54 protein-coding genes and 2 pseudogenes (1 of these 56 cut by a window edge) are annotated in these 55,018 nt (G+C 65.4%); 28 read left to right on the plus strand and 28 right to left on the minus strand.

The features are described 5' to 3' along the window. The first annotated feature begins 112 nt into the window (after nucleotides 1-112). Nucleotides 113-469: a hypothetical protein gene (locus BCO18175_RS10570; protein ID WP_174980587.1), complete on the plus strand. Its 357-nt coding sequence runs from the start codon at nucleotides 113-115 to the stop codon at nucleotides 467-469. A 28-nt stretch (nucleotides 470-497) separates the two neighbouring features. On the opposite strand, the gene BCO18175_RS10575 is transcribed toward BCO18175_RS10570, so the two are convergent. After that, the gene (locus tag BCO18175_RS10575; protein WP_089445526.1) at nucleotides 498-734 is read right to left on the minus strand and encodes a hypothetical protein; all 237 of its coding nucleotides are present in this window, start codon (nucleotides 732-734) and stop codon (nucleotides 498-500) included. Between the two features lie 72 nt (nucleotides 735-806). Between BCO18175_RS10575 and BCO18175_RS10580 the strand changes: the two genes are divergently transcribed. Both BCO18175_RS10580 and BCO18175_RS10585 read left to right on the plus strand, forming a co-directional pair. Beyond that, nucleotides 807-1,142, plus strand: coding sequence for a hypothetical protein (locus BCO18175_RS10580; RefSeq protein WP_174980588.1), 336 nt, complete (start codon nucleotides 807-809; stop codon nucleotides 1,140-1,142). Nucleotides 1,143-1,150: 8 nt separating this feature from the next. After that, on the plus strand, nucleotides 1,151-2,239 hold the full coding sequence (locus BCO18175_RS10585; RefSeq protein ID WP_174980585.1) for a hypothetical protein: 1,089 nt from the start codon (nucleotides 1,151-1,153) through the stop codon (nucleotides 2,237-2,239). On the opposite strand, the gene BCO18175_RS10590 is transcribed toward BCO18175_RS10585, so the two are convergent. Both BCO18175_RS10590 and BCO18175_RS40525 read right to left on the minus strand, forming a co-directional pair. Beyond that, a complete protein-coding gene (locus BCO18175_RS10590; protein WP_089445524.1) occupies nucleotides 2,208-2,450 on the minus strand; it encodes a hypothetical protein in 243 nt (80 codons plus the stop codon). The two genes, BCO18175_RS10585 and BCO18175_RS10590, sit on opposite strands and share 32 nt — an antisense overlap. A 196-nt stretch (nucleotides 2,451-2,646) precedes the next feature. Next, nucleotides 2,647-2,856: pseudogene (locus BCO18175_RS40525) on the minus strand (hypothetical protein). 37 nt (nucleotides 2,857-2,893) lie between these two features. On the opposite strand from BCO18175_RS40525, the gene BCO18175_RS10595 reads away from it, so the two are divergent. The 3 genes from BCO18175_RS10595 (at nucleotide 2,894) to BCO18175_RS10605 (ending at nucleotide 4,221) form a co-directional block, all read left to right on the plus strand. Beyond that, nucleotides 2,894-3,190, plus strand: coding sequence for a helix-turn-helix transcriptional regulator (locus tag BCO18175_RS10595; protein ID WP_240202006.1), 297 nt, complete (start codon nucleotides 2,894-2,896; stop codon nucleotides 3,188-3,190). A gap of 240 nt (nucleotides 3,191-3,430) precedes the next feature. After that, nucleotides 3,431-3,853, plus strand: a complete 423-nt coding sequence (locus tag BCO18175_RS10600; protein WP_174980589.1) for an NUDIX hydrolase — start codon at nucleotides 3,431-3,433, stop codon at nucleotides 3,851-3,853. Nucleotides 3,854-3,921: 68 nt separating this feature from the next. Further along, nucleotides 3,922-4,221 (plus strand): hydrogenase maturation factor, encoded by a 300-nt coding sequence (locus tag BCO18175_RS10605; protein ID WP_122947501.1) that lies wholly within the window; start codon nucleotides 3,922-3,924, stop codon nucleotides 4,219-4,221. A gap of 20 nt (nucleotides 4,222-4,241) precedes the next feature. On the opposite strand, the gene BCO18175_RS10610 is transcribed toward BCO18175_RS10605, so the two are convergent. From BCO18175_RS10610 to phaP, 3 genes are all read right to left on the minus strand, one after another. After that, nucleotides 4,242-4,577, minus strand: coding sequence for a hypothetical protein (locus tag BCO18175_RS10610; protein WP_174980590.1), 336 nt, complete (start codon nucleotides 4,575-4,577; stop codon nucleotides 4,242-4,244). Between the two features lie 333 nt (nucleotides 4,578-4,910). After that, nucleotides 4,911-5,108, minus strand: coding sequence for a hypothetical protein (locus BCO18175_RS10615; protein ID WP_122947503.1), 198 nt, complete (start codon nucleotides 5,106-5,108; stop codon nucleotides 4,911-4,913). 167 nt (nucleotides 5,109-5,275) lie between these two features. Continuing rightward, entirely contained in the window at nucleotides 5,276-5,626 is a 351-nt protein-coding gene (phaP, locus tag BCO18175_RS10620; RefSeq protein ID WP_174980591.1) for a TIGR01841 family phasin, read from the minus strand. 502 nt (nucleotides 5,627-6,128) lie between these two features. Between phaP and phoU the strand changes: the two genes are divergently transcribed. Next, on the plus strand, nucleotides 6,129-6,836 hold the full coding sequence (gene phoU / locus BCO18175_RS10625; RefSeq protein ID WP_122947505.1) for a phosphate signaling complex protein PhoU: 708 nt from the start codon (nucleotides 6,129-6,131) through the stop codon (nucleotides 6,834-6,836). A gap of 528 nt (nucleotides 6,837-7,364) precedes the next feature. On the opposite strand, the gene BCO18175_RS10630 is transcribed toward phoU, so the two are convergent. Then, the gene (locus BCO18175_RS10630; RefSeq protein WP_122947506.1) at nucleotides 7,365-7,574 is read right to left on the minus strand and encodes a hypothetical protein; all 210 of its coding nucleotides are present in this window, start codon (nucleotides 7,572-7,574) and stop codon (nucleotides 7,365-7,367) included. Nucleotides 7,575-7,628: 54 nt separating this feature from the next. Here BCO18175_RS10630 and BCO18175_RS40535 point away from each other — a divergent pair, with 54 nt between their 5' ends. After that, entirely contained in the window at nucleotides 7,629-7,784 is a 156-nt protein-coding gene (locus BCO18175_RS40535) for a helix-turn-helix transcriptional regulator (protein ID WP_236027678.1), read from the plus strand. 70 nt (nucleotides 7,785-7,854) lie between these two features. On the opposite strand, the gene BCO18175_RS10640 is transcribed toward BCO18175_RS40535, so the two are convergent. After that, a complete protein-coding gene (locus BCO18175_RS10640) occupies nucleotides 7,855-9,129 on the minus strand; it encodes a tyrosine-type recombinase/integrase (RefSeq protein WP_174980592.1) in 1,275 nt (424 codons plus the stop codon). 221 nt (nucleotides 9,130-9,350) lie between these two features. Beyond that, nucleotides 9,351-10,001: a GTP cyclohydrolase II gene (gene ribA / locus BCO18175_RS10645; RefSeq protein ID WP_069260282.1), complete on the minus strand. Its 651-nt coding sequence runs from the start codon at nucleotides 9,999-10,001 to the stop codon at nucleotides 9,351-9,353. Between the two features lie 177 nt (nucleotides 10,002-10,178). On the opposite strand from ribA, the gene BCO18175_RS10650 reads away from it, so the two are divergent. Further along, nucleotides 10,179-10,640 (plus strand): CBS domain-containing protein, encoded by a 462-nt coding sequence (locus BCO18175_RS10650; protein ID WP_174980593.1) that lies wholly within the window; start codon nucleotides 10,179-10,181, stop codon nucleotides 10,638-10,640. A 157-nt stretch (nucleotides 10,641-10,797) separates the two neighbouring features. Here the strand turns inward: BCO18175_RS10650 and BCO18175_RS10655 are convergent, their stop codons facing one another. After that, nucleotides 10,798-11,127 (minus strand): DUF4148 domain-containing protein, encoded by a 330-nt coding sequence (locus BCO18175_RS10655; protein ID WP_174980594.1) that lies wholly within the window; start codon nucleotides 11,125-11,127, stop codon nucleotides 10,798-10,800. 512 nt (nucleotides 11,128-11,639) lie between these two features. Here BCO18175_RS10655 and BCO18175_RS10660 point away from each other — a divergent pair. Next, nucleotides 11,640-12,038: a GreA/GreB family elongation factor gene (locus BCO18175_RS10660; protein WP_174980595.1), complete on the plus strand. Its 399-nt coding sequence runs from the start codon at nucleotides 11,640-11,642 to the stop codon at nucleotides 12,036-12,038. 175 nt (nucleotides 12,039-12,213) lie between these two features. On the opposite strand, the gene BCO18175_RS10665 is transcribed toward BCO18175_RS10660, so the two are convergent. Continuing rightward, a complete protein-coding gene (locus BCO18175_RS10665) occupies nucleotides 12,214-13,299 on the minus strand; it encodes a porin (RefSeq protein ID WP_174980596.1) in 1,086 nt (361 codons plus the stop codon). Between the two features lie 607 nt (nucleotides 13,300-13,906). Between BCO18175_RS10665 and BCO18175_RS10670 the strand changes: the two genes are divergently transcribed. Then, the gene (locus tag BCO18175_RS10670) at nucleotides 13,907-14,278 is read left to right on the plus strand and encodes a YXWGXW repeat-containing protein (protein WP_174980597.1); all 372 of its coding nucleotides are present in this window, start codon (nucleotides 13,907-13,909) and stop codon (nucleotides 14,276-14,278) included. Nucleotides 14,279-14,773: 495 nt separating this feature from the next. On the opposite strand, the gene BCO18175_RS10675 is transcribed toward BCO18175_RS10670, so the two are convergent. After that, nucleotides 14,774-15,160 carry a winged helix-turn-helix transcriptional regulator gene (locus BCO18175_RS10675; RefSeq protein ID WP_174980598.1) on the minus strand — a complete coding sequence of 129 codons (387 nt, stop codon included), beginning with the start codon at nucleotides 15,158-15,160 and terminating at the stop codon, nucleotides 14,774-14,776. A 329-nt stretch (nucleotides 15,161-15,489) separates the two neighbouring features. On the opposite strand from BCO18175_RS10675, the gene BCO18175_RS10680 reads away from it, so the two are divergent. From BCO18175_RS10680 to BCO18175_RS10695, 4 genes are all read left to right on the plus strand, one after another. Next, nucleotides 15,490-15,966 carry a nuclear transport factor 2 family protein gene (locus BCO18175_RS10680; protein ID WP_174980599.1) on the plus strand — a complete coding sequence of 159 codons (477 nt, stop codon included), beginning with the start codon at nucleotides 15,490-15,492 and terminating at the stop codon, nucleotides 15,964-15,966. Nucleotides 15,967-16,189: 223 nt separating this feature from the next. After that, complete coding sequence (locus tag BCO18175_RS10685) at nucleotides 16,190-17,005, plus strand: helix-turn-helix transcriptional regulator (RefSeq protein ID WP_174980600.1); 816 nt, start codon at nucleotides 16,190-16,192, stop codon at nucleotides 17,003-17,005. Between the two features lie 149 nt (nucleotides 17,006-17,154). Beyond that, nucleotides 17,155-17,310: a hypothetical protein gene (locus tag BCO18175_RS10690; RefSeq protein WP_174980601.1), complete on the plus strand. Its 156-nt coding sequence runs from the start codon at nucleotides 17,155-17,157 to the stop codon at nucleotides 17,308-17,310. Nucleotides 17,311-17,333: 23 nt separating this feature from the next. After that, entirely contained in the window at nucleotides 17,334-18,959 is a 1,626-nt protein-coding gene (locus BCO18175_RS10695) for an amidohydrolase (RefSeq protein WP_174980602.1), read from the plus strand. 19 nt (nucleotides 18,960-18,978) lie between these two features. On the opposite strand, the gene BCO18175_RS10700 is transcribed toward BCO18175_RS10695, so the two are convergent. From BCO18175_RS10700 to BCO18175_RS10710, 3 genes are all read right to left on the minus strand, one after another. Next, nucleotides 18,979-19,590, minus strand: coding sequence for a cysteine hydrolase family protein (locus tag BCO18175_RS10700; RefSeq protein ID WP_174980603.1), 612 nt, complete (start codon nucleotides 19,588-19,590; stop codon nucleotides 18,979-18,981). 171 nt (nucleotides 19,591-19,761) lie between these two features. Next, entirely contained in the window at nucleotides 19,762-21,012 is a 1,251-nt protein-coding gene (locus BCO18175_RS10705) for an MFS transporter (protein WP_174980604.1), read from the minus strand. Between the two features lie 156 nt (nucleotides 21,013-21,168). Beyond that, nucleotides 21,169-22,485, minus strand: a complete 1,317-nt coding sequence (locus BCO18175_RS10710; protein ID WP_174980605.1) for an MFS transporter — start codon at nucleotides 22,483-22,485, stop codon at nucleotides 21,169-21,171. Between the two features lie 321 nt (nucleotides 22,486-22,806). On the opposite strand from BCO18175_RS10710, the gene BCO18175_RS10715 reads away from it, so the two are divergent. From BCO18175_RS10715 to BCO18175_RS10725, 3 genes are all read left to right on the plus strand, one after another. Then, on the plus strand, nucleotides 22,807-23,724 hold the full coding sequence (locus BCO18175_RS10715; protein WP_174980606.1) for a LysR family transcriptional regulator: 918 nt from the start codon (nucleotides 22,807-22,809) through the stop codon (nucleotides 23,722-23,724). Between the two features lie 202 nt (nucleotides 23,725-23,926). Continuing rightward, on the plus strand, nucleotides 23,927-24,463 hold the full coding sequence (locus BCO18175_RS10720; protein WP_174980607.1) for a VOC family protein: 537 nt from the start codon (nucleotides 23,927-23,929) through the stop codon (nucleotides 24,461-24,463). 40 nt (nucleotides 24,464-24,503) lie between these two features. After that, entirely contained in the window at nucleotides 24,504-25,259 is a 756-nt protein-coding gene (locus BCO18175_RS10725) for a glucose 1-dehydrogenase (protein ID WP_174980608.1), read from the plus strand. A 190-nt stretch (nucleotides 25,260-25,449) separates the two neighbouring features. Here BCO18175_RS10725 and BCO18175_RS10730 read toward each other — a convergent pair whose 3' ends face one another. Together BCO18175_RS10730 and BCO18175_RS10735 are read right to left on the minus strand one after the other, a co-directional pair. Continuing rightward, on the minus strand, nucleotides 25,450-26,967 hold the full coding sequence (locus BCO18175_RS10730) for a purine-cytosine permease family protein (RefSeq protein ID WP_254608037.1): 1,518 nt from the start codon (nucleotides 26,965-26,967) through the stop codon (nucleotides 25,450-25,452). A 202-nt stretch (nucleotides 26,968-27,169) separates the two neighbouring features. Further along, the gene (locus BCO18175_RS10735) at nucleotides 27,170-27,817 is read right to left on the minus strand and encodes a glutathione S-transferase family protein (RefSeq protein ID WP_174980610.1); all 648 of its coding nucleotides are present in this window, start codon (nucleotides 27,815-27,817) and stop codon (nucleotides 27,170-27,172) included. A gap of 105 nt (nucleotides 27,818-27,922) precedes the next feature. On the opposite strand from BCO18175_RS10735, the gene BCO18175_RS10740 reads away from it, so the two are divergent. Then, the gene (locus BCO18175_RS10740) at nucleotides 27,923-29,041 is read left to right on the plus strand and encodes a transketolase-like TK C-terminal-containing protein (RefSeq protein ID WP_174980611.1); all 1,119 of its coding nucleotides are present in this window, start codon (nucleotides 27,923-27,925) and stop codon (nucleotides 29,039-29,041) included. Nucleotides 29,042-29,059: 18 nt separating this feature from the next. On the opposite strand, the gene BCO18175_RS10745 is transcribed toward BCO18175_RS10740, so the two are convergent. Next, on the minus strand, nucleotides 29,060-29,515 hold the full coding sequence (locus tag BCO18175_RS10745; protein ID WP_174980612.1) for a MarR family winged helix-turn-helix transcriptional regulator: 456 nt from the start codon (nucleotides 29,513-29,515) through the stop codon (nucleotides 29,060-29,062). Between the two features lie 173 nt (nucleotides 29,516-29,688). Between BCO18175_RS10745 and aceE the strand changes: the two genes are divergently transcribed. Continuing rightward, nucleotides 29,689-32,382 carry a pyruvate dehydrogenase (acetyl-transferring), homodimeric type gene (aceE, locus tag BCO18175_RS10750; RefSeq protein ID WP_174980613.1) on the plus strand — a complete coding sequence of 898 codons (2,694 nt, stop codon included), beginning with the start codon at nucleotides 29,689-29,691 and terminating at the stop codon, nucleotides 32,380-32,382. Between the two features lie 56 nt (nucleotides 32,383-32,438). On the opposite strand, the gene BCO18175_RS10755 is transcribed toward aceE, so the two are convergent. The 3 genes from BCO18175_RS10755 to BCO18175_RS10765 are packed head-to-tail and all read right to left on the minus strand — an operon-like array spanning nucleotide 32,439 to nucleotide 38,372. Beyond that, complete coding sequence (locus BCO18175_RS10755) at nucleotides 32,439-33,956, minus strand: efflux transporter outer membrane subunit (RefSeq protein WP_174980614.1); 1,518 nt, start codon at nucleotides 33,954-33,956, stop codon at nucleotides 32,439-32,441. Continuing rightward, a complete protein-coding gene (locus BCO18175_RS10760; protein ID WP_174980615.1) occupies nucleotides 33,953-37,126 on the minus strand; it encodes an efflux RND transporter permease subunit in 3,174 nt (1,057 codons plus the stop codon). Before BCO18175_RS10760 ends, BCO18175_RS10755 begins: the two co-directional genes overlap by 4 nt. 13 nt (nucleotides 37,127-37,139) lie before the next feature. Continuing rightward, on the minus strand, nucleotides 37,140-38,372 hold the full coding sequence (locus BCO18175_RS10765; protein ID WP_174980616.1) for an efflux RND transporter periplasmic adaptor subunit: 1,233 nt from the start codon (nucleotides 38,370-38,372) through the stop codon (nucleotides 37,140-37,142). Between the two features lie 80 nt (nucleotides 38,373-38,452). Here BCO18175_RS10765 and soxR point away from each other — a divergent pair, with 80 nt between their 5' ends. Then, nucleotides 38,453-38,932: a redox-sensitive transcriptional activator SoxR gene (gene soxR, locus BCO18175_RS10770; protein WP_174970407.1), complete on the plus strand. Its 480-nt coding sequence runs from the start codon at nucleotides 38,453-38,455 to the stop codon at nucleotides 38,930-38,932. 233 nt (nucleotides 38,933-39,165) lie between these two features. On the opposite strand, the gene BCO18175_RS10775 is transcribed toward soxR, so the two are convergent. Continuing rightward, a complete protein-coding gene (locus tag BCO18175_RS10775) occupies nucleotides 39,166-39,819 on the minus strand; it encodes a TetR/AcrR family transcriptional regulator (protein ID WP_174980617.1) in 654 nt (217 codons plus the stop codon). 149 nt (nucleotides 39,820-39,968) lie between these two features. On the opposite strand from BCO18175_RS10775, the gene BCO18175_RS10780 reads away from it, so the two are divergent. Further along, a complete protein-coding gene (locus BCO18175_RS10780) occupies nucleotides 39,969-41,261 on the plus strand; it encodes an NAD(P)/FAD-dependent oxidoreductase (protein WP_174980618.1) in 1,293 nt (430 codons plus the stop codon). A gap of 44 nt (nucleotides 41,262-41,305) precedes the next feature. After that, nucleotides 41,306-41,704 carry a DUF3331 domain-containing protein gene (locus tag BCO18175_RS10785; protein WP_174980619.1) on the plus strand — a complete coding sequence of 133 codons (399 nt, stop codon included), beginning with the start codon at nucleotides 41,306-41,308 and terminating at the stop codon, nucleotides 41,702-41,704. Nucleotides 41,705-41,733: 29 nt separating this feature from the next. Here the strand turns inward: BCO18175_RS10785 and BCO18175_RS10790 are convergent, their stop codons facing one another. Next, nucleotides 41,734-43,062 (minus strand): dicarboxylate/amino acid:cation symporter, encoded by a 1,329-nt coding sequence (locus BCO18175_RS10790; RefSeq protein WP_174980620.1) that lies wholly within the window; start codon nucleotides 43,060-43,062, stop codon nucleotides 41,734-41,736. Nucleotides 43,063-43,283: 221 nt separating this feature from the next. Beyond that, a complete protein-coding gene (ggt, locus tag BCO18175_RS10795) occupies nucleotides 43,284-45,035 on the minus strand; it encodes a gamma-glutamyltransferase (protein ID WP_174911881.1) in 1,752 nt (583 codons plus the stop codon). Nucleotides 45,036-45,398: 363 nt separating this feature from the next. Between ggt and BCO18175_RS10800 the strand changes: the two genes are divergently transcribed. Then, on the plus strand, nucleotides 45,399-46,277 hold the full coding sequence (locus BCO18175_RS10800) for a MurR/RpiR family transcriptional regulator (protein ID WP_174980621.1): 879 nt from the start codon (nucleotides 45,399-45,401) through the stop codon (nucleotides 46,275-46,277). Nucleotides 46,278-46,304: 27 nt separating this feature from the next. On the opposite strand, the gene BCO18175_RS10805 is transcribed toward BCO18175_RS10800, so the two are convergent. From BCO18175_RS10805 to BCO18175_RS10815, 3 genes are all read right to left on the minus strand, one after another. Next, nucleotides 46,305-47,651 carry an ABC transporter ATP-binding protein gene (locus BCO18175_RS10805; RefSeq protein ID WP_174980622.1) on the minus strand — a complete coding sequence of 449 codons (1,347 nt, stop codon included), beginning with the start codon at nucleotides 47,649-47,651 and terminating at the stop codon, nucleotides 46,305-46,307. An 11-nt stretch (nucleotides 47,652-47,662) separates the two neighbouring features. Next, nucleotides 47,663-49,414, minus strand: coding sequence for an ABC transporter permease (locus BCO18175_RS10810; protein WP_174980623.1), 1,752 nt, complete (start codon nucleotides 49,412-49,414; stop codon nucleotides 47,663-47,665). 81 nt (nucleotides 49,415-49,495) lie between these two features. Next, entirely contained in the window at nucleotides 49,496-51,085 is a 1,590-nt protein-coding gene (locus BCO18175_RS10815; RefSeq protein ID WP_174980624.1) for an inorganic phosphate transporter, read from the minus strand. Between the two features lie 255 nt (nucleotides 51,086-51,340). Between BCO18175_RS10815 and BCO18175_RS10820 the strand changes: the two genes are divergently transcribed. The 4 genes from BCO18175_RS10820 to BCO18175_RS10835 all read left to right on the plus strand — a co-directional run bounded on the left by BCO18175_RS10820 (nucleotide 51,341) and on the right by BCO18175_RS10835 (nucleotide 54,551). Then, complete coding sequence (locus tag BCO18175_RS10820; RefSeq protein WP_174970391.1) at nucleotides 51,341-52,285, plus strand: metallophosphoesterase family protein; 945 nt, start codon at nucleotides 51,341-51,343, stop codon at nucleotides 52,283-52,285. Between the two features lie 25 nt (nucleotides 52,286-52,310). Then, the gene (locus BCO18175_RS10825; RefSeq protein WP_174980625.1) at nucleotides 52,311-52,643 is read left to right on the plus strand and encodes a cupredoxin domain-containing protein; all 333 of its coding nucleotides are present in this window, start codon (nucleotides 52,311-52,313) and stop codon (nucleotides 52,641-52,643) included. Between the two features lie 92 nt (nucleotides 52,644-52,735). Further along, entirely contained in the window at nucleotides 52,736-53,197 is a 462-nt protein-coding gene (locus BCO18175_RS10830) for a cupin domain-containing protein (protein ID WP_174980626.1), read from the plus strand. A 214-nt stretch (nucleotides 53,198-53,411) separates the two neighbouring features. Then, the gene (locus BCO18175_RS10835) at nucleotides 53,412-54,551 is read left to right on the plus strand and encodes a patatin-like phospholipase family protein (RefSeq protein ID WP_174980627.1); all 1,140 of its coding nucleotides are present in this window, start codon (nucleotides 53,412-53,414) and stop codon (nucleotides 54,549-54,551) included. 277 nt (nucleotides 54,552-54,828) lie between these two features. On the opposite strand, the pseudogene BCO18175_RS10840 reads toward BCO18175_RS10835, so the two are convergent. After that, nucleotides 54,829-55,018: pseudogene (locus BCO18175_RS10840) on the minus strand (D-2-hydroxyacid dehydrogenase family protein); its annotated part runs 776 nt beyond the window's last position; the annotation flags it as partial.

A 55,018-nucleotide genomic window follows, 5' to 3' on the forward strand; every position in this document is an offset into this window, starting at 1 on the left:
TAGATGTACTACGCTGTCTCAGGGTGGGTCAGATTTAGATGAAATCGGTGGGTTAAGACTCGGTGGAAATCAACACATCAGCCAATGAAGCTTGACCCCCAAGGAATGCACCATGACCACCATCGATATCACCTCGCTCACGAAGGTTGAGCGCAGCATCATCCTTTACGCGGAATCGTGCAGCGTCGAATACGGCGGCCTACTCGAAGGCATGCGAATGAACGACGCCGATCTCGTCTCCCTGGGACGGTTCGAGGACGCCGGCATTCTGTCATTCGGCCGCGTTCCCGCCGCGCTGCTGGAACCTCTGTCGCATTACGGCCGGAAGCCCACGCATTGGGTCACCTTCACGGACGAGGCCTGGCAGCTGGCGCATCTGCTGCGACGCGAACGAGCCGCACGCGGATCCGCATCCCGCAAGCAGGTAAACGAGCTGCTGGCCGAGAACCTTAGCCGAGGAAAGGCCTAGCTCTCGAATTGACGGCCGAGGACGCAGATCACTCGTCGGGACCAAGCAAAACGTCAATCGCCGCCTGCCCTGCGATCTCGGCCACGAGGTATGCCCAGCGTCGGGTAAATGGGCCATTTCGAAGCTTTATCCGATGTCCGCGCGCACCAAGGATACCGAGATTGTCGTGACCCTTTATCTGGAACGTGACGTCGTACATGTCCGGAGCAGATGAGGTCAGTTGGACATCAATTTCAAAGCCGCGGTACTGGATAGTTCGCTGCATGACGACCTCCGCTATGTGAGTCCGAGCCTAGCACGAATGCAATACAACCTTCCGACGTCCTGAGGACCACACATGATCACCACACCGATGCTGCAAAAAATCCCCGTCGTGCGTGACCAAGACGGCTATTTCATCCACCCCGATTTGCTCCACTTCTGGACGGTCATGATGGACAGCGCCGAGCACTGCACGAAGGAACAGTGGGCCGCGCTCGAGGCGCAGGCCGGCATCAAGACGTCGATCTACTACCTCGAATCCGAGCCGGCAGATCATCCGGCCGTCGTGGCGTATTGGGAACGCGGCGAAGGTGTCTCGCTCTGGAATCCCGATCCGGAGCCAGGCTGGTGGCTGATCGAGATCGGCGACAACGACGACGGCCCGTACGCCGTATATGCAACGCACGCGTGAGGAGCGCCATGACCACGACCACCGATAAGAGCCGCGCTGATGCGCTGACGCGCGAATCGATCGAAGCGGTCGCGCGCAAATACGCAGGAGCCTACTTCACCGGGCTATTGTTTCAGGACGCGGATTCGTTCGCGCGATTCTCCGACGAGCTGATCCTCGTCGCATCCCCTGTCGAGCAGCACGAAGCAGTGCCGGCCGTAGAGCTTTCGAATGTGCACGAGGTTCTGACGAGCGGCAAAGGCTTCTGGCGTACCTGCTCGGGCTGTCACGAATCCGAAGACGGGCATCCGGTCGGCGAATACCCGTACAGCGACATCCTTCAATGCGATCTCGGCGCAGGCTGCGCCGAATGCGGGGGCATCGGTGCCGTTTGGGACAACACCGATTATGACGATTTGGTCGACTTCCTCGAAAGGCGGGAAGCGGACGCCGACGCCAAGCAGCCCGAACCGCCAGTGACCGACGAGTGGGCGGCGTTCGATTACGACGATGTGGTTTCGATCTGCGACGCGCACGGCATTGGCCTGCCGGTGGACTGCATTGAAATGGTCGTCGAGATCGTGCGCCATGCCGCCCCGCCCGCGCAGGTCGCCACTCGGCAGGGGCTGACGGATGCGCTGCGTCAGGCGCGGGAGGAACTGGCCCAAGTCGAATGGGAGAACGATCCACCGGCGCGCATTACCGACCTGTTCTCGACGATCGACGCCCTTCTCGTCGCTCAGCAGCCGGAGCCGCGTGACGCGATCGAGCGTTCGAAGCGAATCCTCACCGTCGTAGACGATTACCACGAGAAACCGACGCGCGATACGCGAACTGCACTTCGAGTCGCCCTGATGTACGAGTTTCAGCGGGAGCCGCGCGCCGAGGTGACAGACGACGATAAGGTGTGTGCCGAGCGGTATCGATGCCTACGGCGCGGCCAGCGCTGGAGCGTGATCAACGGCATTGGCGACACGCTGCGCGCCGATGAACTCGATGCCGCCATCGACGCCGCCCGCGGTCACGGCTGGGATAAAAACCCCTGGGTGTGGGTTGTTGAATTCCGGACTGGACGGTGTCTTGAAACTACTCCTCCCCGAAACTCCCCTCGTCGATGAGCAAATGACAGTAGGCGTCGGAGGCGTCGAGTGCCAGGCCCTCCGAAATGAAAGTGCCAGGCACGCTCATCTGCGAAATCACGGTTTCGGTGGTGCCGTTCCAATGGCGCCGAAGAACATCTATCGTGCCGCGCCACTGGCCATCGTCGCCGAAATTTGCAGAGACTCGGTAGAAATAGCCACGATATGGCTTGAATTCGTCCAGGTCCATTGCTCCCCCCGCTCGCCGATCAATCATCGTAGCACGCGGCGGCGACTGAGATTTCGGGAAGCGGCACACTGTTTGAGGTTGACGGCGCACTTTGGCAGGCGTGCCGCGAAATTTACGACGCCACCGCTATATCCGGATCTCGTTTGGTCGCCTCAATCTCGACGTCGTAGCAGAGATAGGTGTTGCTCCTGCTCCGTCACGCGTACCGGCTCAGCCATTCTTCAGAATAATTCTTCGCGCAGGCAACAGCCTCGGCTTCAGTGCCAAACACGCCAAGATTCCGAAACGCAGCTTCCCGGCTGAATCCCAACTTCGTTACTTCGACCTAGGCGGCGTACTTGCCATCCTCCGCCACGCGCGGTTCGCAGTTCATCTCGTACCCGCGAATCACAAATTTCTTCTGCATTGATTCAACACCATTTTGAGACAGAGGGATCTGTAGCATGTCCGCATCGACCAAAATGAAACCGCTCTACCTCGATCTACCCGCTGTGGCGACCGCTCTTTCGCTGTCGGAGGCGACCGTCCAGAAACTGGTAAGAGAGAGCAAATTTCCGAAGCCTCGGCTGCTCTCCGATCGGCGAGTTGCCTGGCTGACGCGCGAGGTAGAAGCCTGGGCAGAAGCATGCCCGGAATCGGACCTCGCACCTCCTCCCAACACTGGCCACGGCAACCGGCGCCGCAAGGTCACTTGCGCAAGCCAAGACTCGACCTCTCAGTCAGCGGCGGATCAGGTCTGAGATTGCTTGGCCGTCACTTCATCAAGGGCCGTGATCGACCCACTGCGGCCGGTCATTTGAATAACTTACGGATGGCAGGTCTCAGGCGTGCAACGGTCATCGGACTTGGTTACTGGCCCGTCGTTGGCGCCCACGACGTTGCGCTACGATATTCGTCACGTACGTGGTAATTCACCACGAGTGAGGTACTATCCATCCGGCCGAAATTGGGCCTTTATCCCACGCAACGTAACCAGAGCCATGTCCCCTCGATCAAGCACGCCAGATCTCAAAGAGCGAGCCACCATCGTCTGCCGTCAAGGGCAGAAAGTTTTGCTCGTGGCGCGTACCGCGTCGCGCTGGGCACTGCCGGGCGGCACCATTAAGTCTGACGAATTTCCCGTTGATGCCGCCCATCGTGAACTCAGGGAAGAAACGGGTTTAATCGGGCTGAAATTGACCTATGTTTTCCAGTTCGGGGGATTGACGAAGCTGCACCATGTGTTCGTGGCCGACGTTCCTGTGCACGCCAAACCACAACCGGGCATGGAGATCAAGCGCTGTCGATGGTTCGGACATTTCGAGGTAACTTCGCTTCCGACCAGCGTGCCCACACTGCAGATCGTCGAGCTTCTATACAATCGTTCACGCGTAAGCGCAGAAGGTGTGTCTGCGGGCCGATAACGTCGCCATCGGACACCCCGGATTGGATGAGCCGACTGCAACGTCAATCCGAACATGTCGAGGTACCGATGAGCAGCACGTACGATTATCACGGTTACACGATTGAGGTGCGATGCGAAGTCGATACCGGCCTCGCTGATGCCTGCACCCAGATCACGAGCAACGGTCGGGGATACGTTGTGGTTGTGCAGGTTCGAATGAGCGACACGTCTGCGCTACTCTTCACGCCGGTTCGACTGGCCGGCGATCGCGGGAAGCCGTTCGCCGAAAGTCTGGAAGCGGTGCGTGCGGGGCGCGCAGCAGGCCAGATCATCGTTGATGACCTGCTGCTGAGCCTATCGATGTGTGACCGGCAATCGCGGAATTAGCGGGGTAGTGCCTGCTTCGTTCAGTGTCGCTTTTTGCGCGTCATCTCATGACCTGCGTACACGGCGAGCAAGACGCCGAACATCACGGCGCTAATGGCCAACGACTCATCGAAATTGCCGGCGCCGTTGACGAGTTTCGAGGCGATTCCGAGGCCGATTCCAGTCGCTACCATTAAGACACCGGCAATCACCCCCCAGATCGGCCCAGCCGGCACTTCTTCAGGATTCCGCATATTGCCCCCGGTACTTGGTTGTTTTCCGATCATGTCGGTAACAAAAACCGATGACAAGCCATTGCGAGAGAGTGGAACCGGCAGCACATCGAGCGTGTAGCCGGTTTCTACTCCTTGATTCATTTTTTCAGCGAACAGCGTCTCATCGTTTCACTGACCTTGAACCGGCTCGATGCGCATGTGTCCATCGACACCAGTCGTGGTGATCCAAGTTTCTGAGCAATTCCGCACGGCGATGCTCGCGGCGATAGTGGCTCGCGACAGCGAGCGCCGCGAGGGCCAGCACGAACGTCCCGACCACGATCCCAACCCATGATCCGTCCATCGTTGCCTCCGTCATTGCGTCCAGTCCTGGCGACGGCTGACTCCCACCTAGTCTGAGAGTTATGGTCGATTATCGCGCTGCCCTGCTGGCTTGGATAGACTAGGCAAGCCTTGTCGAATTGCCCAGTCTGCCTAACGAATTCGTGAGACCGCTTTCAGGACAGCGTGACCTTCGGCCGTCACCAGAATATGTCGATCTTCTGACGCCGACGGATCAAAGGCAATCAGTTGGCGCTCCAGTAACGTGAAAAGCTCTTCGCGGTCGGATTCAATCTGGTCCGGGGCGTCCCACGCCATCATCAACTTGGCGATTTCGTGCGGACTCGGCATCGTAAGCTCCTCGCATCGAATATGGATGCATGCGCAGACACATGGCGACGCCACATCGCTGTGGTACCAACAACAACGCGACCCCGGTCAATGACCGCAGCCGAAACAACGCGGTCAGCATGCTTGTTGTAACGTCCGTGCGGGCCGGTATATGCCTCGCAAGACGGTTAGCCGCGCGGAAGGCCGCGGGAATGCAATTCGACTTGCGATCCGACGATCTTCAACCATTCTGCGTGAGTGTTGGACGCAATGGCGGCAAGTTGACTGCCATACGACAGCGCAATCTTGGTGCTCGATTGCAACAGCATCGTATGGTGTGCGATGGCATGCTCCGGAGCCTTGTGCGACAGCGCTTCAGGCCAATACGACCGGCTTTCGGTAAGCGCCTGTCGAGCCGTTTGCAGGTTGAGTTGAATCATTTGCTCGCAACCGTGGAACGCCTGGTTCGCGAGCGCAAACATGGCGGCCACCGTGGCTTTGCTTGAGGCAACCAGTTGGTCCGGCGTGAAACCCGTCATTTGTACGCTCCCTTGTGCAGTTCGACGCCTGCCCGAACGACTCGGGGGCAAGGGCAAGCTGGGCAAACCCGACTCTTTCCCGTCAGAGCGCAATGTTAATTTAGCGGGAACATTCTAGCTTGATCGTATTGAATCGGGGGGGCGCCACCCTATAGGTGGATGCCCCAGTTCGGAAACGTTACCAGCCGGACCGATCAAGCAATCATGCGAAACGACATGAAACTCGGGTCGTCCGACGGCCGTAACCCAACAGTCCACTCGACGTCGGTAGGTTCCTGCACATGGCTTCGAGCGCGCTGAGGGACAACCGACGAGTTGCACCCAGCTCGTGTCAGAGCAGTGAATATTGGTCGCGATAGACAGTGCCACATTCTTCTGACCACAATGAGGCAACCAAGTTTCTTGGCCGCCAACTGCATCACGGGCGGATGCCTCTTGTAGGCAGTCACCGAACTAAAAGCGACGATAACAGTGCCGGTCAATACGTCGACGGGAGCTCTCCATGGCATACAAACATATTTCAAGTCACTTCGACGCTGAACTGCAGCATCTGTCGTCCAAATTTCTCGAGATGGGGGGCATCGTTGAGTCGCAATTGAATGATGCGATCGCGGCGCTGAACCACTTTGACTTGGAATTGATCGAGAATGTCATTGCCACAGAGCATCGTCTCAATGAGATGGAAGTCGAGATCGACGCGGAGTGCTGCAACGTGATCGCGCGACGCCAACCCGCAGCGTCCGATCTGCGTCTGCTAGTGGCAATCTCGAAGGGCATCACCAATCTCGAGCGTGCCGGCGACGAGGCGCGTAAGGTTGCGAAACGGACCCTGCGAATCACCCAAGAGGGAGCCGGCATCAAGATCAACATCGCGGAAATACTGTTGTCCGGTCAGTTGGCAGCGGCCATCCTGCGCCATGCCCTCGATGCATTCGCTCGACTCGACACTAGTGCCGCAGCGCAAATCTTGCGTGAAGACGATGCGATCGATGACCAGTACCGCGGGTTCATGCGCAAGTTGGTCACGTACATGGCTGAGGATCCTAGTGTCATCACCGCCGCGCTCGACTACCTGGCCATCGCATCGGCCATCGAACGGATTGGTGACCATGCGACGAATTTGGCGGAACTCGTCATCTATATCGTCAAGGGAACGGACGTCCGGCATTTGCCCCGCGAGCTGATCGAGCGAGAAGCCCTGCGCAAATGAAGGGCTGACAACGCGTCGAGCCGCCCAAGGGATTGAGCGTTACGCGACGGCCATGCGTGGCGCACGGTGGCCACGCGAAGGGAATGGCAGCTCACCAGCGCAGAACAGACGTCTGAATGTCTGGGCAACCGTGCAAGCGGATGACTCTGCGTGGCCGAACTGAGTCAGCTGAACATACGCTGTCTCGTCTAGTCCAGGCTTATACAGATGCCCCCATGACCGCGCGCCCCTACCCAACCACGCTTACGCCGGCCCTGGGCCACGCACTCGGCATGATGGTTTGAGAGACCGGGCAGATCAGAGCTAATACGTATCAATGCCGCGCGCCATCGACCAAGAACCAGATGCGCGCCTCCGGCACTGCCGCTACGGAACGTGAAGACGAGGCGCCACATATTGGGCACTGATAGTGCTCTTCGAACGGACTCCCATTCCGCGTAACCACTCCAACCAGCTCGAGATGTCGTGGCTCAATATCGGCAGATGCACCATGCATTGCAATGCAGGCACTGCATGGGGTATCGATCGTCACGCGTACCGGCTCAACCACTCTTCCGAAAACTTCTTCGCGTAGGCAACAGCCTCGACCTCGGTATCGAACGTGCCGAGCGCGCGGAACGCGGCCTCACGGCTGAATCCCAACTTCGTTACCTCGACCTGGGCGGCGTACTTGCCGTCCTCCGTCACGCGCGGTTCGCAGTTCATCTCGTACCCGCGCATCAAAAATTTCTTCTGCATTGATTCAACACCATTTTGAGACGGAGGAATCGTAGCATGCCCGCATCGTCCACCATGAAGCCGCTCTACCTAGACCTGCCCGCAGTCGCGACAACTCTCTCGCTGTCGGTAGCGACCGTTCAGAAACTTGTGCGCGAGAGCAAATTTCCGAAGCCGCGGCTACTCTCCGATCGGCGCGTAGCCTGGCTGACGCGCGACGTGGAAGCCTAGGCAGAAGCGTGCCGGGAATCGGACCTCGCGCCTCCGCCAAACATGGGCCACGGCAACCGACGCCGGCGCACTACTTCTTCGGATACTTCAGCGCAAGCTCGTCAAGAAACTGGCCAAGGCGCGTGAGCCATTCACGCCGCTCGCGATCGTAGTGGTGCCGGTTGTACACGCCGGCTACGCCTGGCTGAATATGGCCGAGCACCGCCTCTGCAACATCATGGGGGCATCCAAGCGCCGCGAGCATTGTGCGGGCGGTACGGCGCAGATCATGCGGCGACCAGTGAGTCACCGTCAGGCGCGGCCGACTGTGATGCGGCGCCTGTTTGCAGTAAGGCTGATGGTAGTAGATGCCATGCGAAATTACGGTCTGTTTCATCATTTCGCCAGTCGACGTTGGGAACAGAAATCCGTTCACGGCTTGTTCCTTGCGCCGTCGCACAATGGCCTCCGCTCGGCCCGTGATCGGAACCCGCAAATCCCCCGCCTTCGACCGCCAAGAGTTCTTCGTTTTTTCCTTCGGCACGGTCCACCAGAGGCCATCGCTTTCCTCAGCGATTTCGTGCGCCTCCATCGAAATGATTTCGCCGCCGCGGGCGCCCGTCCACAGATACAACGTGATCGCGTCGGAAACCGTTAGGCTCATATTCGGCAGCCAGCGGAGCAGCGTGCCAATCTCATCCTCGCTCAATACCCGCTTTTTCGTGCCCATGGCGACGCCGTCGATCGTGCGCCCCTTGCTGCGAAGCTTGCCGCGCAGGATCATTCGCCACCAGTTCGGCGTTCCGTCGGGGAGTCGGCCGGCGTCCATCGCATAGTCCCAAGCGCCGCCCAGTTCCATCCGAAGTCGCGCCGCGAGCGCTGGCGTCGCCCGGTACGAATCCAGAAACTCGAACGCCTGGGCGCGGGTGATCGACGCGGCTGGAACGCTCTCGATCGGTCCCAGCATGGCTTTGAACATTCGCCTCACCTCGACGACGCCCTTCTCCTTGCGGTTCGGCTCGAGATAGCCGCCCATGTAGTCGAAACACACCTGCTTGACGGTATAGGCGTCGACAGAGCGAGAAGCAACAACCGCGGCACGCTTCTCACGCTTTGCGGCAGCGGGATCCGCCCCAGCATCACGTTCGGATCGCTTTTGCTCCCACTCAGAGATCGCCGCAGGGAAACCCATGGCTGGCCATTCGCCGAGCTTCACCTGGCGCATCCGGTCGTCGATGGGGGATTTGTATCGGTAGATCCAAGATCGGCGGCTTTCGCTCGCCTGGAAGCGAAGTCCGGGAAACCCGTCAAAGGTCATATGTTGGCCCGCAGGCAGCTTGCTCGCGGTACGTGCGTCGAATCTCATCGGCGGTCGGCGTAGGTTTTTGTTGGAGGCCGGGACCGCAGCGTAGCTTTTCGGTCTGGCGTAGGAAAATGTTACGCCAGAGTGCCAAGTTTTCGCCTATTTCGTCAAGTGCAGCCAAGGCACCTGACAAACGCAACTTTCCGCTCAAACCCTTTACCAGAAAGACTTCGAGGGGTGAGAGCCAGATGGAGCAAGGGGCTCCGCAGAGCCCCTTGTTTTCGCTACTCGTTTTCCTCGAAGTAATGCCCGAACTTCGTCTGCTTCGTGCGGATATAACGTTCGTTTTCCTCGCGCACGGGCACCGCAAGCGCCACGCGTTCGCAGACGGGAATACCGTGCTTCGCGAGCGTGTCGAACTTCGCCGGGTTGTTGCTCATCAGCCGCACCGACGTCACGCCGAGGATCCGGAGGATCGCGGCGGCCGAATCGTATTCGCGGGCGTCGTCGGGCAGGCCAAGATCGAGGTTCGCCTCGACGGTGTCGCGCCCCTGCTCCTGCAGCGCGTACGCGCGGATCTTGTTGCTCAGGCCGATCCCGCGCCCTTCATGGCCGCGCAGATACAGCAGCACGCCGCGGTCTTCGGCGGCGATATAGCGCAATGCGAGATCGAGCTGCTCGCCGCAGTCGCAGCGGTACGAGCCGAACACGTCACCGGTCAGGCATTCGGAATGCAGCCGCGTCAGCACGGACTGCTCGCCGGCGACGTCGCCCATCACGAGCGCAAGATGTTCGGCATCGCTGCCCGATACGCGGAAAGCGTACGACGTGAACGTACCGTAGCGCGTGGGCAGCGACGCGGTAGCGACGAGCGTCACGCACTCGTCGGCCTGGCCATTGCCCGGCGTGGGCGATTGGGGACGCGATGACATCATGAATTCAATCGAAACGTTCAGGAATGTAGGAGTTGTGTGGATAGTGCGTGACGGGAGTTTACCGCTAATCTGGAATCGTCACGCGACTGCCGCCACCTGCGCGGCTATACTGGGCTCGTCGGGTGACACACATCACGCCCTGCCTGCCCAGCATCGACCTGCACACGGAGAAAGCGAATGAGCACGACTGTCGCGCAGATTCTCAAGGCCAAGCCGGATTCGGGCCGCACCATCTACACCGTCACGAAGACCGATTTCGTCTACGACGCCATCAAGCTGATGGCGGAAAAAGGCATCGGCGCGCTGCTGGTCGTGGACGGCGACGACATCGCGGGCATCGTCACCGAGCGCGACTACGCGCGCAAGGTCGTCCTGCTGGATCGCTCGTCGAAAGCCACCCGCGTCGAGGAAATCATGACCGCGAAGGTGCGCTACGTCGAACCGTCGCAATCCACCGACGAGTGCATGGCGCTGATGACCGAGCACCGGATGCGCCACCTGCCCGTCCTCGACGGCGGCAAGCTGGTCGGCCTCATCTCGATCGGTGACCTCGTCAAGAGCGTGATTGCCGATCAGCAGTTCACGATCAGCCAGCTCGAACACTATATCCACGGCACGCCCGCCGTCACGTCCGCCTGACCCGCCCCAGCAAAAAAGGCCCAAACGCGCGAGCGTCTGGGCGGAAAGCCGCCGGAATGCGGCGACGGAGGTTCTGCTCCTGCGGGCGAATGACGCGCACAACTCGCGCGCGTCTCGTCGATTAAGCGGTGCGCTCGGGCAGACCCGGGGGCGTTCTTCAGTTGCCGAAGTAGACCGAGTTCACGGGATTCGGCGCTTCCCGCGTCACGCGACGGCCGGCTTGACCGGCACCCGTCGCCACGGCACCGTAACCGCTCGTATCCGCTTGCGCGAGCATCGGCTGGTTCGGTTGAATCCGTTGTTCGGCGGCCTGGATGTTGTCCGGATACTGCGAATCGCTCGCCAGCGGCTTGTAGCCGTTCTGTTCGAGTTGCACGAGCTCGGCCTTGACCTGGTCGCGGGTCAGCCCCTGCTCGGACTGCGCAAACGATGCGATCGGGGCTGCAAGGACGGATGCGGCGATGGCTGCGTAGATGATCGACTTCATGATTTACCTCCGGAATATGTTCTCTTATGGCGTCGCCTCGGCAGGACTGTCTGAAGCGATTGAATCCAGTGTAGTTCTCGCCACCCCAAGGGGAAACCCTTAGTTTGAACATACAGCGTTGCGATTTTGACAAAAATCGCCGGCTTTTTCCGGATGACAGCGCTGCAACTTGCGTCACCTGCACAACAATCGCTGACGAAATGCCGACAGCCAAATCACATATTCCGAAGGTTGTGTTGTAGAATCGTAAGGTTTTATTCGTCAGTCGATCTTCCACCCACCATGTACGCGCTCACGCCCCTTTCGGTTTCGCCGTCCGGCCCCGCCGGCGTGCGCGCGCGCGCCGGTCATACGGCGCATCCCCTCGCTCGACGCACGGCCCAGGCGCCGCTCGCCCTTGCCCGGCGCCTGATCTGACCGCTCGGTCTCCTCCCGGAGCCAGGTCAGACAGGCTCCGGGCGATCCTCATAGGCACGCCCCGCCTGCCCCTGCCGATCATTTGGAGAACTGCCATGAAACAACGCCTTTACCAGTTGACCGAACTCGACGTTGCTCGCCTCGAGAAGCACGCCGAACACAACCCGCGCTTCCAGTCGATGCTCGATACGCTGCTCGAACGCGCCGACATCGTCCAGCCCGATGCCATCAAGGCGAACGTCGTCACGATGAACTCGCAGATCACGCTGCTCGACGAAGCAACCCAGGAACAAGCCACCTGGACGATTGTTTATCCGGACGCCGCCAATCTCGAGCTCGGCCGCCTGAACGTCTTCTCGCCCGTCGGCATGGCACTGCTGGGCACCCAGCGCGGCCAGCTGGTCAAGGTGATGCAGCCGAGCGGCGCCGAAAAGCTGATGAAGGTCGCCGCGATCGTGTTCCAGCCTGAAGCCAACGGCGAATACACGCGCTGAGCCACCTGCCGGCGGCACCGCGCCGCAACGGCGCACCACGAAAAAAGCGAGGCATGGGCCTCGCTTTTTTGCATCCGGACGACGCGAATCGTCGACATCACATCCCGCAGACGAAAAAAAGGCGCCCGAAGGCGCCTTTTTTGATGCTGCGAAGCGGGTTACCCCGCCGTCACGCTTAGAAGCGGTGACGCAGGCCAACCGTTGCTGCGGTTTGGTTGATCGACGAGCTCGACGCGGTGTCGAGGTTGCCGTTGTAGATGCCCGTGCCAACGATGTTGTTGCCCTTCGCACCACGCTGGTACACAGCTTGTGCGTAGACGTCGGTGCGCTTCGACAGAGCGTAGTCAGCTTGAACGCCGAACTGGTTCCAGTGCGAGCTGCCGTTGTTGACCTTCGCGTTCGTGTACGTGTAAGCAGCGCCCAGGCCGAGAGCCGGCGTCAGGTTGTACTTTGCGTTGACTTCGTAGTTGTCAGCGCGCAGCGTGCCAGCACCGTTAGCTTGGTTGTCGATACGCGATTGCGTCCATGCAGCGCCGACTTGTGCCGGGCCGAATGCGTAACCAGCAGCAGCGCCGTACGTACGGACGCGGCCTTGTGCGTTGATCGACGATGCGCCGTTTGCGTTCGTACCGTCACCCAGGTTCGCTTGCGAGTATGCAGCTGCGAGCTTCAGGCCTTGGAACTGGTATGCAGCACCCGCGCTGTATGCACGGTTGTTGCCGAAGTTCGTGTTGTTCGAGAACGAGTACGTGCCGCCGAATTGCAGGCCAGCGTAGTTAGCGCTCGTGTACTTGATCGAGTTGTTCAGCGCGACGTCGCCGTTCGTGCTCAGACGATCGTTGTTGATCGGGTGCGCGAAGTACGTGCCGCCCCACGAGCCCGTTGCCGTCAGCGGCGCCAGGTAGTCTTGCGTTGCGTCGTATTGCTTACCCAGCGTAACCGTGCCGTACTGGCTCGACAGGCCAACGAAAGCCTGGCGGTTGAACATGCCGCCGTTGTTGCCCAGCTTGCCGTTACCGATGTTGAAGCCGCTTTCCAACGTGAAGATTGCCTTCAGGCCGCCACCGAGGTCTTCCGAACCACGCAGGCCGAAACGGCTTTGGTCAACGCCCGAGCCCATCGACCACAGCGACTTGCCGCCGACGTTGCTTTGGTAGGTGATGCCTGCGTCCAGCACGCCGTACAGCGTGACGCTGCTTTGTGCGTGAGCGACGGTAGCAAACGATGCTGCAGCTGCTGCAACGATCAGAGTCTTGTTCATTCGTGGAGCTCCCTTCTAAAAAGAGGCAGGTCTCGCGACCTTGTTCATAAACGGTCTGCAACCGCCCGGGAGCGCCATCGATCCTGCTGGCCGCGCCCGGATAGTTGCCCGTTTGGGAACCGTGAGTTTAGGGGTGTACCCTAGGGGAGCGATCCGCAAATAAAGAAATAAGCTTTTCCAGAACTAGAAATAATGAAAGTGGGGCCGAGTTATAAGTATTTGTTTTGATGTTTGTTTTTGACTTCTTGACGGGGGCTTTTTGAAGGCATTCATCGCACCATTCTTTCATGTCATCGTCTTGACGGTTGCATAGAAACAACAAACGGATTCGGCGCGACACCCCGGAATCGGCAAATTTTACCCGAATCAGTCTCGAATTTCAGGCGCCGGGCACCTAAAACGCATCCGCCAGCCAGTAAACAGGGCGCGATGTTCGTATCGCGGGCAACACTCGTCAGCTGCAGAAGAATAGAAAGGCCGGTCTCCGCCTGCCGGCGGTTAGCCCGCCCGCCGTGACACACCGTAACAGCCTTAACCGCTCGCGTAACCCGGCCGGCCGACTGGCAGGCTAATGTAAGGCAGCCTCGAATACAGAACAGGACACGCCATGAATCGACGCTCGTTGTTACGCGCCATCGGATTGACTGCCGCCTTCGTCGGCACCGGCTGGCTGCGCGCCGCCTCTGCCCAGCCCGCGCCGCCCGTGTACCGGCCGTCCGGTCCGAACCGCGTCCCCGGCGGGCCGCCCTATGGGGACCGCCCGGGCTTCGCGCCGCCGGCCGTCCGGCACGACCGCCGTCCGCCGCCGCCACGGCCGCACGGCTATATATGGACGGACGGCTATTGGCGCTGGCAGCGTGGCCGCTATATATGGGTGTCCGGCCGCTGGGTCGCACGGCGCCCCGGTCGGCGGTGGGTGCCCGGCTACTGGCGCCGCCAGGGGCAGGTGTGGATCTACGTCGACGGTACGTGGCGATAGGCCGGCACCCGGCGCCCGGCCGATGGCAGGCGCGGAGCCGGGTGGCGCGAGCGAATCCGCACCGTTCGGCCCCGACATCATGATGCCGGGCAGGCATCCCCGCGAATCCTGCCCCACCCGGCCCCGATGGGGGCGCCCAAACCGGTGCCGAGGCGTCCGGTCACGCAACTTCGACCATCGACATGCCCGCCGATCTCCGGCGCGCCACCCCGCCCCGCCCCGAGGCCAGCCGCCCCGGTCGAGCGCCATGCAGCGGAAGACCGCTGTTTCGATCACCCCGGGCGCGTGCCCTCGTTGACAGAGCACCGCCGGCGCATTGCCGCATTCGAGATAATCGGCACACACCGATGCATAGGCGTTCCTGCTCATGTCGACGAGATCGTTCGGATAACGAAATCATGGAACAACGCTGCACATGCGGTCATGTCATGCCTCGTCGCGTCGCAACCGATCCGCCACGCATCGCCCCTCGACGAGACAGCGCGTGCGCCGCGCTCAGCGCCTGCCGTCCTCCAGCGCCCGCGCACGACGTCGCGCGGCGCAGATCGCGCGATGATGTTCGTCGGCCCACCGGATCATCGCCTGCATCGGCGTCAGGAACGAACGCCCGAGGTCGGTCAGCGCATATTCGACACGCGGCGGCACTTCGGCAAACAGCGTGCGGCTGACGAAGCCGTCCTGCTCGAGCCGCTTGAGCGTGCGCGACAGCATCTGGTTCGACACATCACCGATCGCGCGGCCGAGTTCGTTGAAACGCATCGTCCCGCCGGACAGCGCTTCGAGCACGAGCAGGCTCCACTGGTCGCCGATGCGGTCGAGCACATCGCGGATCGGGCACGGCTGATCGAGTTCGACGGTTTCGTCGGTGGGCGGGAACGCCATGGCTGGAATCTCTTTCAAGGGCAACGCATGGTCAGCGCGGTGTGACCTGTTCACACCGCGCTGACTTCTTGTGACGGGTTCGCGGCAACTGTACCATTCGATCGGCCCGGCAGCCGCGCGGATTCGCCAGTTCAACGAAGCATGACGACAACGCGCGGCCTCGCGCTGTCCGTTTCGTGACGATACGGACAGCGCGGTGAATTCCCCACGTCGATAAGAGACGTGCATCCGCAACCATGCCCCGTCGCCCGCCGATCGTCACGGTCAGCTCGATCAGCCGTCGCGCATCACGCTCCAACCTACGCTTCGTCAGACAAGGAACCCGCTACATGTCATCGCTCCGCTCCCCCGTCCGCGCCGTTACCGCGCTCGTCCTGCTGGCCGCGTCGACAGCCGCGCTGGCCGCCGGCCCGGCCACACGCGACCTGGCCGCCGAGGAAGCCAACCGCCAGCTCGTGCTGACGTTCTACGACCGCTTCTTCAACAAACACGAAGCCGTCGAAGCCGCCGCCGTCGTCGCGGACGACTACAAGCAGCACAACCCGCACGTGCCGGACGGCAAGAAGCCGTTCGTGTCGTACTTCGTCGGCGCCTTCCAGAAGAACCCGGCATCGCGTGCGCGCATCGTGCGCAGCGCAACCGACGGCGACCTCGTCTACCTGCACGTGCAGGCGACCGAGCGCCCGGGTGATCGCGGCGAAGCCGTCGTCGACATCTTCCGCGTGAAGGGCGGCAAGATCGTCGAACACTGGGACGTGATCCAGCCGGTGCCCGAGAAGTCCGCGAACGCGAACACGATGTTCTGACACGCGGGGGCCGGCACGCGGTGCGCAACGATGCGCACCGCCCGTCGATAGACGACCGGCCGCCCGTCGGGCAAGCGCGAATGCCCCGCGCCGTCGAAGTCCCCTACAATCGTGCTTCGCCGCCGCATCGGCCTCCGTCCCGCACGACCGCACCGCCGCCGGCGCGCCGTCGTACGCGAAGCACGGCCGGCACGGGCGGCCGTTCGCGAAGACGGTGTCAACGATGAGCCCCGCCCATATTTCCCTCAGCAATGCCGGCGACCTGGTCGCCAGCCTCGGCAGCCCGCAGTTTCCCGCCCGGCTTTGGGCCTGGCTGCGCGAAACCGTCGATCCGCAGTCCCATTACAGTGTCGCGACGCGATACCGTCGCGATGCGCCGTCGCAGTCGGTCGACAGCGTCGACGTGCTGTTCTTCGCGGGCGGCGACGATCCCGACGGCACCCGCCACGCGCTCGATCTGTATACACAGGGTGACTGGCGCACCGACACGCTGCTCCCGCATATCGAGCGCGCCACCGATTCGCAGCTCGTGTTCTCGTGCAACGAGGAAATCGACACGGCGACCGAATACGGCCGCCAATTCGCGCTCGGCGATCTCGGCGAAGACTGCACGCTGCTCGGCAGCGAGCGCGACTATGTCTATGCGTTCTCGCTGTTCCGCCGGCGCGGCCAGCCGTCCTATACGTTGGCCGAGCTGGCACTGCTGCGGCAGCTCGGCGATTTCGTGCTGCCGCTCCTGATCCAGCATGCGCGGCTCGCACGCCTGACGCCGCGCTCGGACGACGGCGCGCTGCTGCAGCGGTTCGAACAGCGCCTGTCGGCCAGCGGCGCGGCGCTGTCGCAGCGCGAACGGCTCGTGTGCCGCGCGGTGCTGCAAGGCCAGCCCGTCCCGCAGATCGCCGACACGCTCGCGCTCAAGCCGAGCAGCGTGCGCACCTATCTCGGGCGCGCGCTCGCGAAGCTCGGCGTGGTGAACCGGGCCGGGTTGTTCTCGTGGTGCGTGACCGAAGAGGAACCGCCGGAGGACCGCGGTCAATAGATGCTCCCTCCGCATCGCATCAATCCCCGTCGCCCCCGCCGCCTTTGTCGCGCGTTGTCCTCAAAACGATGACAGACAGCCGGCCGCCCCGCTCCTAGTATCTGACTCACCCGACGACAGGAACGCGTCGGATATCAAGGAGACACGGCATGCCGAATACCGGATGGACGCCGGCCCGCACGGCCGAGCGCGCGTCGCGCGTCGATCCGCCGATTCAGACCCGGCGGCGCGATCGGCATGACGCTCCGGCGGCCGGCCTTCACCCCGACGCATCGCCGCGCCTGCCGCGCAGCACCGGCACCTAGCCGCCCCCATCCGGAGGAGACACATGCAACACGCCGATACCGTCTATCTGAACGGCCTGCTTTACACGGGCGACGCGCAGCGCCGCTTCGCTCAGGCGCTGGCCACCAAAGACGGCAAGATCGTCGCCGTCGGTCGCGACGACGACATCCGCCGACTGACCGGCCCCGCGACGCGCATCGTCGACCTGGCCGGCAGGCTGATGCTGCCGGGCCTCATCGACGGCCACGTGCACCCGCTCGAAGGCCACCAGATCCTCGGTGACTTCGACTTGTCCGGCATCAACGATCCCGACACGATCCTGCAGCGCATCCGCGCATGCGCCGATGCGACGCCGAACGAACCATGGGTCTATCTCGGCGGCGCCAACCTGGCCGCATTCGGCGCCTATCCGACCCGCGAACTGCTCGACCGGATCGTGCCCGACCGGCCGCTGCTCGTGGTCGGCTTCGACGTACACAGCGGCTGCCTCAACACAAAGGGCCTCGAAGCGGCCGGCATCCATACCGACACGCCCGACCCGGCCGGCGGCGTGTACGAACGCGACGCATCCGGCGCGCCGAATGGCGTCGTGCACGAAGCAGCGTTCTACCGCGTCTGCCCGATCATTCCGCAGTTGAGCCCGGCCGGCTACCCGAAGTCGCTCGCGAAAGCGCACGCGATGGCGCACGGTTACGGCATCACCGGCTGGTTCGACGCGCGCGTCGACGAGGCCGAACTCAAGGCGTATGCCGCCGCGCAGCGCGCGGGCACGCTGAAGGTGTACATGAGCGCCGGCCTCTATGCGAACCCGCGCCGCGATCCGCGCGAGCAGATCGAGCGCTTCGCCGGATGGCGTCGCGAGTACGAGTGCGACAACCTGCGCCTGCATACGGTGAAGATCTTCGTCGACGGCGTGCCCGAATCGAAAACCGCCGCACTGCTCGAGCCGTACGCCGGCACCGACGACTGCGGCCTCGCGCTGTGGAGCCAGGACGCGCTGAACGAGATCTGCCTGCTCGCCGATACGGCCGGCTTCGACCTGCATTTCCACACGCTCGCCGATCGCGCGGTGCGCATGACGCTCGACGCGCTCGAATACGTCCGGATCCGCAACGGCAGGCGCGACCGGCGCGCGCAGCTCGCGCACCTGCAGATCGTCGATCCTGCCGACATGAGCCGTTTCAACCAGCTCGGCGCGATCGCCAGCGTGCAGACGCTGTGGACGGCCGCGCGCGAGGAGCAGCAGCAGCTCTATCGCGACCTGCTCGGCGCGGAACGCACCGCGCGCAACTATCCGTTCCGCAGCCTGCGCAACGCGGGCGCGATGCTCGCGGCCGGCTCCGACTGGTCGGTCAGCACGATGGACCCGATGCAGATCATCCAGACGGGCGTCACGCACCTGCTGATCGACCAGCCCGACAGCCCGCCGTGGAATCCGCACGAACGCCTCGACCTGCTCACGATGCTCGAGGCCTATACGGTCAACACCGCGTATGCGCTGCGCTTCGACGACTGCACGGGTTCGCTCGAAGCGGGCAAGGACGCGAGCTTCGCGATTTTCGACCGCAATCCGTTCGCGCACCCGGTCGAAACGTTCGCGCAAACCCGCGTGATCGAGACGTGCTTCCGCGGCGAAGTCGTGTACGCCGCGCCGGGCTGGGCCGACTGAAGCACGAAGCCGGCGGCCGTCAGGCGACGCCGAGCGCCAGCACCTGCTCGGTCGTCAGCACGTCGCCGAACGTGTCCGACAGCGCGGCCAGCGTCGCGCGATGGAGGTCGCGGTGCGATACCGTGCCGCCGTCCGCGATGTCGAGGTCGCGCGTCGCGCATGCGTCGTCGACGACAATCACCGCGTAGCCGAGCGGCACCGCATCGCGTGCCGCGCCGGCGACGCACGCATGCGTCATCAGGCCCGTCACGATCAGCGTGTCGATACCTGCCGCCTTCAGGCGCGTATCGATGTCCGTCGTCGGGAACACGCTCACCGACGTCTTCTTCACCACCGCGTGATGCGACGCCGGCTGCAGGTCCGCGTGAAAGCGGAAACCGTCGCTGCCGTCGGCGAAGATCGGGCTGTCGACCGTATCGACGTGCTGGACGTGAAACACAGGAATGCCCGCGCGGTCGGCGAACGCGATCACGCGCTGCGCATTGCCCAGCGCGCGCGGCCCCTCCGGAATCGGCAGGCGGCCGCTGAAGTATTCGTTCTGGAAATCGATCACCAGCAGCGCGGTGCGGGCGGCGGCGATCGACGTCGGCGCGCTCGCGCCCGCCAGGGTACGGATGGTCGGATGTTGCATGGGTCGCTCTCTCGGTTGGCATGTCGAAGGAACGGCGCGCCGGGCCAGCCGGCGCCACCGGACGCGGCCCGGATGCTCCCGGGACGCGAGGCGCCAGTGTCGGGCCGCGCGGCCCGACGCGACAGCGGCGCGCGGGACAACGTCCGACAGGATCGGGCCAACGTGCAAACCCTACGACAGCGCCGCCGTTCGCGCACCCGGCTGCGTGCGGCCGTATGCGACCATCATCGCGAAGCTGAGCAGGAAGCCCGCGCCGCCGATCAGCAGCAGGCCGATCTCGCCGAACACGGGCAGCAGGTTCGTGAGCGCGCCCGTCACGACCCACGCAACCGCCATCACCGAGCCCGCGACGCCGAGCGCCCAGCCTTGCCGGTCCTCGCTGACCGCGTCGGAGAACGCCGTATACATCGTCGTATACGCGACCATGTCGAAGCAGCCGACGACCATCGCAAGCGCCCACAACACCGACTCCTGCGGAAACAGCGCGGACAGGACCTGGCCAACGCCCGCGACGAGCAGGCCCGTCTTCGCGATGTCGACCACGCGCCACACGCGCAGCATCCGCCGCACGACGAACAGCAGGCCGAACACGAAGCAGAGGCCGATCACGCCGCTGAACAGCCCGAGCCGCGCGCTCGTGTAGCCGAATTTCGCCTGCAGCAGCAGCATGATGGTCTGCAGGTAGAGCCCATAGCCGACCTGCATCAGGAAGAACACCACCGACAGGAACGCGACGTTGCGCTGGCGCGCGGCCTCCCCGATGATCCGCAGCGGCAGCAGCGGATCGATGCGCGTGTCGCCGCGCGGGGCCGTCGAGTCGCGATACGACGCCCAGGTCCAGAACGCGCAGACCAGCGACAGCGCGGCGACCAGCACGAACGGCGTGCCGTAGTCGAACAGCGGCGAAATCGTGCGGTCGGACGTGACGCCGCCGAGCACGGGGCCGACGATCACGCCCGCGCTGAACGCGAGCGACATGATGCTCATGTTGTACGCCTTGTTCTCCGGCGTGCTCACGTCGGTGATCGCCGCCTGCGCGATGCCCTGGCAGCCGGCCATCAAGCCGGTGAGCCCACGGCCGGCCAGCAGCAGCGCGACGCTCGCATGCCATGCGCCGGCCGCCATCATCGCGTAGCCGCCCGCGAGGCCGAGCACGCACAGCAGCAGGATCCTGCGGCGGCCATAGCGATCGGACAGGTCGCCCATCAGCGACGAGCCGAAGAACATGCACAACGGGTAGATCCCGTAGCCCAGACCGAGGTAGAAATTGCGTGCATGCGCGCCGGCGTCGGCCGGCAGGATGCCCGCGTGCGGATCGCTGAAGATCGCGGACATCATCGGATAGACGAGCCCGAATCCCATCGCGTCGATCGCGATGGCGAGCAGGCAGGGGCCGAGCAACGTGTAATCGAGCCGGGACATGGCGACCTTCCGGACAGAGTGGATGATCGCCCAAGCGTAACGACCGGCCGGCGGCCGCGGTAGGCCGCCGACCGCGATGCTAACCATCGGCAGGACCGACACCCTGCATGCCGCCCGCGCCGATGGCTCGCCGGCGCGGGCGCCGGGCCGTGGCCGCTACTTGACGCTCAACGGCTCACCCTGGAACTGCCGGCGCGCGAGCACGCACGGCGCGCCGTCATGCATGAACACGCTCGCGAGCAGCCCGAACGACGCCGCGAACAACACGTACCACGCAGGTGCGACAGGCGACCCGCTCGCGTGCGTCAGCCACGTGACGATGAACGGCGCGAAGCCGCCGAACACCATCACCGCGACGTTGTAGGCGAGCGCGATGCCGGTCGAGCGCGAACGCGTCGCGAACTGTTCGGCGAGCGTGGTCGGCGCGGGCCCGTAGCAGATGCCGATGATCGTGCAGATCACGAGCTGCATCACGAGCAGGCGCCCGATGCCCGGCGCGGCAGCCAGCCACGTGAACAGCGGATACGTGACCGTCAGCAGCGACAGCGTGCCGGCGATCAGCACGGGCCGCCGGCCGATGCGGTCGGACACGAGCGCCGCAACCGGAATCGTCACCGTCAGCAGCGCAACCGCCGCCATCTGCACCTTGAATACCTGGTCGAGCGGCAGCCCGAAGGTCTTGTGCACGAACGTCGGCATGTTCACGAGCATCACGTAGAACACGGCCGTGCCGGTGATCGTCTGGCCCATCGACACCAGCACGCCGCGCAGGTTGTCGCGCAGCACGCCCGACACGCTCGCCGGCGGCTCGACGGTCGACTTGCTCGCGTCGAGGAACGCCTCGGTCTCCTCCATGTGCCGGCGGATCCACAGGCCGACCGGCCCGATCAGCAGCCCGAGCGCGAACGGCACGCGCCAGCCCCAGCTATGCAACGCCGCCTCCGACAGCGACTGCGTGGCCCACGCGCCCATCGCGGCACCCGAGAACACCGCGAGACACTGGCCGATCAGTTGCCACGATCCGTACAGCCCGCGCCGGTTCTCCGGCGCGCTTTCCACGAGGAATGCGGTCGCGCTCGCGTATTCGCCGCCGGTGGCGAACCCCTGCAGCAGCCGCGCGACGACGATCAGGACCGGCGCTGCCGGGCCGATCGCCGCGTACGACGGTGCGAACGTGATCAGCGCGATCGACAGCGTCATCAGGAAGATGATGAGCTGCATCGCGGCCTTGCGGCCCTTGCGGTCCGCATAGAGCCCGAGCAGGATGCCGCCCACCGGGCGCATGAAGAAGCCGACGCCGAAGGTCGCGAGCGACATCAGCAGCGATGCGTACTGGCTCTCGGCGGGAAAGAACAGCCGCGCGATGATGCCGGAGAAGAAACCGTAAACGATGAAGTCGTACCACTCGAGGGTGTTGCCGACGACAGCGGCAACCACCTGCCGATGCCGCGAGTTCCGACGTGAGTCGCGCATGCTTTTCTCCTGCAGTCTCATGGCGCCGCGCACATGCGAGCCGCTTTTCGCGGCGAGCACGGGCGAATCGGCGGTTCGGATCGCCGGCCGGTGCGAGACAGGCACGCACCATCGAAACCTCTCGGCCATGCGCACGACCAGCGCAAAACGATCATAGGGACGCCAAAAACCCGCATCAATTAATGCCCGCGGCAGATGATTAGCCGGAGATTAAATGTTGCCCCGCCGGGCTCCGCCACGCGAAAACCCCGGAAATTCGCGCATTGTTGCAGCCCCGGTTCTGCGGCAGAATCGTCGGCCGCCCTTCCCGTCGCTCGCACCATGCGCAACCGCATCAACGAAGAGATCACGTTCCGCAAGCTCGAGGTGCTGCTCGCCTTCATGGAAGCCGGCAGCCTCGCGAAGGCCGCCGAGGCGCTGGGCGTCAGCACGGTCAGCGTGCACCGCGCGCTGCACACGCTCGAGGAAGGGATGCATTGCGCGCTGTTCCGCCACGAGGGGCGGAACCTGATTCCGACCGATGCCGCGCAGGTGCTCGCCGAAGTCGCCGGCGAAGTGCTCAAGACGATGACGGACGGGATCCGCTCGACGCGCGAGGCGGCCGGCTACGGCGCCGGCCAGTTGAAAATCGGTTCGCTCTACTCGCTGACGATCCGCACCGTGCCCGAAGTCGTGATCGCGTTGAAGGCACGCCGCCCCGAGCTGCAGGCCGAGCTCGTGCTCGGCTCGAACGCCGACCTGCTCGACAAGCTCCGGCAGGGCGCGATCGACGCGACGCTGATGGCATTGCCCGAACCGGACACCGAGATCGAATCGATCGCGCTGTTCGAGGACGAGATGTTCTTCGCCGCGCCGATCGACTCGCCGTACGCGCGGCACGACGCCATCGATCTCGGCAGGTGCGGCGACGCACCGTTCGTGTCGCTCGGCGAAGGCTTCGCGACGCATCACGGCTTCACGGAAGCGTTTCGTTCGGTCGGCGTCACCCCGAACGTCGTGATGCGGGTGGGCGACATCTTTTCGTTGATCAACCTCGTGTCGGGCGGCGTCGGCTGCTCGCTGCTGCCCGGCCGCGTACGCGACCTGTTCGCGCACAAGATCGCGCTCGTGCCGCTTGCGGGGCCCACGATCCGCCAGACGATCGGCCTGAGCTTCCTGCACCGGCGCGAACGCGACCCGAACCTGCTCGCACTCGCGACCGTGTGCCGGCTGACGGTCAAGGGGCCGAACGCGCGGTAACGCGCGGATCGCCGCCCGGCAGCGCTCTCCTCCTCCGTTCCGCTTCACGCACCTGCATCGTCGCTCCCTGGCGCGCCCCCCGTCACGTCATGGCGAAGCGTGCGCACTCATCCGTTTGGATGGCACGCCGCGCGCGCTTTGTTGCGATCATGGCCGTCATTCATCGCGCGGCACGCACGCGTGCGTCCGCCACGGAGACGTCATGAACGACCCTGTCCTCGGCCCCATCGACCAGATCGGCTACGTGGTCGCCGATCTCGACCGCAGCATCGCGCGCTGGCGCGAACGCCACGGCGTCGGCCCGTGGACCGTCTTCCGCAACGTGCGCCTCGACGGCCATCATCTCGGCGAGCCGGCGACGGTCACGATGGACGTCGGGCTCGCGTATCGCGGCGATCTGCAGATCGAACTGATTCACGTAACGAACGACACGTCGTCCCCGTACCGCGATGCGCATGGGCAGCCGCTCGTCGGGCTGCATCACGTCGCGTGGGTCGTCGACGATCTCGATGCCGCACTCGCGCAACTCACGGCGCGCGGCCTGCGTGTCGTGTTCGACGCGCGCAACCCGGCCACGCGCGTCGCGTATCTCGACGACGCCGACGATCCCGGCGTACGCGTCGAAGTGATCGAAGGCGCCGGCATGCGCGACATGATCGCGCACGGCATCGCCGAAGCCCGCGCATGGGATGGCGCCGATCCGGTTCGCATCATCGACGCGGCGGCCGCCTCCGCGTAAGCGGCCCCGCGCGCCCCTCTCACTCACAGGAGCAAGCAGCATGAAACGACTCGAAGGCAAGGTGGCACTGATCACGGGCGGTGCCCGCGGTCAGGGCGAAGCGGAAGCGCGCCGGTTCGTCGCCGAAGGCGCACGCGTGGTGATCGCCGACGTGCTGGACGACGCCGGCCGGCGCGTCGCGGCCGAACTCGGCGACGCCGCACGTTTCCAGCATCTCGACGTGACCAGCGAAGCCGACTGGCAGGCTGCCGTCGATGCGACGCTCGCGCAGTTCGGCCGGCTCGACATCCTCGTGAACAACGCGGCGATCCTGAAGCTCATCCCGATCGAAGCGTGTTCGCTCGACGACTATCGCAAGGTGATCGACGTGAACCAGGTCGGCTGCTGGCTCGGCATGAAGTCGGCGCTTGGCGCGCTGAAGGCGGCGGGCGGCGGCTCGATCGTCAACGTGTCGTCGACGGCCGGGATGGAAGGCGTCGCGGGCGGCAGCGCGTACGTATCGAGCAAATTCGCGGTGCGCGGGATGACGAAGGCCGCAGCGCTCGAATTCGGCCGCTACGGCATTCGCGTGAATTCGGTGCATCCGGGCGGCATCGATACCGTGATGGCGCGCCCGCCCGAGTACGCGGATTTCGATCCGTCGTCGATCTACAGCGGCCTGCCGATCGCGCGCATCGGCAAGCCGGACGAAGTGGCGAGCCTCGTGCTGTTCCTCGCGTCCGACGAATCCGCGTACTGCACCGGGTCGGAATTCATCGTCGATGGCGGGATGCTCGCAGGCAGCTCGTTCCACTGACACGCATCCAGGTCGTCCAGGTCGACGCACGCCCGCCAACCCGGCGGGCGTTTTCTTTTGCGTTTGCGGGCCGCCGAATGGAGCGTACGGCCTCCCCTTCAGGCAATCACGCACCCGAAAACGACGATGCCGCCGGCGGCTCTCCCGCACGGCGGCATCGTCATTTGCGCAGCAACACACCACGTGCCGCTCAGTACCCCTTCGGCTGGATCGCCGGCGCGCCGCTACCGCTCATTGCCTGCCTGCCGCCGCGCACCAAGCGGCGCCCATGCGGGCCGTACACGCCCTCCGGTTCCGGATACAGCGTCAGCAGCACGAAATACAGCACCCCGCCCACCACCAGCGACACCGGCACGCTCAGGTCGAGCCCGCCCGCGAGGTTGCCGAGCGGCCCCACGAACTGGCCCGGCAGGTTCACAAACGACAGCCCGACGAGCGCGGCCGGCAGCCATGCACCCATCGCGCGCACGTTCCAGCCGTGCGTGAACCAGTAGTGGCCGCCGCGCAGCCCGCGGTTGAACACCTGCAGGTCATCCGCGAGATAGTAGCCGCGCCGCGTCACGTAGCCGATCACCATGATCGCCATCCACGGGCAGCTGAACGTATCGATCAGCGTCGAGAACGTCGCGACGCTTTCGACGAGGTTGAACCAGAAGCGGCCGACGAAGATGAACGCGATCGCGATCGTGCCGATCAGCAGCGTCGCACGCACGCGGTTCAGCAGGCGCGGGAACATGCTCGACACGTCGAGGCCAGTGCCGTACAGCGCGGTCGTGCCGGTCGACATCCCGCCGATGATCGCGATCAGGCACATCGGCAACAGGAACCAGCGCGGCGAGATCGCGAGCAGCCCGCCGACGTAGTCGTTCGACGCGATGAACGCGGGCGCCTGCGTCGCGATGATCGTCGCGGTCGCGAGGCCGAAGAAGAACGGCACGAAGGTCGCGATCTGCGCGACGAACACGGCGCCCATCACGCGGTGCTTCGGCGTGTTCTGCGGGATGTAGCGCGCCCAGTCGCCGAGCGTCGACGCGAACGATACCGGGTTGCTCAGCGCGACCAGCACCGCGCCGACGAACGCGGCCCAGAAGCCCGCGCTGCCCTGCTGCACCGTGCCGGCATAGTTCATGTCGAACAGGCCGGCGAACGCGAACAGGCCCGCGACGAACAGCACGCTCGCGGCCCACACGGCGATCTTGTTGACCCACAGCATGAAGCGGAAGCCGTAGATGCAGACGATCAGCACGAGCACCGCGAACACCATGTACGCCGCGCCGAGCGTGAAGCCGTTGACCGGCACGCCGACCATGTTGTGCGCGCCGCCGACGAGCGCATCACCCGAGCTCCACACCGCGAGCGAGAAGAACGCGATCGACGTGAGCAGCGCGAGGAACGAGCCGACGATCCGGCCGTGGATGCCGAAATGCGCGCCGGACGACACGGGGTCGCTGGTACCGTTGCGGGGGCCGAACAGGCTCATCGGCGCAAGGATGCAGGTGCCGGCAAGCACGCCGAGCACGATCGCGCAGACACCCGCCTTGAACGACAGCCCGACCAGCACGGGAAAGCTGCCGAGCACCGATGTGGAAAATGTATTGCAGCCGCCGAACAGCAACCTGAACAGATCGATCGGCCGCGCATAGCGCGATGCATCGGGAATGCGCTCGAAACCGAACGACTCGACCTGCGTAATCCTGCCTTCACTCATTTGTCTCCAACTCCTCTGGTGCATCTGTACGGCCCGGTGCTGCGGCGATACGACACATCGTCATCGATTCGCGGCCACTCTAAACCGGATCGCGCGGCGCAAATATCACGCATTCGAGACGTTTACGACGAAGGAGAACAATGTTTCCCGGCAGGCCAGCGGCCGGCGCCCGCGCCATCCGTGCGGCGCGGGCGATGCGACGTCAGCGCGCGCCCTCCACCGCCGGCGCGCGGCACGCGATCAGGCCCCGCTGAACGGCCTGGCGCGCCTCGATGCCGGCGAGCCAGCGCTCGACGTGCGGGTAGCCCGCAAGATCGAGATCGAGTTCGGCCGCCGTGCGCAACCACGGAAACGCGGCGATGTCGGCGATCGAGTACCGCGGCGACGCGAGATACGCCGATTCCGCCAAGCGGCCGTTCACGACCCCATAGAGACGCCGCACCTCGTTCCGGTAGCGCTCGAGCGCTTGCGCATTGACCGTCTTCGATGCATGCAGGAACCACCAGAGCTGGCCGAGCATCGGCCCGATCCCGCCGATCTGGAAGTGCAGCCATTGCTGGACGGCCGTGCGTTCGGCCAGCGTGTCGGGCTGCAGAAAGCCCGTCTTCGCGGCGAGATAGCTCAGGATCGCGCCGGATTCGAACACGGTCAGCCCGGCGTCGTGGTCGACGATGGCCGGGATCTTGCCGTTCGGGTTGATCGCAAGGAACGCCGGGCTGCGCTGCTCGCCGGCGGACAGGTTCACGTGCACGCAGTCGTATGCCAGCCCGGCCTCTTCCAGGTAAATGGCGATCTTGTGCCCGTTCGGCGTGTCGGCCGTATGGAACGTGAGGGGATGCGTCGAGATCATGTCGGTCCTTGTCTTCCGGTTATAGTTGCAACTACAATCGTTGCAATTGCAATCCTATGCCGGAACCGATGACCCCGGAGACATGCCAGTACTCGAAGGAGGGACATGCAGACTGCGCGATCCGGTCCGCCCGCGCGGACACCCGACACCCGCCGCGCCGCGGCGGCCTGCCTCGAAAGGCTGCTGACGCAGCGGCTCACGCCGCGTGGCCGTGCGGTATCGCCGCTCGGCGCGATGCGCGCGGCCGCCGATTGCCTCGAACGCGATGCGGCGACATCGGAACGCGTATGGATCGTGCGTGCCGATGCGCGGGAGCCGTCTGCAGACGCGGGAGCACATCGCCGCATCAGCGCATGGCCGCTACGGTTTCTCGATACGCGCAAGCGGTTCGAGAAACCACTGCTGTACCTGCTGCATGCGCGCGCGATCGACCGGCTGCGGCTGGCGTCGATCGAAACCGTCGATCGGGGGATCTTCGTGAACGATGCTGAAACGGTCGCGTCGTCCTGGCCGAAGGGCGTGACGCCCGACGTCCCGCACTGGCTGGCCGCGAACCCCGCGTGTACGCCGTACGATCCGGCTTCGGGCCACGAGGCGATCGCGATCCTGCGCCACGCGCTGCGCACGCTCTATGTCACCGGCCAGCCGGGATTCTGCTACCTCGCGAGCCACGACGACTCCATACCCGACGCGAAGCCGCTGTCGGCCACCGCGGCCCGCGATGCATTCAGCGGCATGGTGCGGGCCGGCGGGCGCGCGGCGGCGAGCGCGGCCGCGCAGATCCGGCTGTGCGGCGCGGGCAGCACGCTCGCACAAGTCATGGAAGCGGCCGATCTGCTGCACGACGAATGGCGCGTCGATTCGACGATCTGGAGCTGCCCGAGCTACACACAGCTCGCCCGCGACGGCCATGCAGCCGACCGGTGGAACCTGTTGCATCCGGAGGCCGAACCGCGCATCGCGCATGTGCGCCGATGCGTCGGCGACAGCCGCACGCCGGTGCTCGCGGTAACGGGCTACGCGGGGCACGTCGCCGCGCAGATCAGCGCGTTCGTGCCGGCCCGCTTCGCGGCGCTCGGCGCGGATCTGGCCGGCCCGGGCCCCGGCACACGTGCGCCCAGTGCGCGCTGGATCGCCGCGGTCGCGCTTCGCCTGCTGGCCGACGACAGCCGCGTGCCGGCCGACTGGGCCGCGCAGGCGATGCGCCGCTATGTGAGCGGGTGACGCGCGAGCCGGCCACCGCTACTTCGCGTCGGCCGCCGCGTCGCGCGCCGCAGCGGTCGCACGGTCGAGCGCGGCGGCCATCGCCGCCTGCTCCTTGCCTGTGAACTGGTCGAGGAAGAGTTCCGCGACCGTCGACTGGTACACCTTCCACATCTTCTTGCGCAGCGTCCGCCCCTTGTCGGTGATGCTCGCGTACGCAGCACGGCCGTCATCCGCCGAACGGGCACGCGTGACGAGCCCCTCCTGTTCGAGCCGGTCGACGAGCCGGGTGAGGTTGTAGCGCTCGATCGCGAGCACATCGGCCAGCTCGTGCATGCGGCGCGTGCCGTCGGGCCCGCTTTCGAGCCCCCACAACGCGTCGTACCACGCATAGGCCGGCAGGCCGGCCGCCGCGAGGCGGCGCTCGATCTCGCGAATCATCGTCCGGTGCGCGCGGACGAACGAGAACCACAGATCGGGTTCGGGTGCGCTCATGTCAGGTCGTTCCTCTCGTTGAATTGCAGTTGCAATTAAATTTTACCTCGATAACAATTGCCGCCATACGATTGCAATTGCAACTATCTGCCCGCCGATCGGCGGGCGTTCCGTCGCGCGACGCGGCGCCACGACCGTCGCCCCGCGCAGTCTTATGCTTCTGGAGACATTGCATGACCGCACCTCTCGCGCTACCCGACATCGACCCGCAGGAAACCCGCGAATGGCTCGATGCGCTCGAATCCGTGATCGCGCTCGAAGGCCGCCCGCGCGCGCACTACCTGCTCGACCAGCTATCCGACCTCGACGCGGCACGCCACGGCGACCTGCACGGCCGCGTGACGACCGCATACGTGAATTCGGTGCCGCGTGAACGGCAACCGGCCTACCCGGGCGATCTCGCGCTCGAACGGCGCCTGAACGCGATGATCCGCTGGAACGCAATGGTGATGGTGCTGCGCGCCGGCCGGCATTCGAACGTCGGCGGACACATCGCGACCTATCAGTCAGCCGCGGTGCTGTACGACGTCGGCTTCGATCACTTCTTCCGCGGCCGCACCGACACCTTCGACGGCGACATGGTCTACATCCAGGGGCATTCGGCGCCCGGCATCTACGGCCGCGCGTACCTGGAAGGCCGCATCACCGACGCGCAACTCGACAACTTCCGCCGCGAGACCGGCCGCGAAGCGGGACGCGACGGGCTGTCGTCGTATCCGCATCCGCGGCTGATGCCCGATTTCTGGCAATTCCCCACGGTGTCGATGGGGCTCGGGCCGCTCACGGCCGCGTATCAGGCGCGCTTCATGCGCTACCTCGAATATCGCGGGCTGAAAGCGCATCAGGGCCGCAAGGTCTGGGCATTTCTCGGCGACGGCGAAATGGACCAGCCCGAATCGCTCGCCGCGATCTCGCTCGCCGGGCGCGAACGGCTCGACAACCTGATCTTCGTCGTCAACTGCAACCTGCAGCGCCTTGACGGCCCGGTACGCGGCAACGGCAAGGTCATCCAGGAACTCGAAGGCACGTTCCGCGCGGCGGGCTGGAACGTCATCAAGGTGATCTGGGGCGGCGGCTGGGATCGCCTGCTCGAACGCGATACGACCGGCCTGCTGCGCCAGCGCATGATGGAATGCGTCGACGGTGACTACCAGACCTTCAAGTCGCAGAGCGGCGCGTACGTGCGCGAGCATTTCTTCGGCAAGTATCCGGAACTGCTCGAGCTCGTCGCAGACCTGTCCGACGACGACATCTGGAAACTCGCGCGCGGCGGCCACGATCCGGAAAAGGTGCATGCGGCCTATGCACAGGCGATGCGCGCGGACGGACGGCCGACCGTCGTGCTCGCGAAGACGGTCAAGGGCTTCGGGATGGGCGAAGCCGGCGAAGGCCAGAACGTGAACCACCAGTTGAAGAAGATGAGCGCGGACGCCGTACGCGCGTTCCGCGACCGCTTCGCGCTGCCGGTCAGCGACGCACAGCTCGACGAACTGCCTTACCTCAAGCCGGAACCGGGCAGCGCCGAGGCACGCTATTTCGCGGAGCGCCGTGCCGCGCTCGGCGGCCACGTGCCGGCCCGCTTCAGCCACGTGGCGCCTCTGCCGGTGCCGCCGCTCGCCGCGTTCGACGTGCAGCTCAAGGACAGCGGCGAGCGCGGGCTGTCGACGACGATGGCGTTCGTGCGCATCCTCGGCACGCTGCTGAAGGATCCGGCACTCGGCAAGCTCGTCGTGCCGATCGTGCCGGACGAGTCGCGCACGTTCGGGATGGAGGGCCTGTTCCGCCAGATCGGCATTCACTCGCATCTGGGCCAGCTCTATACGCCGCAGGACGCGGGCCAGCTCAGCTACTACAAGGAAGCGAAGGACGGGCAGATCCTGCAGGAAGGCATCAACGAATCGGGTGCGATCGCGTCGTGGATCGCGGCGGGCACTGCGTACAGCAATCATGGGTTGCCGACGATCTCGTTTTACATCTTCTATTCGATGTTCGGGCTGCAGCGCGTCGGCGATCTCGCGTGGGCGGCCGGCGACGCACGTACGCGCGGCTTCCTGCTCGGCGCGACGTCGGGCCGCACGACGTTGATGGGCGAAGGGTTGCAGCACGATGACGGGCACAGCCACGTGCTGTCGTCGGTGATTCCGAACTGCGTGTCGTACGACCCGACCTATGCATACGAACTCGCGGTGATCGTGCGCGACGGCCTGCGGCGGATGTTCGCGGAGCAGGAGGACGTTTACTACTACATCACGCTGCTCAACGAGAACTACCCGCATCCGGCGCTGCCGGATGGCGCGGAGGCCGGCATTCTCAAGGGTCTCTACCTGCTGCGCGAAGACACGTCGCGTGCGGCCAGCGCGCCGCACGTGCCGCACGTGCAACTGATGGGCAGCGGCGCGATCCTGCGCGAAGTGCTCGCCGCGAGTGACCTGCTTGCGCAGGACTTCGGCGTGTCGAGCGACGTGTGGAGCGCGACGAGCCTGAACGAGCTGCGCCGCGACGGGCTCGCGGCGGAACGCTGGAACCTGCTACATCCCGAGCAGGCGCCGCGCGTGCCGTACGTGCAGCAATGCCTCGATGGCCGCACGGGGCCGGTGGTGGTGGCAACCGATTACATGAAGATCGTCGGCGACCAGATCCGCGGGTTCATCGACGGCCGGCGCTTCGTGTCGCTCGGCACCGACGGCTTCGGCCGCTCGGATACGCGCGACGCGCTGCGCACGTTCTTCGAGGTCGACCGGCACTTCATCGTGATCGCGGCGCTGAAGGCGCTCGCCGACGATGGCGCGATACCGCGGGCGCGCGTCGGCGAAGCCATCCGGCGCTACGGCATCGACATCGACAAGGTCGATCCGGCCAGTGTGTAGTCATGCGGCGCGCGGCAGGCTGGATCGCTCCGGCCTGCCGCGCCGCCGTGCCCGCGCTACTGCCCCGCCTGCGCGAGCGGGCCTTGCGGGCCCTGCCCCGTTCCCGACGGCCAGCCGCCCGCCAGTGCCTTGTACAGCGCCACCGTCGACGCCGCGCTGCGCATCCGCCCGTCGGCCGCCGCATCCTGCGCCTGCAGCAGCGTGCGTTGCGCGTCGAGCACTTCGTAGTAGTCGATCGCGCCCGCCGAAAACCGCGCCTGCGCCAGTTGTGCGGCACGTGCGCTGTCGGTCGCGGCCCGCACGAGATGGTTCGTCTCGTCACGCGTTCGGGCGGCGCGCAGCAGCGCGTTCTCGGTTTCCTCCAGCGCCCCGAGCACGGTCTGCCGGTACTGCGCAAGCTGGCCGGCCGCTTCCGCGTCACTCGCAGCGATCCGTGCACGCACGCGGCCGACGTCGAGGAACGACCAGTCGATGCCGAGCGCGATAAGGTTCGTGTCGCTGCCCGCACGGAAGAACCCGTAGCTGCTCGTCGCGCTGCCGAGCAGCCCCGACAGCGTGAAGCGCGGGAACAGGTCGGCGGTCGCGACGCCGATGCGCGCGGTCGCCGCGTGCAGCCGCGCCTCGGCGGCCGCGACGTCGGGCCGCCGCCGCAGCAGGTCGCCCGGCGTGCCGGGATCGATGTCGGCGGCCAGCAGCGGCACGGGCGTGCCCGCCGACGCGGCTGCCTTCGGGAGGTCGAAGCGGCCGATCAGCGCGTCCGGCGTCTGCCCGGTCAGCACCGCGAGCCGGTGCTCGTCGACGCCGATCGCCGCTTCGTACACGGCGATCCGCGACGTCGTCGATTCGTACTGCGCGCGCGCCCGCGCCGCATCGAGTTCGGAGCCGCGCCCTGCGCCTACGCGCGCGTTGATCAGCGCAAGCGTCTGCTTCTGGTTGTCGGCGTTCTCGCGCGCGATCCGCAGCCGCTCCTGCGAGCCGCGCAGATCGACGTACGTGCTCGCCACCTCGCCGGCGATCGCGACGCGTACCGCGCGCACGTCCGCCGCGCTGGCGGCCGTTTCCGCACGCTGCGACTCGATCGAGCGACGTACGCGTCCGAACAGGTCGAGCTCCCACGCGGCATTGATCCCGACGCTGGACATCGGCGTATCGCGCTGGCTGCGCGGCGCGCCGAACGCCTGGTCCTTGCTCATCAGCTGATGGCCGATCTGCCCGCTCGCGGTGATCGTCGGATAGCGGTCGAACGTGGCCTGCGACAGCAGCGCATTCGACGCGTCGTAGCGCGATACGGCGACCTGCAGGTCCTGGTTCGCCGCGAGCGCCGTGTCGATCAGCTGCGTCAGCGCCGGATCGCCGAAGCCGCGCCAGAACGCGGCATCGGCATCGGCCGACGCGTCGGGCGGCGTATCCGGTGTCGTACCGGACGGCGACACATCGCGCGGCGCAGCCGGATGCGCGTCGCGCGCGAACCGCGCGGCCGTGGCCGTGTCGGGCCGCTTGAAATCGGGGCCGACCGCGCACGCGGCGAGCGTCACCGACATCGCGAGCGCGGAAAGACGGAAAGCGGCGCTCATCGGTTTTCTCCTTCGAGGGTGCCGTGGTGTTCGCTCCACACGGCCGGCGTGCCGCCCGCGAGCTTGCGGATCGCCACATAGAACACGGGCGTCAGGAACAGCCCGAACAGCGTGACGCCGAGCATCCCCGCGAACACGGTGATGCCGGTGGCCGCCCGCACTTCGCTGCCCGCGCCGCCGCCGATCAGGAGCGGCACCGAGCCCGCGATGAACGCGACCGACGTCATCACGATCGGGCGCAGCCGCAGCTTGCACGCTTCGAGCGCGGCTTCGATCACGCCCTTGCCCTGGATTTCGAGTTCGCGCGCGAACTCCACGATCAGGATCGCGTTCTTGCACGCCAACCCCATCAGCACGACAAGACCGACCTGCACGAACACGTTGTTGTCGCCTCCCGACAGCCACACGCCGAACAGCGCGGCGCAGATGCACACGGGCACGATCAGGATCACCGCGAGCGGCAGCGTCCAGCTCTCGTACAGCGACGCGAGCACGAGGAACACGAGCATCACCGCAAGCGGGAACACGACGATCGCCGCGTTGCTCTGCGTGACCTGCTGGTAGCTGAGGTCGGTCCATTCGAGCGTGATACCCGGCGGCAGCACTTCCTTCGCGATCTGCTGCAGCTTCTCGATCGCCTGCGACGACGACATCACCTTCGGATCGGCGTCGCCGATCAGGTTCGCGGCCGGATAACCGTTGTAGCGCACCACCGGGTCGGGCCCGTACGCGGGCACCACCGTCACCATCGAGCCGATCGGCACCATCTCGCCCTTCGAATTGCGCGTGCGCAGGTTCGCGATGTCGGCGGCCGTCTGCCGGTGGCCGGCATCCGCCTGCGCCATCACGCGGTACACGCGGCCGAACAGGTTGAAGTCGTTCACGTACATCGAGCCCAGATAGACCTGCAGCGTGCTGAACAGGTCGGTCAGCGCGACGCCCTGCGCCTTTGCCTTCAAGCGGTCGACCTTCACCTCGAGCTGCGGGATGTTCGCCTGGTACGAGCTGACCGGGTAACTCATCCCCGGCGTCTTCGCGACCGCACCCTGGAACGCGGTAAGCGCGTTCTGCAATGCGCCGTAGCCGAGCCCGCCGCGATCCTCCAGGTACAGCGAATACCCCGAGCCGTTGCCGAGGCCCTGGATCGGTGGCGGCATCAGCGCATAGGTAATACCGCCACCGATGGCCGAGAAGCGCGCGTTCAGGTCTGCGTTAATTTGCGCGGCGCTGCGGTGGCGCTGGTCGAACGGCTTCAGGATCACGTACGAGTTCGTGATGTTCGGCGTGTTCACGCCCTGCAGCGCATTCAGCCCGGCAAACGCCGGCACCATCTCGACACCGTCGGTACCGAGCGCGATCTTCGTCATCTGCTCGGCCACCTCGCTGGTGCGAGCAAGCGATGCGCCTTCCGGCAGCTTCGCGCCAGCGAACAGGTACAGCTTGTCCTGCACGGGGATGAAGCCGCCCGGCACCGCGTTGAGCAGCAGCGTGGTCGCCGCGAGCAGCGCCGCGTAGACCGCGAACACCACCCCGCGCCGCTTCAGCGTGCGCGACACGAAGCCGTGATAGCGATCGGAACTGCGGTCGAAGAAGCGGTTGAACGGATGGAACAGCCAGCCGAACGCACGGTCGAGCCCGCGCGTGAGCGCATCCTTCGGCGCGCCGTGCGGACGCAGCAGCTTCGCGGCGAGCGCGGGCGACAGCGTCAGCGAGTTGATCGCGGAGATCACCGTCGAAATCGCGATCGTCACCGCGAACTGCCGGTAGAACTGGCCCGTGACGCCGGACATGAACGCCATCGGCACGAACACCGCGCACAGCACGAGCGCGATCGCGACGATCGGCCCCGACACCTCGCGCATCGCCTGATGCGCGGCGTCGCGCGGGCTCAGGCCCTGCGCGATGTTGCGCTCGACGTTCTCGACGACCACGATCGCATCGTCGACGACGATCCCGATCGCGAGCACGAGCCCGAACAGCGTCAGCGTGTTGATCGAATAGCCGAGCAGATAAAGCCACGCGAACGTGCCGACTACCGACACGGGCACCGCGACGAGCGGAATGATCGACGCGCGCCATGTCTGCAGGAACAGGATCACGACGAGCACGACCAGCACGACGGCCTCGATCAGCGTGTGCTGCACCGCGCGGATCGATTCGCGCACGAACACCGTCGGATCCCACACGGGACGGTACGCGACGCCGGGCGGGAAGCGCTTCGACAGTTCGTCGAACTTCGCATACACGGCCTTGGCGACCTCGAGCGCGTTCGCGCCCGGTGACAGGAAGATGCCGACCACGGCCGATTGCTTGTCGTTGAAATACGAGCGCAGCGTATAGTCGCCCGCGCCGAGCTCGATGCGCGCGACGTCGGACAGCTTCACGACCTGGCCGTCGTCGCCGTTGCGCAGCACGATGTCGCCGAACTCCTGTACCGTGCGCAGCCGGCCGCGCACGTTGATCGACAGCAGGAAGTCGTTTTTCTTCGGCGACGGCTCCGCGCCGAGCTGGCCGGCCGACACCTGCACGTTCTGCTCGCGCACGGCGGCAATCACGTCGCTCGCGGTCAGCCCGCGCGACGCGAGCCGGTTCGGGTCGAGCCACAGCCGCATCGCATAGTCGCCGGCACCGGACAAACCAACATCGCCCACACCGGTGAGCCGCGACAACTCGTCCTTCACGTGCAGCGTCAGGTAGTTGCGCAGGTACAGCGAATCGCGGCTGTTGTCCGGCGAATAGAGGCTCACGTACATCAGCGGCGTCGGCGACTGCTTCTGCGTGGTCACGCCGTACTGGCGCACTTCGTCGGGCAGGCGCGACAGCGCCTGGCTCACTCGGTTCTGCACGCGCACGGCGGCGGTGTCAGGATCGACGCCCTGCAGGAACGTGACGACGACCTGCAGGCTGCCGTCGGAACCCGCGACCGACTTCATGTACATGATGCCTTCGACGCCGTTGATCGCCTCTTCCAGCGGTTCGGCGACCGATTCGGCGATTTCCTTCGGGTTCGCGCCCGGGTACGTCGCGCGCACGACAACGCTCGGCGGCACGACTTCCGGGTATTCGCCGGCGGGCAGCATCGGGATCGAGATCAGGCCGATCGCGAAGATGACGATCGACAGCACGACCGCGAAGATCGGCCGGTCGATGAAGAATCGGGAGAAATCCATTGCCTGTCTCCCGTCACTGCGCGGCCGGCGCGCCGGCATCGGCGACGGCCTGCGTACCGTTGCCCGGCCCGTTGCCTGCGCTGGCGCCGTTGCCGGTGCCGGCGTCAGCGCGTGCGGGCAGCGCCTTCGGCTTCACCTGCGCGCCCGGATAGTAGATCCGCTGCATGCCGTCGACGACCACGCGGTCGCCCGCCTGGATCCCCTTCTCGATGATCCGCTCGCCATCCAGCCCCCGGCCGATCGTCACGTCACGGCGCAGCGCCTTGTCGCCGGGCCCGATCACGTACACGTACTTGCGGTCCTGGTCGGTGAGCACGGCCTTGTCGTCGACGAGCAGCGCATCCTGGTCACGGCCGCTGACGAGCTGCACGCGCGCATACAGGCCCGGCGTAAACGTATGGTCCGCATTCGGCAGCCGCACGCGCGCGCGGATCGTGCCCGTTTGCGGGTCGAGCCGGTTGTCGAGGAAGTCGACGGTGCCCGCATGCGGGAAGCCCGTCTCGTTCGCGAGGCCCACGCGCACCGGATCGGCGCCGATCGCGCGATGCTTCGGATCGGCGCGCCGCGCGTTGTAGCGCAGGTAGCTCTGTTCGTCGCAGTCGAAATACACGTAGACGGGGTTCTGCGACACGACGGTCGTCAGCAGCGTGTCGTCCGCGCGCGCCAGGTTGCCGACGGTGGCGACCGCGCGGCCGACACGGCCCGCGATCGGCGCGCGCACTTCGGTGAAACCGAGATTGAGCTTCGCGTCGGCGACGGCCGCGTCGGCCGCCTGCAGGTCCGCACGCGCCTGCTCGGCCGTGGCGCGCGCGTTGTCGAGTTCTTCCTGCGACGTCGCATGCGCATCGATCAGCGTCTGCACGCGCTTGAGCTGCACGTTCGCGAGGCTCGCGGCCGCGCGGGCCCGCTGCAGCTGCGCATTCGCGCGATCGAGTGCGATCCGGTACGGGCGCGGGTCGATCTCGAACAGCAGCGCGCCCTGCGCGACCAGGTCGCCCTCCTTGTAGGCGACGCGCTGCAGATAGCCGCTCACGCGCGGCCGCAGTTCGACCGCATCGACCGCTTCGACGCGTCCGTTGAATTCGTCCGCGAGGCGGATCGTGCGCGGCGCGATGGTGGCAACGCCGACTTCGGGAAGGGATTGGGCCGACGATGCGCCTTTGCCGTCGTGACAGCCCGACAACGCCAGCAACAGTGCACAGGCCGCGCCCAAAGGCGACGTCCTGCGTAGGGATAAGGAGAGCATGATGCCTCGCGACGGGTTAAACTGCCGCGTAGCATAAAAGTTGAAGTTAACTTCAAGTCAAGTTTTCCCGGAGGGGCAACATGGGTATCCAGGAAATCCCGCAATGGCCGCTGATGTCGATTCGCGAAGTGGCCGCGCGCAGTGGCGTGCCGGCGTCGACACTGCGGTTCTACGAGACGCGCGGGCTCATCAAGTCGCATCGTAACGGCTCGAGCCATCGCCACTATTCGCGCGCGGTGCTGCGGCTGATCGCGTTCATCGTGTTCGCGCAGAAGATCGGCTATACGCTCGACGAGATCGCCGAGCAGCTCGTCAGCCTCCCCGAGGACACCGCGCCGAGCAACAAGGACTGGCAGCGGCTGTCGCGCGGCTGGAAGCAGCGCGTCGCGAGCCGGATCGAGGAGTTGCAGCGCCTTTACATCAACCTCGACGAATGCATCGGCTGCGGCTGCCTGTCGCTGAAGCGCTGCAAGCTGACGAACCCGGAAGACCGCGCGGGCCGTAACGGGCCCGGCGCGCGGCGCTGGCTCGGCGACAAGCCGCCCGCGGATATCGAATGACCGGCAGGCCGGGCGTGGCGCGCCCGGCCGCGCCGGTTCGTGCCGATGCAGCCGCAAGGCATTACGTTTTGCGAATTTAAGGATGCGGGCAGCCCGCTCGCGTACGAACTGGCGATCGCGTACCGAGCGCCATCGCCGCGCTCATCGATGCGTTGCGCGAGACCGCGCGAAGCGCGGTGCGCGAAATGAGGCTGGTGCCGGCGACGTGACCGCGCGCATCGCGCGCGCAGTGCTCAGCCGCCGACGACGTTGAACGCGACGTCCACCACGGCCTTCCGGAACGCGTCCTGCTGCGTGGGCAGCGACGTGTACTCCAGCATCATGTGGCTGTACGACACCGTCGTGCCGATCGCGCTCGCAAACATGAAGAACAGCACGGTCGGATCGACCGGGCGGATCACGCCGGCCTCGACGCCGTCCGACAACAGCGGAAACAGCACGTCGTAATACGGGCGCACGATCCGCTCCTGCAGCCGGTCGAGCCGCCCGCCCACTTCGGTCGCCGCCGTCGAGAAGAACATGCCCATGTCGGGCTCGTTGAACTCGTGCTCGACACACAGCTCGATCGCGCGCAGCACGCGGTCGCGATGCGACAGCGGCGACGTGCGCAACGCGCGCAGCGCGTCGAACATCGGCTCGGCCAGCTCGGCGATCTGCTCGACAACCGCCAGCCACAACGTTTCCTTCGTACCGAAATGGTGCGCGATCAGTGCCGCGTCGACCCCCAGCTCGCGCGCGACTTCGCGCACGCTCGTTGCGTCGTAGCCACGCTTCGCGAACGTGCGACGCGCGGCCCGCAATATCACGTCCGGCCCCACGGACGCCCCGGCCAGCGGCCGCCCTCGCATACGCCGCTTGGCCGGCGCGCGCTCAGTGACTTCAGTCACGTCTTCCTGCTCTCCTTGAATGATTCGAATACGCCCGTTCCGGCCCCGCTTTAGCGGCACCGAAAAACGGGTGACCTGCCCCGCTCCGTTGACACGCGAAGCCGGGAAGCGCTAGGATCATACCTTATTCATCACGTGATGATTTATCCATGACAACCCTTACACGCATCGTCATCATCGGCGGAGGGATCGCCGGACTTCAGCTCGCCACCCGCCTGGGCGAGCGCCTCGGCAAGTCGGGCCGCGCACAGGTCACCGTCGTCGACCGCAGCCCGACCCACATCTGGAAGCCGATGCTGCACACCATCGCAGCCGGTACGCGCGACGTGCAGCAACAGCAGGTGATCTTCCTCGCCCATGCTCGCGACCACGGCTACGCGTACCAGCCCGGCGAACTGAAGGGGCTCGATCGCGCACGCCGCCGCGTGCGGCTCGGCGAGATCCGCTCGCAGGACGGCGAACTGGTGCTCGAGGCACGCGAACTCGAATACGACGTGCTGATCCTCGCGCTCGGCAGTCAGGCCAACGATTTCGGCGTGCCGGGCGTGCGCGAGCACTGCTATTTCATCGACAGCCAGCAGCAGGCCGAGACCTTCAACGAAGCGTTGCGGATGCGTGTATTTCGCAGCATCGCGCGCGACGAGCCGTTCCGCGTCGCGATCGTCGGCGCAGGCGCGACCGGCGTGGAACTCGCGGCGGAGCTGAGCCGCCTGCTGGAAGTGGCGCAGGCGTACGGCGACGCAACGGTGCGCGAGCGGCTGCAGCTCACGTTGCTCGAAAGCGGCCCGCGCATCCTCGCCGCGTTCCCGCCGCGGATTTCCGCGTCGGCGCAGCGGCGGCTCGAACAGATCGGCTTTCACGTGCTGACGTCGACCCGCGTCACGTCCGCCGACGCGAACGGCTTCCACTACGGCGACGGTTCATTTGCGGAAGCGGACCTGATGGTCTGGGCGGCCGGCGTGAAGGCACCCGATTTCATGCAGGCGCTCGACGGGCTCGACACGAATCGCGCGAACCAGATCGTCGTCGGGCCGACGCTGCAGGCAACGGGCGACGAGCACATATTCGCGATCGGTGATTGCGCAAGCCTCTTGCCCGACGGCCAGGAACGGCCGCTGCCGCCCACCGCGCAAGTCGCGACGCAGCAGGCCGAGCATCTCGCGAAGCACCTGCCCGCGTGGCTCGACGGCACGCCGATTCCGCCGTTCGCGTTCCACGATTTCGGCGCGCTCGTGTCGATCAGCGACTACGACGCGTTCGGCACGCTCGGGCAGTTCGGGTTCTTTCGCGGCGGCTTCATCCAGGGGCGTTTCGCGCAGTTCAGCCACCTGATGCTCTACCGGCGGCACCAGCAGGCGCTGCACGGCTTCTCCAAGGCGACCCTGCTGTGGATCGCCGAACGGATCAACGGCTGCGTGCAGCCGCGCATCCGCCTGTCGTGATGCCGCGTGCGGCGGTGTCGCGTAACGTTTCGAGGAAAACTGACATGAACAACCGTTTGGCACCCTGGCTCATGACCGTCGCCGCGATCAGCAGTTTCGACATGCCTTCCGTCTCGTGGGGCATGCCGCGGCGGCGCAGCGTCACGCGCGATCGCCTGCCGTCGTGGGATGCGACGAGCAAGCCGTCGATCAGCGTGCTCGAGCGGCCCACGGCCGACACCGTGATGATTTCATGGCGCGACGCATGCACCGGGCACTACGGTTATCAGAAGTGGCGGCTGTTCACCACGCGCAAGCGCGGCGTGTGCGCGCTGTCGGGGCAGCCGATCGAGATCGGCGACAGTGTCTTTGCACCGCAATTGCTCGGCTCGACGCCGGGCAACGCCGCCGCGATGGTGCTGGCCGCGTGCATCGACGCGGCCCGCCCCGCCGAGGCGGCCTGAAAGCCCGGGATTCGACCCGGGATTCCGCTTCAGGCAGTGGTGACGCGATCCGCATCGCGGACCGCCTCGTTCATGCGTGCTTCGGCTTCCGCATCCAGCCGCGCCGCATTCGCTTCGGCTTCCGCTTCCGGCATCAGCTCGCCTTCCCATTTCGCGACCACCGCGCTGGCGATCGAGTTGCCCACTGCGTTCGTGGCCGAACGGCCCATGTCGAGGAACGTATCGACGCCGAGAATCAGCAGCAGCCCGGCTTCCGGGATGTTGAACTGGTGCAGCGTCGCGGCGATCACGACGAGCGACGCACGCGGCACGCCGGCCATGCCTTTCGACGTCAGCATCAGGATCAAGAGCATCGTCACCTGCGTGCCGAGCGACAGATGAATGCCGTACGCCTGCGCGATGAACAGCGACGCGAACGTGCAGTACATCATCGAGCCGTCGAGGTTGAACGAATAGCCCATCGGCATCACGAAGCTCGAGATCTTGCGGCGCACGCCGAAACGGTCGAGCGCATCGAGGATCTTCGGATACGCGGCTTCCGAGCTCGCGGTCGCGAACGACAGCATGAACGCTTCCTTGATCAGCACCAGCAGCTTGAACACGCGGCGGCCGAGGAACAGCAGCCCGGCAGCGACGAGCGTGCCCCACAGCAGGAACAGGCTCAGGTAGAAGTCGCCCATGAACACCGCGAACTTCAGCAGGATCGACAGGCCGTTGATCGCGACGGTCGACGCCATCGCCGCCAGCACCGCGAGCGGCGCGAGCTTCATCACGTAGCCGGTAATCTTCAGCATCACGTGCGCGAGTTGGTCGATCGCCGCGACGAGAATCTTGCCGCGTTCGCCAAGCGACGCGAGCGCGACGCCGAAGAACATCGAGAACACGACGATCTGCAGGATCTCGTTGTTCGCCATCGCCTCGGCGATCGATTTCGGCACCATGTGGCCGACGAAATCCTTCAGCGTGAACTTGGACGTCGCCAGATGCGCGGACGCGCCGATATCCGGCAGCGGCAAGCCGAGGTTCTCGCCCGGACGCAGCAGGTTCGCCATCAGCAGGCCGAGCAGCAGCGAGATCAGCGACGCGGTGACGAACCAGCCGAGCGCCTTCACGAACACGCGGCCCACCGACGACGCGTCGCCCATGTGCGCGATGCCGACGACCAGCGTCGAGAACACCAGCGGGCCGATCACCATCTTGATCAGCCGCAGGAACACGTCGGACACCAGCGAGATGTAGCCGGCGATCTCCGCCGCGGACTGCTTGTCCGGCAACTGCGTAAAGATCATGTAGCCGATCAGGATACCGGCCGCCATCGCGAGCAGGATCCAGCCTGCTGCTGACATTCGTTTGTTCATAACGGAATCCAAAGCACGGGAAGAAGTTGACGGATGAAAGGCACGCGTCCCGTGCCATTCCAGGGAGCGCGCGTGGCGAGCCGGACGTGCCCGGTGTGTCGGGCACGGGCGCCGGCGCCGGTCGGGCTCGCGGATGCCCGCGAACCGACGTGCTGCCGCCCGCAACGGCATTCGCACGGGGGCGAATGCCGGCGGCAGCGATTCAGCATGATGCGATCAGGTCAGTAACCGATTGCCGATCCGGCCGGACGGCGCGGGTCGTTGTAGCCGTAGATGAAGCCGACACGCACGTTGCCGGACACGGACGAATCGTTCCCGGAACTCTGGCGGCTCGCCGCTTCGGTGCCCGGCAGGCCGACCATGATCAGCTCGGCGGCGCCCCACGGCGTCTGCTCGACCATCTTGTAGCCCATGTTGCGCAGGATCGCGAGCGTGTCGGGCGACAGGCCGTAGGTTTCGTAATAGACCTCGTCGGGCAGCCACTGGTGGTGGATGCGCGGCGCGGTGACCGCGTCCTGCGGCGTCATCCCGTAGTCGATCACGTTCAGCACCGTCTGCAGCGTGATCGTGATGATGCGCGAGCCGCCCGGCGAACCGACCACCATGAACACCTTGCCGTCCTTCTTCACGATGGTCGGCGCCATCGACGACAGCGGACGCTTGCCCGGCGCGATCGAATTGCGCGTGCCCTGCACGAGACCGAACAGGTTCTGCGCGCCGACCTTCACGGTGAAGTCGTCCATCTCGTCGTTCAGGAAGAAGCCCGTGCCCGGCGCGATGACCACGGCACCGAAGCGGCCGTTGACCGTGTAGGTCGTCGATACCGCGTTGCCGTCCTTGTCGATGATCGAATAGTGGGTCGTCTCCGGCTTCTCGTGCACGCCGACACCCGGCTGCACGTCGACCGACGGCGTTGCCGTATCCGAATGGATGCTCTTGCGGATCTGCGCCGCGTATTCCTTGCTCGTCAGCTTCGCGACCGGGTTGTCGATGAAGTTCGGGTCGCCCAGCAGCGTGTTGCGATCTTCGTATGCGTGCCGCATCGCTTCGGTCATGTAGTGAACCGCCGCGGCCGAATGGTAGCCAAGCTTGCGCATGTCGTACCCTTCGAGAATGTTCAGCGTCTCGCACATCGTCACGCCACCCGAGCTCGGCGGCGGCGCCGACACGAACTCGTAGCCGCGATACGAACACGTCAGCGGCGCCATGTCCTGCGCGCGGTACGACGCGAAATCAGCCGCCGTGATCAGGCCGCCGCCGCGCTTCGCCGCAGCCTCGACGATCTTCGGGATCTCGCCGTGATAGAACGCGTCGGGCCCCTGCTCCGCGATGCGCTCGAGCGTGCGGGCCAGGTCCTTCTGCACCAGACGGTCGCCCGGCTGCAGCGGCGTGCCGTCCGGCCGCAGGAAGATGCGTGCCGCATCCGGATCCTTCTTGAAGCGGTCGATCGTCGTGTCGAGGATGTCCGTATCGCCACGCGTCAGCACGAAGCCGTCGCGCGCGAGCCGGATCGCCGGCGCCATCACCTGCTTGCGCGTCAGCTTGCCGTACTTGCGCTGCGCGAGGTCGAGGCCGGCGACCGTGCCCGGCACGCCGACCGCACGATAGCCGTACAGACTGTCGTCGGGAATGACGTTGCCCTTCGCATCGAGATACATGTTCGCGGAAGCCGCAGCCGGCGCGGTTTCGCGGAAATTGATGAAGCGGTCGCGGCCGTCGGCCAGGTGCACGGTCATGAAGCCGCCGCCGCCGATGTTGCCGCAGCACGGGTTGGTCACGGCCTGCGCGTAGCCGACCGCCACTGCCGCGTCCACCGCGTTGCCGCCTTCCTTCAGGATGTCGACGCCGATCTGCGACGCGAAGTGCTGCGACGAAACAACCATGCCGTTCTTCGCTTCGACCGCAGGGTCCGAAGCGGCGAACGCGCACACGCTCATGGCTGACAACAGGGTGAGTACTACGAGCCGCCTCATGACGGGATCCTCCAGACAAAAAAACCGTTGCATGCCGGAACGCGACGCCGCATCGACACGTGTCGGCGCGTCAATCGAAACATGTAATGAACAATACATCCCAGCGAGGCCGCGATCATATCACTCGCTTTTTTGCGCCAAAACCTAGGGTTATCACTGAATAAAGAACGAATATTCGCTGAACCTGTCGTTTATCAATGTTTGTTTTATTACAATGATGAATGAGCCGGCCTTCGTAGTGATGCGTCCCTCTAATTTCGGAGCGTGCACGGCCCGCCGCACATCGATCGGCTAACATGCGTGGAGTCGCCGGCAGACACCCGTCCGCCGTTTGTCATTCGGATCAGAGAGCTGGAGTGCCCGATGGGGACGAGCATCAGGGCGTTGCTGTTATCCCAGATGGATAGCTTCACGCCGTCGGAACAGAAGGTCGCGCAGGCGTTGCTGGACCGCTACCCGAGCCTCGGGCTCGGGCCGATTGCGAGCTTTGCCAAACAGGCTGAAGTCAGCGATCCGACCGTGTTTCGCTTTGTCGTCCGGATCGGCTTTCCGAATTACTCGTCGTTCCAGCAGGCGCTGTACGGCGAAATCGACACGGCGATGAATTCGCCGCTCGCCCGGATGGATGCGTTCCACTCGGCCGGGGGCATGCGCGACAGTCACGCGGCGATTTTCCAGCGGCTGTCCGAGTCGCTGGCCACCACGATCGAAGGGCTCGATGCGGCAGCGTTCGACGCTGCAGTGGCGTTGCTGGCCAATCCGGATGTGCGTGTCTTTTGCGGCGGCGGGCGTTACACCGCGCCGCTCGCGTCGCTGTTTTCGTTCACGCTCGCGTACGCGCGGCCACACGTTCAGCATGTCGAACCGAATGTGAACCTCGCGTCGATCGCGCTGGCGGACATGGGGCCCGGAGATGTGCTCGTCATTTTCGATTTCCGCCGTTATCAGCGGGACAGCATCCGGTTCGCGCAGGCCGCGCACAGGCTCGGTACGCGCGTGCTGCTGATCACGGACGAATGGCACTCGCCGATCGGCGAGTTTGCCGAGATCGTGCTGCGTATCCGCGGGCAGCCGTTCGCGATGCTGCAAACCAACGTGCCCGCGCTCGCGCTCGCCGAAGCGCTCGTGATCGGTGTGACGAACCAGTTGCCGGAGATGGCAAGGCAGCGGATGGAGAAGATCGAGCATCTCAACACGGGCGGCATCGAACAGGACACCAACCAGCGCGATTTGCCCGAATGACGATGACTCGCCATTCGGGCACGAGCTTCAGCTCTCGACATCCTCGAGGCTGAACACCTCGGTCTTGTCGTTATACGAGAACACTTCGCCGTAACGGCCCCAGTCGATCACCGCATCAAGCGTTTCCTCGGCCGCTTCGTCCGACAGGAAATCCTCCAGCTCCTGCTCGAAGCGCACACGCGGCGCCCGATGGCCCGGGCGCTCGTTCAGCACTTTCCGGATCCGCGCGGCAAGCGGCACGTGCTTCAGCAGGTGATCCGCGAACATCAGCTTGCGTTCCTGCGTGCCGAATTCCGCGAACACGCGCGCAGGCGGCGTGAGGAACACGTCGCCTTCCCGCACGTCCGCGAAACCGAGGTACTGCAGCACTTCGGCGATCGGGAACAATTCGTCGACCTCGAGGTGCAGCGTACGCGCGATTTCCGGCATGTCCGCACGACCGTGGTACGGCGCCATCGCGAGCGTCTCGATCAGGCCGGCCATCAGGTTGGTCGACACGCGCGGCATCCAGCTGCCGAGCTCCAGCCCCTTCTTCGTCGCCTCGTTGGTCTGGCGCGCGGTCATCTTCGCGTAGATGTCGTCGACGAGCTTGCGGAAATCGGTGTCGAGCCGGTTGCGCGGATGCTTGAACGGCACCTTGATCTCGGCGATCACGCGGCCCGGGTTCGACGACAGCACGAGGATCCGGTCGCACATGAACACGGCTTCCTCGATGTTGTGCGTGACGATCAGCACCGACTTGATCGGCATCCGGCCTTGCGTCCACAGGTCGAGCAGGTCGGTACGCAGCGTCTCGGCCGTCAGCACGTCGAGCGCGGAGAACGGCTCGTCCATCAGCAGGATCGTCGGGTCGACGACGAGCGCGCGCGCAAAGCCCACGCGCTGGCGCATGCCGCCCGACAGCTCGCGCGGGTACGCATTCTCGAAGCCGTCGAGACCGATCAGGTCGATCGCGGCCAGCGCACGCTCACGCCGCTCGCGCGCGCCGACGCCGAGCGCTTCGAGGCCGGCTTCCACGTTCTGCAGCACGGTGAGCCACGGGAACAGCGCGAAGGTCTGGAACACCATCGCGACGCCTTCGGCCGGGCCGCGCAGCGGCTGGCCGAGATAGGTCACTTCACCGCCGGTCGGCTCGATCAGCCCGGCGATGATGCGCAGCAGCGTCGACTTGCCCGAGCCGGAACGGCCGAGCAGCCCGACGATCTCGCCTTCGCGCAGCGACAGGTTCGCATCGTCGAGCACGAGCAGTTCGCCCTGCGACTTGCTGAAGCCGCGGTTCACGTGCTCGACGCGCAGGATTTCGTCGCCGAGGCGCGGCGGCTGCAGCGGCTGGGACGTCTTGACGGGGGCGTTGATAACGTTCGAATTTTGCATCGCGCTTACTCTCAATCGAGACGGAGCCGGGATTCCGCATAGGCGTACATCGGACGCCACAGCAGACGGTTGAACAGGGTAACGAACAGGGACATCACGGCGATGCCCAGGATGATCTTCGGAAAATCGCCGGCGGCGGTGGTCTGCGCGATATAGGCACCGAGGCCGTGCGCGACGACCTTCGTGTCGCCCCACTGCACGAACTCGGACACGATGCTCGCGTTCCACGCGCCGCCCGAGGCAGTAATGGCACCCGTCACGTAGTACGGGAAGATGCCGGGCAGGATCGCCTGCCGCCACCACTGCCAGCCGCGGATGCGGAAATTCTTCGTCGCTTCCTTGTAGTCGTTCGGATAGGACATCGCGCCGGCGATCACGTTGAACAGGATGTACCACTGCGTACCGAGCACGATCAGCGGCGACAGCCAGATGTCCGCATTCAGGTGGAAGTGGACGATCACGATCACGAACACCGGGAACAGCAGGTTCGCCGGGAACGCGGCGAGAAACTGCGCGAGCGGCTGGATCTTCTCGGCCAGCGCCGGGCGCAGCCCGATCAGCACGCCGAGCGGCACCCAGATCACCGACGCGATCGCGATCAGCACCAGCACGCGCAGCAGCGTGATGAGCCCGAGCACGAGCACATGCCCGACCTCGCCCATCGTCACGCCGGTCGCGACGAACGTGACGACGCGCCACACGACGTACACCGTCAGCAGGATCACGAACGCGCCCCACACGATGTCGCCGATGCGCGACGCGCCGCGCGACGACGCACCGCGCGCACGCACGCCCTTCATCGACGGAAAGCGCAGCGGGATCCGCGCGGCCTGCGACAGCAGCCAGCCGGCCGGCACGAGCAGCTGATGGATCAGGTCCGTGCGGCGCATCATGTCGAGCAGCCAGGATTGCGGCGCATCGCCGGACGCGGTGTTCTCCATCCGGAACTTGTCGGCCCACGCGACGAGCGGGCGGAACAGGAACTGGTCATAGGCGAGGATCACGACCGACATCGCGACGATCACCCAGCCGACCGCGCCGAGGTTCTTGTCGGAGATCGCCTGCGCGAGATACGCGCCGATGCCCGGCAGCGTGATGGTCTGGTTGCCCACCGTGATCGCTTCCGATGCGACGACGAAGAACCAGCCGCCCGACATCGACATCATCATGTTCCAGATCAGGCCCGGCATCGAGAACGGCACATCGAGCTTCCAGAAGCGTTGCCACGGCGTCAGGTGAAAGCCGCGCGACACTTCGCTCAGGTCGCGCGGCACCGTGCGCAGCGACTGGTAGAAGCTGAACGTCATGTTCCACGCCTGGCTCGTGAAGATCGCGAAGATCGCGGCCAGCTCCGCACCGAGCACGCGGCCCGGAAACAGCGCGAGGAAGAACGTGACGGTAAACGAGATGTAGCCGAGCACCGGCACCGACTGCAGGATGTCGAGGATCGGAATCAACACCATGCCCGCGCGGCGGCTCTTGGCCGCGAGCGTGCCGTAGACGAGCGTGAACACGAGCGACGCGATCATCGCGGCGAGCATCCGCAGCGTGGTGCGCAACGCGTATTCGGGCAGGTTCGACGGATCGAGCGAAATCTTCTGCGTCTGCAGCACGCCGATCGGCGCCATGGTCTGATGGAAGCCGACGATCGCCATCGCGAGCAGGCAGATGATCAGCGGAAACGCGACGGCATCCCAGCGGTTGGGCAGCACGCGCCACGCCGAAGCGTTCGCGGTGCGGTTCGGATCGAAACTGATATCCATCGGTAGCGTCTTGTGTTGAATTGAAAATCGATGGGACCGGCCGCGCGTCGCACGGCCGGACGTCGCGCCCCCCGGCGCGGGTCAGAACAGTCCGTGCAGCACCCAGTACAGCCCGGCCGACAGTGCGATCGACGCGGGCAGCGTCAGCACCCACGCGAGCACGAGGTTGCGCACCGTATCCCAGCGCAGGCCCGAGCCGCTCGCCGTCATCGTGCCGGCCACGCCCGACGCGAGCACGTGCGTCGTCGACACCGGCAGCCCGTATGCGTCGGCCATCCCGATCGTCAGCATCGCGACGGCCTCGGCCGATGCGCCCTGCCCGTACGTGAGATGCGACTTGCCGATCTTCTCGCCGACCGTCACGACGATCCGCTTCCACCCGACCATCGTGCCGAGGCCGAGCGCGATCGCAACCGCGACCTTCACCCACGTCGGGATGAATTTCGTCGCGCGGTCCATCTGCTTCTTGAACGCTTCGAGCGCGCTCGCGTCCTCGACCGAGAACGCCGGCGCCTTCGCCTTCTCCATCAGCCGGATCGCCTCGGACGCGACGTACATGTTGTTGCGCACGTTGTCGACGAGGTTCTGCGGCACGCTCGAGATGCCGCCGGCCTGCGCGACCTGGTCGGCGATCGTGTCGGTGAGCTTGCCCAGCGCGGGAATCGTCGCGGGCGTCAGCTTGTGCGTGCGCACGTACGTCTCGACGTCGGCGCGCGGGTCGGCCGACTGCGCGGCCGGGTCCGCATACTTGACGAGCGTCGTCGACGCATGGCGCGCCACCGCGACGAACGTGCTCGTCTGGTCGGGCGTCACGGCCTTGTTCAGCGCGTACGCGGTCGGCATCACGCCGATCAGGATCAGCATGATCAGCCCCATGCCCTTCTGCCCGTCGTTCGAGCCGTGCGCGAACGACACGCCCGTGCACGTGAGGATCAGCAGCAGGCGGATCCAGAACGGCGGCGGCTTGTTGCCCTTCGGCTCCTGGTACAGCGCCGGCACGCGCACGAGCGCCTTCAACAGCAACAGCACGAGCGCGGACAGCACGAAGCCGATCAGCGGCGAGAACAGCAGCGCCTTGCCGACACCGAGTGCCTGGTTCCAGTCGACGCCACTCGTGCCCGACGGGCCGTTGACGATCTGGTTCATCAGGCCGACGCCGATGATCGAGCCCACGAGCGTGTGCGAACTCGACGACGGCAGCCCGAAATACCAGGTCGCGAGGTTCCACGTGACGGCCGCGATCAGCAGCGAGAACACCATCGCGAAGCCGGAGCCGCTGCCCACCTGCAGGATCAGCTCGACCGGCAGCAACTGCAGGATGCCGAACGCGACGGCGCCGCTCGACACGAGCACGCCGAACAGGTTCCAGAGGCCCGACCAGACGACGGCGAGGTGCGGGTCGAGCGAATGCGTATAGATGACGGTCGCGACCGCGTTCGCGGTGTCGTGGAAGCCGTTGACGAATTCGAAGCCGAGCGCGATCAGCAGCGCGACGATCAGCAGCAGGAACGGGAGGACCGAGCTTTCCTTGACGGGACTGAGGTCGGCGCTGAGATGAATGCCGACATAGACGATGCCGCAGGCAATGATCAGAAAAAACAGCGCGAGGCTGATGTTGCGCGTGCGGTTGCTGACCGCACCGCTGGTTTCCGTTGCCGCGAGATTCGGCATGAAGGGGCTCCGGAGAGGTGACTCGGAGTGGCAGGCTATCGACCGGTCGTGACGCAAATGTGACGTGTCACTTACAGGACATTGACAAGTCATCTGTCAGGAACCGTACATCGCCGCGCAAGCCGCAAACACGGGCGTTCGACCTTGTAACGTGCGGGAATAAATCCGCCACTTGGCCGGTATGGCACGCGAAGGCGCCGGTTTATTCCAGGACGATCCGGCCGTCCGGTTCCGTCATACGAATGCGAGGCTCACATGTCTTCATCGACCCCCACCAACCCGTCGCGCCGCAAGGCGCTGCAGTGCATGGCCTTCGGCGGCCTCGGCACGCTGTTTACGCTGTCGGGCGGCGTCCTGACGCCGTTCGACCTCGCGCTCGCGCAGACCGGCGACGCGCTCCCGGCCAACGCGGGCCGCCCGCTGTTCGTGCAGATCAGCGACACGCACATCGGCTTCAACAAGGATGCGAATCCCGACGTGTCGGCCACGCTGAAGCAGACGATCGATCTCGTCAACGGCATGCCGGCCATGCCCGCGCTGGCCATCCATACCGGCGACATCACGCACCTGTCCAAGCCCGAGGAGTTCGACCACGCGTCGCAGCTGCTCTCCGCGCTGCGCGTGCCGGAACTGCATACGGTGCCCGGCGAGCACGACGTCACCGACGGTTCGGGCGCCGAATATTTCGGCCGGTTCGGCAAGGCGTCGGACAACCGCGGGTATTACAGCTTCGATCACGCGGGCGTGCACTTCATCGGCCTCGTCAACGTGATGCACTTCAAGCCGAACGGGCTCGGCAGCTTCGGCGACGACCAGCTCGCGTGGCTCGCGCAGGATCTCAAGGGCCGCTCGTCGAGCACGCCGATCGTCGTGTTCTCGCACATGCCGATGTGGACCATCTACGAACCATGGGGCTGGGGCACCGGCGACGCGCCGCAGACGATGGCGCTGCTGCGCCGCTTCGGCTCGGTCACCGTGCTGAACGGGCACATCCACCAGATCGTGTCGAAGGTCGAGGGCAACGTGACGTTCCACACCGCACGCTCCACCGCGTTCCCGCAGCCGACGGCCGGCAACGGCCCGGGCCCCGTGCCGCTCACCGTGCCGCGCGACCGGCTGCCGTCGATGCTCGGCGTGACGACCGTCGAATTCGCCGGCCATCCCGTCACGTCGTCGCTGCACGATGCGACGCTGGCCTGACGCACCGAACCACAAGGAGACCGACATGACCCGCTTCAAGCAATCCCGCCTCATCGCGGCGCTGATCCTGTGCGCCACCGCCCCGCTCGCCGCATTCGCGCAGGGCCCCGAAGGCTCGCTCGTGACGATCCGCAATTTCATGTTTTCGCCGATGTCGACGACGATCAAGGCCGGCACGACGATCACGTGGAAGAACCTCGACGCGGAACCGCACACCGTCGTCAACGACGCCGGCATCTTTCATTCGAAGGCGCTCGACCAGGACGAGACGTACTCGTTCCGCTTCGACAAGCCGGGCGTCTACAAGGTGTTCTGCGGGATTCACCCGTACATGAAGGAGACCATCACGGTCGAATGACGCGGCGCATCACGACACACGCGGACGAATGGCGGGCGGCGGCGCCTACAATGCCCCCATCCCATTCGCCCGCGTGGCTGACGGAGCCGCCCATGCCCAGGATCGACCTCAGCACCGTGCCCGAACGCCGCGGCAGCGGCTATCCGCGGCCGTTCGACGCGCCGTGCGCGCAACGCATCCGCCAGCGCGTCGGCGACGCCGGCGGGCTGCGCGATTTTGGCGTCAACCTGATGCGCGTGCCGCCGGGCGGCTGGTCGAGCCAGCGCCACTGGCATTCCGACGAAGACGAATTCGTCTACGTGCTCGAAGGCGAACTCGTGATGATCGAGGACGGCGGCGAAACCGTGCTGCGCGCCGGCGACTGTGCGGCGTTTCCGAAAGGCTCGGGCAACGGCCATCACCTGATCAACCGGTCGGATGCGGTCGCCGTCTATCTTGAAGTCGGCTCGCGCTCGCCGGACGACGTGATCACCTGCCCGGACATCGACATGATGAGCCCGAGCCGCGACGGCCGGTTCCTGCACAAGGACGGTACGCCTTACCCGGACGCGTGACGCCGGCTGCTCACGTCTGCGGATGCCCGGCCAGGAACGGCGCGCTCTGCCGTGCACACGCGCACCGCCGTGAACACCCTTGAGGGTCGGAAGCGACCGGCATGAAAGCAAACGCAGCCGCCCGTTGCATTGCGGGCGGCCCCCCGCCGCCGATCGCCTAAACTGAATCGATCCGTTCTGATCCGACCCACCGTCACACGCAGCGAGGCAAGCCATGACCGCGAGCCAGCCGGCACGCATGGACCTCCCCGGGCAAGTGGTGCTCGTGCTCCAGGGCGGCGGCGCACTGGGCGCGTTCCAGCTCGGCGTCTTTCAGGCGCTGGACGAAGCCGGTATTCAACCCGACTGGGTGATCGGGACGTCGATCGGCGCGATCAACGCGGCGCTGATCGCCGGGAACCCGCCGGCGCTACGCTACGAGAAGCTGTCGGCATTCTGGCGCCGCGTGACCGAACGCACCCGTTTCGACACCGCGCCGCTGCTGCCCGGCTGGGACCGGACGCTGGCCGAACTGATGATCATCGGCGGCGGCATCGCGGGATTCTTCCAGCCCAACCCGGCATCGTGGCTCGGGCCGATGGTCCGCCTCGGCGTCGATCGCGCGTCGTATTACCGGATCGCGCCGCTGCGCGACACGCTCACGTCGCTGATCGATCCCGACCTGCTGAACGCGGGCCACCCGCGCCTGACCGTCAGCGCGGTCAATGCGTGCACAGGCACGATGCGCTATTTCGATTCGCGCGACACGCGGCTCGGGATCGAGCACATCATGAGTTCGGGCGCGCTGCCGCCCGCGTTCCCGGCGATACGGATCGACGGCGAACCGTACTGGGATGGCGGCGTGTATTCGAACACGCCGGTCGAGGTCGTGCTCGACGACAACCCGCGCCGCAGCTCGATCATCTTCTCCGTCCAGATGTGGAATCCGGCCGGCCCCGAACCCGAGAGCATCTGGCAGGTGTCGGAGCGGCAGAAGGACATCCAGTACGCAAGCCGCACCGACAGCCACATCGCGCGCCAGCAGCAGATTCACCGGCTGCGCCACGTGATCCGCGAACTGGCCCGGCACGTGCCGGAAGCCGAACGCGCGTCGCCGGCCGTGCGCCGGCTCGCCGCATGGGGATGCGAAACCACGATGCACCTGGTCAAGCTCGCGGCACCACGACTCGTCGGCGACAATCAGCTGAAGGACATCGATTTCACGCCGGACGGCATCGCAGCCCGCCGGCAGGCCGGCTACGACGCGGCGCAACGGGCCATCGCGGCACGTCCGTGGGACCTGCCGACGGACCCGACGGAAGGCCTGACGGTGTTCGATCCGGACGCAGCGCCGGCCGCCGAAAAAACAGCATGACGCGCGGGTGACTCCACGGCGCGCCGACCGCCCGGCGCGGTCAGGCGCGCGCGGCCCGGAAATGCGCGCGACCGGCTTCACTCACTTCGACTTCCGCCACGCCGCCCGGAGCATGGTGCCGGACCACGTAGCCGCGCGCGCAGGCTTCCTCCCACACCGGCAGGCGCGGGCATGACGTGCGCCACGCATCGATCACCTCGTCATAAGGGCGCCGGGCGGGCCCGATCCATTCGAGCAGATCGAGGATCAGCGGCTCGATCGACGCCGTTTCACGCACGAGCACATCCGGGTTGACCACGTGAATCGGCTGCCCGGCCGCATAGGACACGATCTGGTCGAACACATCCGCGAACTGCGTCTCGTATTCGTCCTCGGTCACGTAGCCGATATGCGGCGTACACACGACATTCGGCAAACGCAGCAGCGGATGCCGCGGGTCGCGCAACGGCTCGGTCTCGTAGACATCC

It is taken from the genome of Burkholderia lata (assembly GCF_902499335.1).
GTDB classification, from domain to species: Bacteria; Pseudomonadota; Gammaproteobacteria; order Burkholderiales; family Burkholderiaceae; genus Burkholderia; species Burkholderia lata_B.

Excerpts from the sequence above, each read along its gene's own strand:
- BCO18175_RS10570 (WP_174980587.1), top strand. The coding sequence starts at position 113 with ATGACCACCATCGATATCACCTCGCTCACGAAGGTTGAGCGCAGCATC.
- BCO18175_RS10575 (WP_089445526.1), bottom strand. The coding sequence starts at position 734 with ATGCAGCGAACTATCCAGTACCGCGGCTTTGAAATTGATGTCCAACTG.
- BCO18175_RS10580 (WP_174980588.1), top strand. The coding sequence starts at position 807 with ATGATCACCACACCGATGCTGCAAAAAATCCCCGTCGTGCGTGACCAA.
- BCO18175_RS10585 (WP_174980585.1), top strand. The coding sequence starts at position 1,151 with ATGACCACGACCACCGATAAGAGCCGCGCTGATGCGCTGACGCGCGAA.
- BCO18175_RS10590 (WP_089445524.1), bottom strand. The coding sequence starts at position 2,450 with ATGGACCTGGACGAATTCAAGCCATATCGTGGCTATTTCTACCGAGTC.
- BCO18175_RS10595 (WP_240202006.1), top strand. The coding sequence starts at position 2,894 with ATGTCCGCATCGACCAAAATGAAACCGCTCTACCTCGATCTACCCGCT.
- BCO18175_RS10600 (WP_174980589.1), top strand. The coding sequence starts at position 3,431 with ATGTCCCCTCGATCAAGCACGCCAGATCTCAAAGAGCGAGCCACCATC.
- BCO18175_RS10605 (WP_122947501.1), top strand. The coding sequence starts at position 3,922 with ATGAGCAGCACGTACGATTATCACGGTTACACGATTGAGGTGCGATGC.
- BCO18175_RS10610 (WP_174980590.1), bottom strand. The coding sequence starts at position 4,577 with ATGAATCAAGGAGTAGAAACCGGCTACACGCTCGATGTGCTGCCGGTT.
- BCO18175_RS10615 (WP_122947503.1), bottom strand. The coding sequence starts at position 5,108 with ATGCCGAGTCCGCACGAAATCGCCAAGTTGATGATGGCGTGGGACGCC.
- phaP (WP_174980591.1), bottom strand. The coding sequence starts at position 5,626 with ATGACGGGTTTCACGCCGGACCAACTGGTTGCCTCAAGCAAAGCCACG.
- phoU (WP_122947505.1), top strand. The coding sequence starts at position 6,129 with ATGGCATACAAACATATTTCAAGTCACTTCGACGCTGAACTGCAGCAT.
- BCO18175_RS10630 (WP_122947506.1), bottom strand. The coding sequence starts at position 7,574 with ATGCAGAAGAAATTTTTGATGCGCGGGTACGAGATGAACTGCGAACCG.
- BCO18175_RS40535 (WP_236027678.1), top strand. The coding sequence starts at position 7,629 with ATGAAGCCGCTCTACCTAGACCTGCCCGCAGTCGCGACAACTCTCTCG.
- BCO18175_RS10640 (WP_174980592.1), bottom strand. The coding sequence starts at position 9,129 with ATGAGATTCGACGCACGTACCGCGAGCAAGCTGCCTGCGGGCCAACAT.
- ribA (WP_069260282.1), bottom strand. The coding sequence starts at position 10,001 with ATGATGTCATCGCGTCCCCAATCGCCCACGCCGGGCAATGGCCAGGCC.
- BCO18175_RS10650 (WP_174980593.1), top strand. The coding sequence starts at position 10,179 with ATGAGCACGACTGTCGCGCAGATTCTCAAGGCCAAGCCGGATTCGGGC.
- BCO18175_RS10655 (WP_174980594.1), bottom strand. The coding sequence starts at position 11,127 with ATGAAGTCGATCATCTACGCAGCCATCGCCGCATCCGTCCTTGCAGCC.
- BCO18175_RS10660 (WP_174980595.1), top strand. The coding sequence starts at position 11,640 with ATGAAACAACGCCTTTACCAGTTGACCGAACTCGACGTTGCTCGCCTC.
- BCO18175_RS10665 (WP_174980596.1), bottom strand. The coding sequence starts at position 13,299 with ATGAACAAGACTCTGATCGTTGCAGCAGCTGCAGCATCGTTTGCTACC.
- BCO18175_RS10670 (WP_174980597.1), top strand. The coding sequence starts at position 13,907 with ATGAATCGACGCTCGTTGTTACGCGCCATCGGATTGACTGCCGCCTTC.
- BCO18175_RS10675 (WP_174980598.1), bottom strand. The coding sequence starts at position 15,160 with ATGGCGTTCCCGCCCACCGACGAAACCGTCGAACTCGATCAGCCGTGC.
- BCO18175_RS10680 (WP_174980599.1), top strand. The coding sequence starts at position 15,490 with ATGTCATCGCTCCGCTCCCCCGTCCGCGCCGTTACCGCGCTCGTCCTG.
- BCO18175_RS10685 (WP_174980600.1), top strand. The coding sequence starts at position 16,190 with ATGAGCCCCGCCCATATTTCCCTCAGCAATGCCGGCGACCTGGTCGCC.
- BCO18175_RS10690 (WP_174980601.1), top strand. The coding sequence starts at position 17,155 with ATGCCGAATACCGGATGGACGCCGGCCCGCACGGCCGAGCGCGCGTCG.
- BCO18175_RS10695 (WP_174980602.1), top strand. The coding sequence starts at position 17,334 with ATGCAACACGCCGATACCGTCTATCTGAACGGCCTGCTTTACACGGGC.
- BCO18175_RS10700 (WP_174980603.1), bottom strand. The coding sequence starts at position 19,590 with ATGCAACATCCGACCATCCGTACCCTGGCGGGCGCGAGCGCGCCGACG.
- BCO18175_RS10705 (WP_174980604.1), bottom strand. The coding sequence starts at position 21,012 with ATGTCCCGGCTCGATTACACGTTGCTCGGCCCCTGCCTGCTCGCCATC.
- BCO18175_RS10710 (WP_174980605.1), bottom strand. The coding sequence starts at position 22,485 with ATGCGCGACTCACGTCGGAACTCGCGGCATCGGCAGGTGGTTGCCGCT.
- BCO18175_RS10715 (WP_174980606.1), top strand. The coding sequence starts at position 22,807 with ATGCGCAACCGCATCAACGAAGAGATCACGTTCCGCAAGCTCGAGGTG.
- BCO18175_RS10720 (WP_174980607.1), top strand. The coding sequence starts at position 23,927 with ATGAACGACCCTGTCCTCGGCCCCATCGACCAGATCGGCTACGTGGTC.
- BCO18175_RS10725 (WP_174980608.1), top strand. The coding sequence starts at position 24,504 with ATGAAACGACTCGAAGGCAAGGTGGCACTGATCACGGGCGGTGCCCGC.
- BCO18175_RS10730 (WP_254608037.1), bottom strand. The coding sequence starts at position 26,967 with ATGAGTGAAGGCAGGATTACGCAGGTCGAGTCGTTCGGTTTCGAGCGC.
- BCO18175_RS10735 (WP_174980610.1), bottom strand. The coding sequence starts at position 27,817 with ATGATCTCGACGCATCCCCTCACGTTCCATACGGCCGACACGCCGAAC.
- BCO18175_RS10740 (WP_174980611.1), top strand. The coding sequence starts at position 27,923 with ATGCAGACTGCGCGATCCGGTCCGCCCGCGCGGACACCCGACACCCGC.
- BCO18175_RS10745 (WP_174980612.1), bottom strand. The coding sequence starts at position 29,515 with ATGAGCGCACCCGAACCCGATCTGTGGTTCTCGTTCGTCCGCGCGCAC.
- aceE (WP_174980613.1), top strand. The coding sequence starts at position 29,689 with ATGACCGCACCTCTCGCGCTACCCGACATCGACCCGCAGGAAACCCGC.
- BCO18175_RS10755 (WP_174980614.1), bottom strand. The coding sequence starts at position 33,956 with ATGAGCGCCGCTTTCCGTCTTTCCGCGCTCGCGATGTCGGTGACGCTC.
- BCO18175_RS10760 (WP_174980615.1), bottom strand. The coding sequence starts at position 37,126 with ATGGATTTCTCCCGATTCTTCATCGACCGGCCGATCTTCGCGGTCGTG.
- BCO18175_RS10765 (WP_174980616.1), bottom strand. The coding sequence starts at position 38,372 with ATGCTCTCCTTATCCCTACGCAGGACGTCGCCTTTGGGCGCGGCCTGT.
- soxR (WP_174970407.1), top strand. The coding sequence starts at position 38,453 with ATGGGTATCCAGGAAATCCCGCAATGGCCGCTGATGTCGATTCGCGAA.
- BCO18175_RS10780 (WP_174980618.1), top strand. The coding sequence starts at position 39,969 with ATGACAACCCTTACACGCATCGTCATCATCGGCGGAGGGATCGCCGGA.
- BCO18175_RS10785 (WP_174980619.1), top strand. The coding sequence starts at position 41,306 with ATGAACAACCGTTTGGCACCCTGGCTCATGACCGTCGCCGCGATCAGC.
- BCO18175_RS10790 (WP_174980620.1), bottom strand. The coding sequence starts at position 43,062 with ATGAACAAACGAATGTCAGCAGCAGGCTGGATCCTGCTCGCGATGGCG.
- ggt (WP_174911881.1), bottom strand. The coding sequence starts at position 45,035 with ATGAGGCGGCTCGTAGTACTCACCCTGTTGTCAGCCATGAGCGTGTGC.
- BCO18175_RS10800 (WP_174980621.1), top strand. The coding sequence starts at position 45,399 with ATGGGGACGAGCATCAGGGCGTTGCTGTTATCCCAGATGGATAGCTTC.
- BCO18175_RS10805 (WP_174980622.1), bottom strand. The coding sequence starts at position 47,651 with ATGCAAAATTCGAACGTTATCAACGCCCCCGTCAAGACGTCCCAGCCG.
- BCO18175_RS10810 (WP_174980623.1), bottom strand. The coding sequence starts at position 49,414 with ATGGATATCAGTTTCGATCCGAACCGCACCGCGAACGCTTCGGCGTGG.
- BCO18175_RS10815 (WP_174980624.1), bottom strand. The coding sequence starts at position 51,085 with ATGCCGAATCTCGCGGCAACGGAAACCAGCGGTGCGGTCAGCAACCGC.
- BCO18175_RS10820 (WP_174970391.1), top strand. The coding sequence starts at position 51,341 with ATGTCTTCATCGACCCCCACCAACCCGTCGCGCCGCAAGGCGCTGCAG.
- BCO18175_RS10825 (WP_174980625.1), top strand. The coding sequence starts at position 52,311 with ATGACCCGCTTCAAGCAATCCCGCCTCATCGCGGCGCTGATCCTGTGC.
- BCO18175_RS10830 (WP_174980626.1), top strand. The coding sequence starts at position 52,736 with ATGCCCAGGATCGACCTCAGCACCGTGCCCGAACGCCGCGGCAGCGGC.
- BCO18175_RS10835 (WP_174980627.1), top strand. The coding sequence starts at position 53,412 with ATGACCGCGAGCCAGCCGGCACGCATGGACCTCCCCGGGCAAGTGGTG.